The sequence below is a fragment of the Escherichia sp. TW09308 genome (genome assembly GCF_000208565.1).
GTDB lineage: Bacteria > Pseudomonadota > Gammaproteobacteria > Enterobacterales > Enterobacteriaceae > Escherichia > Escherichia marmotae.
The window spans coordinates 56,498-111,565 of record NZ_AEME01000001.1; the positions used below are offsets into that span (position 1 = coordinate 56,498).

The 55,068-nt window shown below is 48.9% G+C and carries 64 protein-coding genes, 3 tRNA genes and 1 pseudogene (2 of these 68 only partly in view); 34 read left to right on the forward strand and 34 right to left on the reverse strand.

The features are described 5' to 3' along the window. Positions 1-453, reverse strand: a pseudogene (locus ESM_RS01000000123595) (glycosyltransferase family 9 protein) (it extends 605 nt beyond the left edge of the window). Positions 454-757: 304 nt separating this feature from the next. Further along, positions 758-1,609: a glyoxalase III HchA gene (gene hchA, locus ESM_RS0100330; RefSeq protein ID WP_000218188.1), complete on the reverse strand. Its 852-nt coding sequence runs from the start codon at positions 1,607-1,609 to the stop codon at positions 758-760. A 728-nt stretch (positions 1,610-2,337) separates the two neighbouring features. Between hchA and ESM_RS1000000128935 the strand changes: the two genes are divergently transcribed. Then, on the forward strand, positions 2,338-2,496 hold the full coding sequence (locus ESM_RS1000000128935; RefSeq protein WP_176240371.1) for a hypothetical protein: 159 nt from the start codon (positions 2,338-2,340) through the stop codon (positions 2,494-2,496). Positions 2,497-2,584: 88 nt separating this feature from the next. Here the strand turns inward: ESM_RS1000000128935 and ompC are convergent, their stop codons facing one another. After that, a complete protein-coding gene (gene ompC, locus ESM_RS0100340; protein WP_000824343.1) occupies positions 2,585-3,775 on the reverse strand; it encodes a porin OmpC in 1,191 nt (396 codons plus the stop codon). Positions 3,776-4,423: 648 nt separating this feature from the next. On the opposite strand from ompC, the gene drpB reads away from it, so the two are divergent. The 4 genes from drpB to ESM_RS0100360 all read left to right on the forward strand — a co-directional run bounded on the left by drpB (position 4,424) and on the right by ESM_RS0100360 (position 7,376). Beyond that, complete coding sequence (gene drpB / locus ESM_RS01000000123610; RefSeq protein ID WP_242664688.1) at positions 4,424-4,705, forward strand: cell division protein DrpB; 282 nt, start codon at positions 4,424-4,426, stop codon at positions 4,703-4,705. A 39-nt stretch (positions 4,706-4,744) separates the two neighbouring features. Beyond that, the gene (locus ESM_RS0100350) at positions 4,745-5,440 is read left to right on the forward strand and encodes a phosphohydrolase (RefSeq protein ID WP_000365593.1); all 696 of its coding nucleotides are present in this window, start codon (positions 4,745-4,747) and stop codon (positions 5,438-5,440) included. Between the two features lie 66 nt (positions 5,441-5,506). Further along, complete coding sequence (dcm, locus tag ESM_RS0100355) at positions 5,507-6,925, forward strand: DNA-cytosine methyltransferase (protein WP_001157228.1); 1,419 nt, start codon at positions 5,507-5,509, stop codon at positions 6,923-6,925. Next, positions 6,906-7,376 (forward strand): very short patch repair endonuclease, encoded by a 471-nt coding sequence (locus ESM_RS0100360; protein WP_000785975.1) that lies wholly within the window; start codon positions 6,906-6,908, stop codon positions 7,374-7,376. The genes dcm and ESM_RS0100360 overlap by 20 nt, the downstream gene beginning before the upstream one ends. Here the strand turns inward: ESM_RS0100360 and yedA are convergent. After that, entirely contained in the window at positions 7,365-8,285 is a 921-nt protein-coding gene (yedA, locus tag ESM_RS0100365; RefSeq protein ID WP_001212246.1) for a drug/metabolite exporter YedA, read from the reverse strand. The genes ESM_RS0100360 and yedA overlap by 12 nt on opposite strands. A 172-nt stretch (positions 8,286-8,457) precedes the next feature. Here yedA and ESM_RS0100370 point away from each other — a divergent pair, with 172 nt between their 5' ends. From ESM_RS0100370 to dgcQ, 3 genes are all read left to right on the forward strand, one after another. Next, positions 8,458-9,375 carry a DUF808 domain-containing protein gene (locus ESM_RS0100370; protein WP_000922674.1) on the forward strand — a complete coding sequence of 306 codons (918 nt, stop codon included), beginning with the start codon at positions 8,458-8,460 and terminating at the stop codon, positions 9,373-9,375. A 78-nt stretch (positions 9,376-9,453) separates the two neighbouring features. Continuing rightward, positions 9,454-9,636 carry a YodC family protein gene (locus tag ESM_RS0100375; RefSeq protein WP_000011632.1) on the forward strand — a complete coding sequence of 61 codons (183 nt, stop codon included), beginning with the start codon at positions 9,454-9,456 and terminating at the stop codon, positions 9,634-9,636. Positions 9,637-9,828: 192 nt separating this feature from the next. Then, positions 9,829-11,523: a cellulose biosynthesis regulator diguanylate cyclase DgcQ gene (gene dgcQ / locus ESM_RS0100380; protein WP_010375617.1), complete on the forward strand. Its 1,695-nt coding sequence runs from the start codon at positions 9,829-9,831 to the stop codon at positions 11,521-11,523. Here the strand turns inward: dgcQ and ESM_RS0100385 are convergent. Both ESM_RS0100385 and yodD read right to left on the reverse strand, forming a co-directional pair. Beyond that, complete coding sequence (locus ESM_RS0100385) at positions 11,520-12,335, reverse strand: mannosyl-3-phosphoglycerate phosphatase-related protein (protein WP_000949098.1); 816 nt, start codon at positions 12,333-12,335, stop codon at positions 11,520-11,522. The two genes, dgcQ and ESM_RS0100385, sit on opposite strands and share 4 nt — an antisense overlap. A gap of 296 nt (positions 12,336-12,631) precedes the next feature. Next, complete coding sequence (gene yodD / locus ESM_RS0100390; protein ID WP_001516578.1) at positions 12,632-12,859, reverse strand: peroxide/acid resistance protein YodD; 228 nt, start codon at positions 12,857-12,859, stop codon at positions 12,632-12,634. A gap of 162 nt (positions 12,860-13,021) precedes the next feature. Between yodD and dsrB the strand changes: the two genes are divergently transcribed. Beyond that, entirely contained in the window at positions 13,022-13,210 is a 189-nt protein-coding gene (gene dsrB, locus ESM_RS0100395) for a protein DsrB (RefSeq protein ID WP_000867217.1), read from the forward strand. A gap of 43 nt (positions 13,211-13,253) precedes the next feature. On the opposite strand, the gene rcsA is transcribed toward dsrB, so the two are convergent. The 14 genes from rcsA to fliF all read right to left on the reverse strand — a co-directional run bounded on the left by rcsA (position 13,254) and on the right by fliF (position 24,618). Beyond that, positions 13,254-13,877, reverse strand: coding sequence for a transcriptional regulator RcsA (gene rcsA, locus ESM_RS0100400; protein WP_000103995.1), 624 nt, complete (start codon positions 13,875-13,877; stop codon positions 13,254-13,256). A gap of 289 nt (positions 13,878-14,166) precedes the next feature. Next, on the reverse strand, positions 14,167-14,952 hold the full coding sequence (fliR, locus tag ESM_RS0100405) for a flagellar biosynthetic protein FliR (RefSeq protein WP_000942323.1): 786 nt from the start codon (positions 14,950-14,952) through the stop codon (positions 14,167-14,169). An 8-nt stretch (positions 14,953-14,960) separates the two neighbouring features. After that, positions 14,961-15,230: a flagellar biosynthesis protein FliQ gene (fliQ, locus tag ESM_RS0100410; RefSeq protein WP_000187358.1), complete on the reverse strand. Its 270-nt coding sequence runs from the start codon at positions 15,228-15,230 to the stop codon at positions 14,961-14,963. Positions 15,231-15,240: 10 nt separating this feature from the next. Beyond that, the gene (gene fliP / locus ESM_RS0100415) at positions 15,241-15,978 is read right to left on the reverse strand and encodes a flagellar type III secretion system pore protein FliP (RefSeq protein ID WP_001253435.1); all 738 of its coding nucleotides are present in this window, start codon (positions 15,976-15,978) and stop codon (positions 15,241-15,243) included. Continuing rightward, entirely contained in the window at positions 15,978-16,343 is a 366-nt protein-coding gene (fliO, locus tag ESM_RS0100420) for a flagellar biosynthetic protein FliO (RefSeq protein WP_001059112.1), read from the reverse strand. The genes fliP and fliO overlap by 1 nt, the downstream gene beginning before the upstream one ends. 2 nt (positions 16,344-16,345) lie before the next feature. Next, positions 16,346-16,759, reverse strand: coding sequence for a flagellar motor switch protein FliN (gene fliN / locus ESM_RS0100425; RefSeq protein ID WP_001281690.1), 414 nt, complete (start codon positions 16,757-16,759; stop codon positions 16,346-16,348). Continuing rightward, the gene (fliM, locus tag ESM_RS0100430; RefSeq protein WP_001516574.1) at positions 16,756-17,760 is read right to left on the reverse strand and encodes a flagellar motor switch protein FliM; all 1,005 of its coding nucleotides are present in this window, start codon (positions 17,758-17,760) and stop codon (positions 16,756-16,758) included. Before fliM ends, fliN begins: the two co-directional genes overlap by 4 nt. A gap of 4 nt (positions 17,761-17,764) precedes the next feature. Further along, positions 17,765-18,229 (reverse strand): flagellar basal body-associated protein FliL, encoded by a 465-nt coding sequence (gene fliL, locus ESM_RS0100435; protein ID WP_000133098.1) that lies wholly within the window; start codon positions 18,227-18,229, stop codon positions 17,765-17,767. A gap of 104 nt (positions 18,230-18,333) precedes the next feature. After that, positions 18,334-19,461 carry a flagellar hook-length control protein FliK gene (locus tag ESM_RS0100440; protein ID WP_000620131.1) on the reverse strand — a complete coding sequence of 376 codons (1,128 nt, stop codon included), beginning with the start codon at positions 19,459-19,461 and terminating at the stop codon, positions 18,334-18,336. After that, positions 19,458-19,901 carry a flagellar export protein FliJ gene (gene fliJ / locus ESM_RS0100445; protein WP_000807573.1) on the reverse strand — a complete coding sequence of 148 codons (444 nt, stop codon included), beginning with the start codon at positions 19,899-19,901 and terminating at the stop codon, positions 19,458-19,460. The genes ESM_RS0100440 and fliJ overlap by 4 nt, the downstream gene beginning before the upstream one ends. Positions 19,902-19,919: 18 nt before the next feature. Beyond that, positions 19,920-21,293: a flagellar protein export ATPase FliI gene (gene fliI, locus ESM_RS0100450; RefSeq protein ID WP_000213265.1), complete on the reverse strand. Its 1,374-nt coding sequence runs from the start codon at positions 21,291-21,293 to the stop codon at positions 19,920-19,922. Beyond that, complete coding sequence (gene fliH / locus ESM_RS0100455) at positions 21,293-21,979, reverse strand: flagellar assembly protein FliH (protein ID WP_001282686.1); 687 nt, start codon at positions 21,977-21,979, stop codon at positions 21,293-21,295. The genes fliI and fliH overlap by 1 nt, the downstream gene beginning before the upstream one ends. After that, complete coding sequence (gene fliG / locus ESM_RS0100460) at positions 21,972-22,967, reverse strand: flagellar motor switch protein FliG (protein ID WP_000067961.1); 996 nt, start codon at positions 22,965-22,967, stop codon at positions 21,972-21,974. Before fliG ends, fliH begins: the two co-directional genes overlap by 8 nt. Continuing rightward, positions 22,960-24,618, reverse strand: a complete 1,659-nt coding sequence (gene fliF, locus ESM_RS0100465) for a flagellar basal-body MS-ring/collar protein FliF (RefSeq protein ID WP_000994476.1) — start codon at positions 24,616-24,618, stop codon at positions 22,960-22,962. Before fliF ends, fliG begins: the two co-directional genes overlap by 8 nt. Before the next feature lie 214 nt (positions 24,619-24,832). On the opposite strand from fliF, the gene fliE reads away from it, so the two are divergent. After that, positions 24,833-25,147, forward strand: a complete 315-nt coding sequence (gene fliE / locus ESM_RS0100470; RefSeq protein ID WP_001274304.1) for a flagellar hook-basal body complex protein FliE — start codon at positions 24,833-24,835, stop codon at positions 25,145-25,147. A 404-nt stretch (positions 25,148-25,551) separates the two neighbouring features. Here the strand turns inward: fliE and pliG are convergent, their stop codons facing one another. Continuing rightward, positions 25,552-25,953, reverse strand: coding sequence for a g-type lysoyme inhibitor PliG (gene pliG, locus ESM_RS0100475; protein WP_000700038.1), 402 nt, complete (start codon positions 25,951-25,953; stop codon positions 25,552-25,554). A gap of 193 nt (positions 25,954-26,146) precedes the next feature. Continuing rightward, positions 26,147-26,551, reverse strand: a complete 405-nt coding sequence (locus tag ESM_RS0100480) for a DUF1398 domain-containing protein (protein ID WP_000373061.1) — start codon at positions 26,549-26,551, stop codon at positions 26,147-26,149. A gap of 330 nt (positions 26,552-26,881) precedes the next feature. Between ESM_RS0100480 and zinT the strand changes: the two genes are divergently transcribed. Continuing rightward, positions 26,882-27,526 carry a metal-binding protein ZinT gene (zinT, locus tag ESM_RS0100485; protein WP_000636788.1) on the forward strand — a complete coding sequence of 215 codons (645 nt, stop codon included), beginning with the start codon at positions 26,882-26,884 and terminating at the stop codon, positions 27,524-27,526. A gap of 125 nt (positions 27,527-27,651) precedes the next feature. On the opposite strand, the gene yedF is transcribed toward zinT, so the two are convergent. Both yedF and yedE read right to left on the reverse strand, forming a co-directional pair. Continuing rightward, a complete protein-coding gene (gene yedF / locus ESM_RS0100490; RefSeq protein ID WP_000790504.1) occupies positions 27,652-27,885 on the reverse strand; it encodes a sulfurtransferase-like selenium metabolism protein YedF in 234 nt (77 codons plus the stop codon). Further along, the gene (yedE, locus tag ESM_RS0100495) at positions 27,882-29,087 is read right to left on the reverse strand and encodes a selenium metabolism membrane protein YedE/FdhT (RefSeq protein ID WP_001516568.1); all 1,206 of its coding nucleotides are present in this window, start codon (positions 29,085-29,087) and stop codon (positions 27,882-27,884) included. The genes yedF and yedE overlap by 4 nt, the downstream gene beginning before the upstream one ends. A 186-nt stretch (positions 29,088-29,273) precedes the next feature. Between yedE and yedD the strand changes: the two genes are divergently transcribed. Continuing rightward, positions 29,274-29,687 carry a lipoprotein YedD gene (yedD, locus tag ESM_RS0100500; RefSeq protein ID WP_010375638.1) on the forward strand — a complete coding sequence of 138 codons (414 nt, stop codon included), beginning with the start codon at positions 29,274-29,276 and terminating at the stop codon, positions 29,685-29,687. Between the two features lie 33 nt (positions 29,688-29,720). Here yedD and amyA read toward each other — a convergent pair whose 3' ends face one another. The 4 genes from amyA to fliD form a co-directional block, all read right to left on the reverse strand. Beyond that, a complete protein-coding gene (gene amyA / locus ESM_RS0100505; protein WP_001245726.1) occupies positions 29,721-31,208 on the reverse strand; it encodes an alpha-amylase in 1,488 nt (495 codons plus the stop codon). A gap of 77 nt (positions 31,209-31,285) precedes the next feature. Then, positions 31,286-31,651 (reverse strand): flagella biosynthesis regulatory protein FliT, encoded by a 366-nt coding sequence (fliT, locus tag ESM_RS0100510; protein WP_001015042.1) that lies wholly within the window; start codon positions 31,649-31,651, stop codon positions 31,286-31,288. After that, positions 31,651-32,061 carry a flagellar export chaperone FliS gene (gene fliS, locus ESM_RS0100515; protein WP_000286599.1) on the reverse strand — a complete coding sequence of 137 codons (411 nt, stop codon included), beginning with the start codon at positions 32,059-32,061 and terminating at the stop codon, positions 31,651-31,653. Before fliS ends, fliT begins: the two co-directional genes overlap by 1 nt. A 14-nt stretch (positions 32,062-32,075) precedes the next feature. Next, positions 32,076-33,491 (reverse strand): flagellar filament capping protein FliD, encoded by a 1,416-nt coding sequence (fliD, locus tag ESM_RS0100520; RefSeq protein WP_000146834.1) that lies wholly within the window; start codon positions 33,489-33,491, stop codon positions 32,076-32,078. A 245-nt stretch (positions 33,492-33,736) separates the two neighbouring features. Between fliD and ESM_RS0100525 the strand changes: the two genes are divergently transcribed. The 8 genes from ESM_RS0100525 (at position 33,737) to sdiA (ending at position 41,031) form a co-directional block, all read left to right on the forward strand. Further along, positions 33,737-35,047 carry a FliC/FljB family flagellin gene (locus tag ESM_RS0100525; RefSeq protein ID WP_000079767.1) on the forward strand — a complete coding sequence of 437 codons (1,311 nt, stop codon included), beginning with the start codon at positions 33,737-33,739 and terminating at the stop codon, positions 35,045-35,047. A 305-nt stretch (positions 35,048-35,352) separates the two neighbouring features. Further along, positions 35,353-36,072: an RNA polymerase sigma factor FliA gene (fliA, locus tag ESM_RS0100530; protein WP_000839544.1), complete on the forward strand. Its 720-nt coding sequence runs from the start codon at positions 35,353-35,355 to the stop codon at positions 36,070-36,072. A 45-nt stretch (positions 36,073-36,117) separates the two neighbouring features. Beyond that, the gene (gene fliZ / locus ESM_RS0100535; RefSeq protein ID WP_024191890.1) at positions 36,118-36,669 is read left to right on the forward strand and encodes a flagella biosynthesis regulatory protein FliZ; all 552 of its coding nucleotides are present in this window, start codon (positions 36,118-36,120) and stop codon (positions 36,667-36,669) included. A gap of 87 nt (positions 36,670-36,756) precedes the next feature. Next, positions 36,757-37,557, forward strand: a complete 801-nt coding sequence (gene tcyJ, locus ESM_RS0100540; protein WP_000779811.1) for a cystine ABC transporter substrate-binding protein — start codon at positions 36,757-36,759, stop codon at positions 37,555-37,557. 104 nt (positions 37,558-37,661) lie between these two features. Further along, the gene (dcyD, locus tag ESM_RS0100545; RefSeq protein WP_001128252.1) at positions 37,662-38,648 is read left to right on the forward strand and encodes a D-cysteine desulfhydrase; all 987 of its coding nucleotides are present in this window, start codon (positions 37,662-37,664) and stop codon (positions 38,646-38,648) included. A 14-nt stretch (positions 38,649-38,662) separates the two neighbouring features. Continuing rightward, entirely contained in the window at positions 38,663-39,331 is a 669-nt protein-coding gene (gene tcyL / locus ESM_RS0100550; RefSeq protein ID WP_001158227.1) for a cystine ABC transporter permease, read from the forward strand. After that, positions 39,328-40,080, forward strand: coding sequence for an L-cystine ABC transporter ATP-binding protein TcyN (gene tcyN, locus ESM_RS0100555; RefSeq protein WP_001273019.1), 753 nt, complete (start codon positions 39,328-39,330; stop codon positions 40,078-40,080). The genes tcyL and tcyN overlap by 4 nt, the downstream gene beginning before the upstream one ends. Before the next feature lie 228 nt (positions 40,081-40,308). Further along, complete coding sequence (sdiA, locus tag ESM_RS0100560; RefSeq protein ID WP_001154282.1) at positions 40,309-41,031, forward strand: transcriptional regulator SdiA; 723 nt, start codon at positions 40,309-40,311, stop codon at positions 41,029-41,031. A 66-nt stretch (positions 41,032-41,097) separates the two neighbouring features. Here the strand turns inward: sdiA and yecF are convergent, their stop codons facing one another. Continuing rightward, on the reverse strand, positions 41,098-41,322 hold the full coding sequence (gene yecF / locus ESM_RS0100565) for a DUF2594 family protein YecF (RefSeq protein ID WP_000106471.1): 225 nt from the start codon (positions 41,320-41,322) through the stop codon (positions 41,098-41,100). Next, positions 41,309-41,449: a hypothetical protein gene (locus ESM_RS1000000128225; protein ID WP_228929308.1), complete on the reverse strand. Its 141-nt coding sequence runs from the start codon at positions 41,447-41,449 to the stop codon at positions 41,309-41,311. Before ESM_RS1000000128225 ends, yecF begins: the two co-directional genes overlap by 14 nt. 332 nt (positions 41,450-41,781) lie before the next feature. Between ESM_RS1000000128225 and uvrY the strand changes: the two genes are divergently transcribed. The 7 genes from uvrY to yecA all read left to right on the forward strand — a co-directional run bounded on the left by uvrY (position 41,782) and on the right by yecA (position 46,185). Continuing rightward, entirely contained in the window at positions 41,782-42,438 is a 657-nt protein-coding gene (gene uvrY, locus ESM_RS0100570) for a UvrY/SirA/GacA family response regulator transcription factor (protein WP_000611331.1), read from the forward strand. Then, positions 42,435-44,267, forward strand: a complete 1,833-nt coding sequence (uvrC, locus tag ESM_RS0100575; RefSeq protein WP_000116020.1) for an excinuclease ABC subunit UvrC — start codon at positions 42,435-42,437, stop codon at positions 44,265-44,267. The genes uvrY and uvrC overlap by 4 nt, the downstream gene beginning before the upstream one ends. A 56-nt stretch (positions 44,268-44,323) precedes the next feature. Continuing rightward, entirely contained in the window at positions 44,324-44,872 is a 549-nt protein-coding gene (gene pgsA / locus ESM_RS0100580) for a CDP-diacylglycerol--glycerol-3-phosphate 3-phosphatidyltransferase (RefSeq protein WP_001160187.1), read from the forward strand. 151 nt (positions 44,873-45,023) lie between these two features. Further along, positions 45,024-45,099, forward strand: a tRNA-Gly gene (locus ESM_RS0100585). Positions 45,100-45,152: 53 nt separating this feature from the next. Beyond that, positions 45,153-45,226, forward strand: a tRNA-Cys gene (locus tag ESM_RS0100590). A 12-nt stretch (positions 45,227-45,238) separates the two neighbouring features. Next, a tRNA-Leu gene (locus ESM_RS0100595) sits at positions 45,239-45,325 on the forward strand. 194 nt (positions 45,326-45,519) lie between these two features. Then, positions 45,520-46,185: a UPF0149 family protein YecA gene (gene yecA, locus ESM_RS0100600; RefSeq protein ID WP_000847906.1), complete on the forward strand. Its 666-nt coding sequence runs from the start codon at positions 45,520-45,522 to the stop codon at positions 46,183-46,185. A 56-nt stretch (positions 46,186-46,241) separates the two neighbouring features. Here the strand turns inward: yecA and tyrP are convergent, their stop codons facing one another. Further along, positions 46,242-47,453, reverse strand: coding sequence for a tyrosine transporter TyrP (gene tyrP / locus ESM_RS0100605; RefSeq protein WP_000797551.1), 1,212 nt, complete (start codon positions 47,451-47,453; stop codon positions 46,242-46,244). 190 nt (positions 47,454-47,643) lie between these two features. Here tyrP and ESM_RS0100610 point away from each other — a divergent pair, with 190 nt between their 5' ends. Beyond that, on the forward strand, positions 47,644-47,883 hold the full coding sequence (locus tag ESM_RS0100610; protein WP_000443798.1) for a YecH family metal-binding protein: 240 nt from the start codon (positions 47,644-47,646) through the stop codon (positions 47,881-47,883). Positions 47,884-47,920: 37 nt separating this feature from the next. Here ESM_RS0100610 and ftnA read toward each other — a convergent pair whose 3' ends face one another. Together ftnA and yecR are read right to left on the reverse strand one after the other, a co-directional pair. Next, positions 47,921-48,418 (reverse strand): non-heme ferritin, encoded by a 498-nt coding sequence (ftnA, locus tag ESM_RS0100615; protein ID WP_000917208.1) that lies wholly within the window; start codon positions 48,416-48,418, stop codon positions 47,921-47,923. Positions 48,419-48,596: 178 nt separating this feature from the next. Beyond that, entirely contained in the window at positions 48,597-48,920 is a 324-nt protein-coding gene (gene yecR, locus ESM_RS0100620; RefSeq protein ID WP_000681531.1) for a YecR family lipoprotein, read from the reverse strand. Between the two features lie 263 nt (positions 48,921-49,183). On the opposite strand from yecR, the gene azuC reads away from it, so the two are divergent. Continuing rightward, positions 49,184-49,270, forward strand: coding sequence for a stress response protein AzuC (gene azuC, locus ESM_RS1000000127550; protein WP_010723106.1), 87 nt, complete (start codon positions 49,184-49,186; stop codon positions 49,268-49,270). 112 nt (positions 49,271-49,382) lie between these two features. Next, on the forward strand, positions 49,383-49,634 hold the full coding sequence (yecJ, locus tag ESM_RS0100625) for a DUF2766 family protein YecJ (protein WP_000082115.1): 252 nt from the start codon (positions 49,383-49,385) through the stop codon (positions 49,632-49,634). Between the two features lie 84 nt (positions 49,635-49,718). On the opposite strand, the gene ESM_RS0100630 is transcribed toward yecJ, so the two are convergent. Then, positions 49,719-50,222: a non-heme ferritin-like protein gene (locus ESM_RS0100630; RefSeq protein WP_000246123.1), complete on the reverse strand. Its 504-nt coding sequence runs from the start codon at positions 50,220-50,222 to the stop codon at positions 49,719-49,721. Between the two features lie 783 nt (positions 50,223-51,005). Between ESM_RS0100630 and araF the strand changes: the two genes are divergently transcribed. The 4 genes from araF to otsB all read left to right on the forward strand — a co-directional run. Next, positions 51,006-51,995: an arabinose ABC transporter substrate-binding protein AraF gene (araF, locus tag ESM_RS0100635; RefSeq protein ID WP_000548681.1), complete on the forward strand. Its 990-nt coding sequence runs from the start codon at positions 51,006-51,008 to the stop codon at positions 51,993-51,995. A gap of 69 nt (positions 51,996-52,064) precedes the next feature. After that, entirely contained in the window at positions 52,065-53,579 is a 1,515-nt protein-coding gene (gene araG / locus ESM_RS0100640) for an arabinose ABC transporter ATP-binding protein AraG (RefSeq protein WP_001187777.1), read from the forward strand. Positions 53,580-53,593: 14 nt separating this feature from the next. Beyond that, entirely contained in the window at positions 53,594-54,580 is a 987-nt protein-coding gene (araH, locus tag ESM_RS0100645; RefSeq protein ID WP_000100211.1) for an arabinose ABC transporter permease AraH, read from the forward strand. 163 nt (positions 54,581-54,743) lie between these two features. Beyond that, positions 54,744-55,068 carry the start of a trehalose-phosphatase gene (gene otsB / locus ESM_RS0100650; protein ID WP_000138763.1) on the forward strand. 479 nt of this gene lie beyond the right edge of the window, so 325 of the gene's 804 nt are visible here — the first part of the coding sequence; it begins with the start codon at positions 54,744-54,746; its stop codon lies beyond the right edge, outside the window.

Sequence of the window (55,068 nt, forward strand, 5' to 3'; positions counted from 1 at the left end):
ATAATGGGGAATAACATGTCATCGTTAAACCCACAACTTGTAAATTCGTTTTCGCCTTTAAATGACTTATGAATAGCATTGTTTTCAAGTTTTTCTTGCGCATCGCTTCAATACAGAGATCTGGTGTACCGTGTTGCTCTCTTATACTTTTCGCCAGTTTTTTTATTCATTTAAGCTGGCATAGTCCTGCATTGTCATACTGACTAATGTTAATTTGGTGTATTTAAGATGAAGCGCATCAAAAACAGATTTATTAATTGTAGATGTGACAATTAATAAATGTTTTATTTTATGTGATTCCAGCGATCTAATTATTGGGTAAATAGCCATTGCATCGCCAATTTGATCTGGAATGTGAATGACTGCAAATTCAGTATTTGCAATATCAATATCCTCACATGAATAATCATAATAGCTAAATGCAATGCGTCTAAAAATTGACGTTAACGACATATCTAACCTCGCTTCCCTACTGGTTAAAACGTGATGGAGTTTATCAGAGATAGTCGTTTTCTAAAATCGATAAATAACGTAATGCCACATAACATTTCCTTATATTTTATGTGTTAATGATTTGTTTGAATTATACTTGTTATTTCAACAAAGGATTGTATTGCATTCTTCAATGCATGAAGCTGATGCAAAAATGGAGGTAAGACAAGAGATAAGGCGTCAACAACTGGTGGTGAACATCTCTCGTTTATTCAGTGGGGGAGATAAACCCCCACTTTTTTATTACACCGTAAGTGATGTCCGGTTAACCCACGTATGCCGCCAGCATTTCCTGTGCAGCAAGTTTGCCCAGCGCATTCGCTGCAAAAGGGCTGTCTCCGGTGAGAAGTTTACGATCCTTATGTACCCGGCCAGTAATGTCATCATTGATGATGTTCATTCCCATTTTCTTCAGTTCTTCACCGAAGTACCAGGTCAGATGACCCGGCATATAGCCAATATCTGGTGTTTGTTTGTCTGCTGCATCCGGGAATGCGCAAATTGAATAACCGTTTAGTGGGTTATCACCGTGGCGGAGCGACAGAAACGCCGCCGGGCCGTGACAAAGAGAGATAACAAAGCGGTCGTTTTCAATTGCCCATTGCAGAGCGGTAGCAACTTCTTTGCTTTCAGGTAAGCCAATAAGAGCACCATGACCACCTGGAACAAAGATTGCTGCGTACTCGCTGTCTGCGTTGAGGCTGGCGACAACATCCGCTAATTTCTTCGGATTGCGGAACAGAGATTTATGCTGCTCAAAGAATGGCATCACTTTTTCATCTTTGTGTGGCATAGCCCAGTATTCAAACTTCGTCATCAGGCCAGAGATGGTCGCAACTTCGAACTCGAAACCAGCAGCATGCAGGTGATACAACGGCAGCAACGTTTCAATGGGATGGTTGCCCGTCGAGAATAGTTTACCGTTATCGGTCGGCAAATAGCGTTCGTCAGCGGCGATCACCAGAATTTTATGCTTACCGCTATACGGTTTTGGGTAGTCCACACCATCAAGATCAGATACAGGACTGGTATATTGGCTAAGCGAATATTCTGAAGGGAAGAACGCATTATCTTCAGCAATATCAATCTGCGGGTTCTTACTTGTTTGAACAGTCATAGTGTATTCCTTATTGTTACTTCGGTAGGTTAGTCACTATATTCGCGACTGAGCTGGATGCTATATTTAACCAGGAACGTAAAACGAGTCAATATACCTAAAGCGGTAGAGGGTTGCGTTAAACACGTCAGGGAAAATACATCACAGTTAACGAATAGTGTTCTCATCGAATCAACCTTATTTGCAATAAAAAACGTAAAGCGTAGCAATATATTTTAGTTCATTTTTCAGAAAAGATGAGATTGCATACTCTCGTTACATAGGGCGACTGTAAGAATCATAAATGAGATTTTTAGCAAAAAATAATGATGAAGCCGTTCTGTATAACCGTTAGTCGTGGAAAAATGATGAATCAGATTAAGCTTAACTGATGACAGATATGGTTAATTACATGCTATCAGATTCTCTAATTACAGTAGCAACCAGAAACAGGTGTGCGAGGAGTGGCTAAGGTTACAGCAGATATAATGCACCAAATATTTAAGGCATAACTATAATCTTTAACAGGTAAATTAATAATAATTTATAGTCTTTTTTATATTAAGATGTTTTCAGAGGTTTTCTATGTACTGAAATATTGTTATTCCGGTGAATGTCTTTCTCGGGATGATAGGGAACTATCGCTTTATTATGCGTAGTTTTTCGCTAACGTTTCTTCAGGGCATATTCATTTACCTGGCTTTATTCCGGAATATGTAAGAATCCTGGAGCGTAGATATGTTTCTGACATGCATCGTTTTAAAGATGCACTACGTGCTCAGGCTTTGCACTGTTTAGCGACTCTGGCTGAACAGAAACTGGCAGATGTTATTGTGCCGGGAGTCACCCAGGAATTGAGTTTTGTCGACATGCCACAGCGGTTGAGAGTGCCGCTGCTGGTGATTTGACGAGGGGGATAAAAAAGCCCGAGTTCAACGAGGGACGAACTCAGGCTGGATGAGTTTTTACAGTAACGTGCCGTGGCGCGTTGGCTGATTAGAACTGGTAGACTAAGCCTACAGCAACGATATCATCGGTTGCGATGCCGTTTGCTTTGTAGAAGTCATCGTCGTTATCCAGCAGGTTGATTTTGTAATCAACATAGGTGGACATGTTTTTGTTGAAGTAGTAAGTCGCACCGACTTCAACGTATTTAACCAGATCTTTGTTTGCGTAATGATGATTCCCCTGGCTGTCGAAGTTATCACCATTCAATCCGCCTAAATCCTTACCTTTAGATTGCAGGTAAGCGATGGACGGGCGCAGACCGAAGTCGAACTGATACTGAGCAACAACTTCAAAGTTCTGAGTTTTATTAGCGATGGCATCAGCATCACCGTAACCAGTCATGTTACGAGTTTCAGCGTACATAGCTGCTAAGTAAACGTTATTCGCGTCGTATTTAGCACCAACGGTCCATGCTTCCGCTGTTTCACCGCCAGCAGTTGCATCGAAGCGGTCTCCGTAACGAGTATCATGATAACCTTTGTGAACCTGATTATCGGTACGGTCAGAGTTGGAGTATGCAGCACCCAGACTTAAACCGAAGTCGAAATCATAAGAGGTGGACATACCGAAACCGTCACCATTTTCTTTAGACAGTTTACGACCATTACCATTACCTGAACCTTCCTGGCCAAACAGACCATCGCTTTCATTATTGCCTTGATATTGCAAAGCAAAGTTCAGGCCATCAACCTGACCGAAGAAGCCATTGTTACGGTAGGTTGCTACACCATTAGCACGGCCGTTCATGAAGTTGTCAGCGCCAGCGTAGGTATCACCACCAAATTCCGGCAGCATATCGGTCCATGCTTCAATATCATAAACAACGCCGTAGTTACGACCATAGTCGAAAGTACCATTCTGGCCAAAACCTAAGCCTGCGAACGCCAGACGGGTAGCAGAACCCGCTCTGTTACTTTCAGGACCATTTGCCTGCAAGTTGTATTCCCATTGACCATAACCAGTGAATTGATCAGCGATCTGAGTTTCACCTTTAAAACCGATACGGGCGTAGGACTGGTCGCCATCGCTATTCGCTGCATCATCAGCGAAGTAGTGCAGACCAACAGCTTTACCGTACAGATCAAGTTTATTACCATCTTTATTATAAATTTCAGCCGCATTTGCTGCGCCAGCAACTAATAACGCCGGGACCAGCATTGCCAGAACTTTTCTTTTCATTATGTATTCCCTTGTGATTATAATCTTCATGAATATATCAATAAGTGCCATTATCCAAAAAAAAGCACATTTGGATACTATTCTATGAAGTTCATTTTATTTTAAAGATTACATGTAACAAATATATTTAAAAGATTTCAAAATGTTTCTATCTTATTTAATATAATTCGAAATTATGAATTGCAGATACAAAAATTCATGTCATTTATGGTTGTATATCAATAGATTATTGATTTTGCGGAAGGATAGTTTGTGTCAATGAGTGTTGCACCAAAGACCCTGAGTGATCTTGCGCACATTATGAATGGCATAAAAAAAGCCGGCATCATGCCGGCCCAAAAATATAAACAAGACGATAAAGGCTAATAACGGGGTTATCATGACACAGAAAACGAAAAAGGTATAATTGTATTCAGTGCTAATATATACAAGATGTGAATTAATTAATTATCCACTGCCGAAAGAAAAATACTTTCTTATTTGTTTTTTCTGCAAATAATAGCCATTGGCTAAGATTTATATATTTGTTCAAAAAATGAGTGAGACTTGACTGTCTCAACTAATGTGGAAAAATGTGACTTTTATCACATAATAGTGCTAAGTCTGAATTTCCCGGGTTATCTTAAAATGGAGTACGGTTCGACAACGATGGAAGAGAGACTTTCTCGCAGCCCTGGCGGCAAACTGGCTTTATGGGCTTTCTATACATGGTGTGGCTATTTCGTCTGGGTAATGGCGCGTTACATTTGGGTGATGAGCAGGATCCCGGATGCCCCCGTGTCGGGATTTGAAAGTGATTTAGGCTCTACCGCAGGAAAGTGGTTAGGGGCATTAGTGGGATTTTTGTTTATGGCCCTGGTCGGAGCGTTGTTAGGTGGTATTGCGTGGTACACCCGACCACGACCCGTGCGTAGCAGACGCTATGAGTAAAAACTGCTAAGGTTGCGACTCATTTGCAGCGGAGCGTGTATGGATTTACAACACTGGCAGGCACGGTTTGAAAACTGGTTTAAAAACCATCAAACGCACCAGGACGTGGCCCATGACCTGTGTCATTTTCGTCGTGTCTGGGCGACAGCGCAGAAACTGGCGGCAGATGAAGACGTCGATATGCTGGTCATTTTAACCGCCTGTTATTTTCACGATATTGTGAGCCTGGCGAAAAATCATCCGCAACGGCAGCGCTCCTCATTACTGGCGGCAGAAGAGGCGCGTCGCATTTTAAGTGCGGAATTTGTCGATTTTCCGCCAGAGAAAATAGACGCCATTTGCCATGCTATCGCGGCACACAGTTTCAGCGCACAAATTACACCTTTAACGGCGGAAGCCAAAATCGTGCAGGATGCAGACAGGCTGGAAGCTTTAGGCGCGATTGGTCTGGCGCGAGTGTTTGCGGTCTCAGGCTCGCTGGGTGTGGCGTTGTTTGACGGTGAAGACCCGTTCGCGCAGCATCGCCCGCTTGATGATAAACGCTACGCGCTGGATCATTTCCAGACTAAGCTGCTGAAACTACCGCAAACCATGCAAACGACAAAAGGTAAACAACTGGCGCAACACAACGCCCGTTTTCAGGTGGAGTTTATGGCTAAACTCAGCGCTGAACTGGCGGGCGAGAATGAAGGTGTGGATCATGACGTGATTCGTGCCTTTTCTCCTGCAGGCTGACCGCGTGGCCCTAAACTGAAGTAATTATGTTAACCTGTCGGCCATCTCAGATGGCCGGTTAAATCTATGCAGGAAAATATATCAGTAACCGATTCATACAGCACCGGGAATGCCGCACAGGCAATGCTGGAGAAACTGCTGCAAATTTATGATGTTAAAACATTGGTGGCACAACTTAATGGCGTGGGTGAGAATCACTGGAGCGCGGCGATTTTAAAACGTGCGCTGGCGAATGATTCGGCATGGCACCGTTTAAGTGAGAAAGAGTTCGCTCATCTGCAAACGTTGTTACCCAAACCACCTGCACATCATCCGCACTATGCGTTTCGTTTTATCGATCTGTTTGCCGGAATTGGTGGCATCCGTCGCGGTTTTGAGTCGATTGGCGGTCAATGCGTGTTTACCAGTGAATGGAATAAACATGCGGTACGCACCTACAAAGCGAATCATTATTGCGACCCGGCTACGCATCACTTTAATGAAGATATCCGCGACATTACCCTGAGCCATAAAGAGGGCGTGAGCGATGAAGCAGCGGCGGCACATATTCGTCAGCACATCCCTGAACATGATGTTTTATTGGCCGGTTTTCCTTGCCAGCCGTTTTCCCTGGCTGGCGTATCGAAAAAGAACTCTCTTGGTCGCGCGCACGGTTTTGCCTGCGATACCCAGGGGACGTTGTTTTTTGATGTGGTACGCATTATCGACGCCCGCCGTCCGGCGATTTTTGTACTTGAAAACGTCAAAAACCTGAAAAGTCACGACCAGGGCAAAACGTTCCGCATCATCATGCAGACGCTGGACGAACTGGGCTATGACGTAGCCGATGCAGAAGATAATGGCCCGAACGATCCGAAGATCATTGATGGCAAACATTTTTTACCGCAGCACCGTGAACGCATTGTGCTGGTGGGTTTCCGTCGCGATCTTAATCTGAAGCAAGATTTTACCCTGCGTGATATCAGCGATTGTTTCCCTGCGCAGCGAGTGACGCTGGCGGAGTTGCTGGATCCGATAGTCGAAGCGAAATATATTCTGACGCCGGTGCTGTGGAAGTACCTCTATCGCTATGCGAAAAAACATCAGGCGCGCGGTAACGGCTTCGGGTACGGGATGGTTTATCCGAACAATCCGCAAAGTGTCACGCGCACGCTTTCTGCCCGCTATTACAAAGATGGCGCAGAAATTTTAATCGATCGCGGCTGGGATATGGCAACAGGTGAGAAAGACTTTGACGATCCGCAGAATCAGCAACATCGTCCGCGTCGGTTAACACCTCGTGAATGCGCACGGTTGATGGGCTTTGAAGCGCCTCATGAAGCGAAATTCCGCATTCCGGTTTCTGACACTCAGGCCTATCGCCAGTTCGGCAACTCGGTAGTCGTACCGGTCTTTGCCGCGGTGGCAAAACTGCTCGAGCCAAAAATCAAACAGGCGGTAGCGTTGCGTCAGCAAGAGGCACAACATGGCCGACGTTCACGATAAAGCCACGCGTAGCAAAAATATGCGCGCGATTGCCACGCACGATACAGCAATCGAGAAGCGCCTGGCCAGTCTGTTAACCGGACAGGGGCTGATGTTTCGCGTTCAGGGTGCCAGTCTACCCGGACGTCCGGATTTTGTCCTCGATGAGTATCGCTGCGTGATATTTACCCACGGCTGCTTCTGGCACCATCATCATTGCCATCTGTTCAAAGTTCCTGCCACACGAACGGAGTTCTGGCTGGAGAAGATAGGTAAAAATGTCGAGCGCGATCGTCGTGATATTAATCGATTGCAGGAACTCGGCTGGCGTGTATTGATTGTCTGGGAGTGTGCGTTACGTGGGCGAGAGAAGTTGACGGACGCGGCGCTGACCGAGCGTCTGGAAGAGTGGATCTGCAGCGAGGGTGCCAGCGCGCAGATCGACTCTCTGGGGATTCATTTACTCGCTTGATGTGTCCTGAATGACGGGGGCGACAACGGGTTTTGCGGGAAAGAGATATTTCCCCAGCGTTACCAGCACCACCGCGAAGACAATCACGCCCAGTGCCAGCCATTCAATCCGCGATAGCGTTTCGCCACCCAGCCCCGTACCCAGTAATACCGCGACCACCGGGTTAACATAAGCGTAGCTGGTCGCCAGGGCCGGGCTGACATTGCGGATTAAATACATATAAGCGTTGATGGCGATGATCGAACCAAACAGCGCCAGATAGCCGACCGCCAGGAAGCCCGAAAGAGAAGGGAGCGCCGTCAGTTTTTCACCCGCAATCATCGATGCGATCATTAACACCACGCCTGCCGCCAGCATTTCAATGGCTCCCGCCATCATCCCCACTGGCAGAGTGATTCGTGAGCCATAAACTGAACCAAATGCCCAACTCACAGACCCGATCAAAATCAGGATCGCGCCCCACGGATTGCCGCTTAAATTACCGCCACTGTTGAGCATGATGATCCCCGCTAACCCAATGGCGATGCCAAGCCACTCCAGTTTGCGCGTTTTTATGCCAAACAGGCGGCTGAAGCACAGGGTAAAGAGTGGCACCGTTGCCACCACCACGGCGGCAATGCCGGAAGGGACGTTTTGATGTTCGGCTACCGTTACCATGCCGTTACCGACAGCCAGCAGTAACAGGCCAATAAGCGCGGCATTAAGCAGTGGACGTAGCGGCGGCAATTTGTGCCCGCGCAGCAGTAAAAATGCCATTAGTAAAATACCGGCTGCCAGAAAGCGCACGCCCGCCATCATTAACGGTGGCCAGCTTTCTACCCCAATCCGAATGACAAAATAGGTTGAGCCCCAAATGATATACAGCGCAAACAGTGCGCCAAAAAGCGGTAACAACTGGCGGAAACGCATAATCCCTCACGATGGAAATAAAAAGGCGGTTCATAGTAAACGTGAAAATCATTTCACTGGCGAGAGATATAATCGTAATTGATTGTTAATAAAATGTTGACTTGTGAAGCAAGTATCAGACAAGCCGATTTTGCTTCATACTTAGCACCGTCAACAATAAAAATGAGAGGGAATGCTTTTGGCCGGGAGTAGTTTATTGACGTTGCTCGATGATATCGCCACTTTGCTGGACGATATCTCCGTGATGGGCAAGCTGGCGGCGAAGAAAACCGCTGGTGTATTAGGGGATGACTTGTCGCTCAATGCGCAACAAGTTTCAGGTGTGCGTGCCAACCGGGAATTACCCGTGGTCTGGGGCGTGGCGAAGGGATCGCTCATCAACAAAGTGATTCTGGTGCCGTTGGCGCTGATCATCAGTGCGTTTATCCCGTGGGCGATTACACCGCTGTTGATGATTGGCGGTGCATTTCTCTGCTTTGAAGGGGTAGAGAAGGTGCTGCATATGCTGGAGGCGCGTAAGCATAAAGAGGATCCGGCACAGAGTCAGCAGCGTCTGGAAAAACTGGCAGCGCAGGATCCGCTGAAGTTCGAAAAGGACAAAATAAAAGGGGCGATTCGTACCGATTTTATTTTGTCTGCGGAAATTGTCGCTATCACGCTGGGGATTGTGGCGGAAGCGCCGTTGCTTAATCAGGTGCTGGTACTTTCAGGGATCGCACTGGTGGTTACCGTGGGCGTCTACGGTCTGGTGGGGATCATCGTTAAGATTGATGATCTGGGTTACTGGCTGGCGGAAAAATCCAGTACGGTTATACAGGCGCTGGGCAAGGGGTTATTGATTATCGCGCCCTGGCTGATGAAAGCGTTATCGATCGTCGGCACGCTGGCGATGTTTCTCGTCGGTGGTGGCATTGTGGTACATGGTATTGCGCCGCTGCATCATGCTATTGAACATTTCTCCGGGCAGCAGAGTGCGCTGGTGGCGATGATATTACCGACTGTTTTAAATCTGATTCTTGGTTTTATCATCGGTAGCATCGTCGTATTGGCAGTGAAAGCAGTAGCGAAAATGCGCGGTCAGGTACATTAATATTCTCACTGGCTGGTATGCAAAATTCGCCATTCTCGACTAAGGTGAACAAGTTTCACTCGAAAAAAGGAGGCGAGTATGAGCTTTGTGGTGAGTGAGGAAGTAACGGTTAAAGAGGGCGGCCCGCGGATGATTGTTACCGGGTATTCCAGCGGCATGGTTGAGTGTCGCTGGTATGACGGTTACGGCGTCAAACGGGAAGCCTTTCATGAAACTGAGCTTGTTCCGGGGGAGAAGAGTCGTTCATCGGAAGAAGTTTAAAAGCGTATAATTAACACCAGGGCAGATAAGGCGTTCACGCCGTATCCGGCGATTGTGCCAACGTTGGCATTGAAAGCCTGATGCGACGCTGGCGCGTCTTATCATGCCTCGTTATAAAAATATTGTTGTTTGGCGGTACGCTATTGCCAGGTTATGCCAGAATCATAAGAAAGCAGGTTGGGAGTTGTCAGGGTGCTGCACGAGACAGAAATGGAAAACCAGAGCTGGCTGAAAAAACTCGCGCGCCGCCTGGGGCCTGGTCATGTCGTTAATCTCTGCTTTATTGTGGTGTTGATCTTCTCAACTTTACTCACATGGCGTGAAGTCGTCGTACTGGAAGATGCCTATATTTCAAGTCAGCGTAACCATCTGGAAAATGTTGCCAACGCGCTTGATAAACAACTGCAATATAACGTTGATAAGTTATTATTTTTGCGTAACGGGATGCGCGAAGCCCTCGTTGCGCCGCTCGATTTCACCTCTCTGCGCAATGCCGTTACCGAGTTCGAACAACGTCGCGATGAACATGCCTGGCAGATAGAACTCAACAGACGACGTACCCTGCCGGTAAATGGCGTCTCTGATGCGTTAGTCAGCGAGGGGGATCTGCTTTCTCGCGAAAATGAATCCCTGGACAACGAAATTACCGCCGCGCTGGAAGTCGGTTACTTGCTGCGACTGGCGCACAACTCCTCGTCGATGGTTGAACAGGCGATGTATGTCTCGCGCGCCGGATTTTACGTTTCTACGCAGCCGACGCTGTTTATGCGAAGTGTGCCCGGGCGTTACTACGAATTTGTCACCCAACCCTGGTTTATCGGTCATTCACAACGAGAAAACCGCCAACGTGCGGTGCGTTGGTTTACCTCTCAGCATGACCATAACAATGTTACTGAACCACAAGTCACTGTAAGCGTGCCGGTTGACAGCAATAATTACTGGTATGGCGTGCTGGGAATGAGTATTCCCGTGCGTTCAATGCAGCAATTTTTACAAAATGCTATCGATAAAAATCTCGACGGTGAATATCAACTCTACGACAGTAAACTGAAATTATTGACCTCTTCCAACCCGGAGAATCCTACCGAAGATCTCTTTGATCCTCGCGAACTGGCATCACTTGCGCAGGCCATTGAACACGATACGCGCGGTGGAATCCGGATGAACAGTCGCTATGTTAGCTGGGAACGGCTGGATCATTTTGACGGGGTATTAGTGCGAATCCATACGCTTAGCGAAGGTGTGCGTGGTGATTTCGGCAGTATCAGCATTGCATTAACCCTGTTGTGGGCGCTCTTCACAACCATGTTACTTATCTCCTGGTATGTGATTCGCCAGATGGTCAGCAATATGTTTGTCCTGCAAAGCTCGTTGCAATGGCAGGCGTGGCACGACACTTTAACCCGCCTGTATAACCGTGGCGCACTGTTCGAAAAAGCGCGTCCGCTGGCCAAAATGTGCCAGACACACAAACATCCTTTTTCTGTCATTCAGGTCGACCTTGACCATTTTAAAGCGATTAATGACCGCTTTGGTCACCAGGCGGGCGACTGTGTGTTGTCACATGCTGCCGGATTAATTAGTCGTTCATTACGACCCCAGTATGTTGCCGGACGGGTTGGTGGTGAGGAGTTTTGTGTGATTCTGCCTGGCGCCAGCCTGGAGCAGGCAAAAGAAGTTGCCGAACATATTCGTCTGAAGCTGAATGAAAAAGAGATGTTGATTGCCAAGAGCAAGACTATCCGCATCAGTGCTTCATTGGGGGTGAGCAGCAGTGAAGAAACCGGTGATTATGATTTTGAACAATTGCAATCGCTGGCCGATCGTCGGCTGTATCTCGCTAAACAAGCAGGACGTAATCGGGTCTGCGCCAGTGATACCCCTTAACGGACGGTAAAAAAGTGATCCAACCCCTCGCGCCAGCCATCAGGACCTTCTCGCTGCGTTCGCCAGACACGAGGCGGATCCTCATTTTGCAGATGAATGCCTTCCCGGTTTAGCCCTTTCACAATGACCGCGTAATCCATCACTTCCAGTAATGGCGCGTCATTTGGACCATCGCCTAAGCCAAGCGTCGTCGGACGTTCTCCGCCTGATTGTTGATATGCCGCGATGATCCAGTTGGCGGCCTGATCTTTTCCGGCAGAGGCGTCCAACACATGCCAGAAGCGAGCGCCCTGGACAAACTGCAACCCTAACTCGTTCAGGCGAGCGGTAAATTGCGTCATTTGCTCGTCACTGTCGCGCCAGATGAGCGTGACCGAGGCTTCATGCAATTGCGTCAGCGCCGCCTGGCTACGGCTTAATCCAGTCCATTCAGCAATGGTTGTCTCATCGACATCATCAAAAGTGGTGAATTTGAAATGTTCTTTCTCGCGTAACGTATTCAACACCAGACTGATTTCACTATGGGCAATACCCGAGATGATACGGGGGAAACCATCTATATCTTGCCATTGATGATCCAGTTGGATCACCGCTCCGTTTTCGGCAATCAGCGGCAACCCTTGCAGACCCAGGATTTTTTGCAAGTACAGCATTTCCGCCGACGTTTTACTGCTGCAGAGAATCACTGGAACGTCTGCTTCTCGTAAACGGTTTAGCCAGGGAGCGGCAGGCTGCCAGTCATAGCTATGACTGTCCAACAGGGTGCCATCGAGATCGGTGAAAATCAGCAGTGGTTGTTGAATTGAAAGCATGGTAGCGCATACTCCCTTTACCAGGATGTTTCTCAAAATAGCACGATTTGTATTTGATCATTTTTTGGGAGCGATCCCGCCCGTAGCAGAGGCCATAAGGGGTGACGAAAGTCACAATTTCATTCATTAGTGATATTAATCATTCATGCAAAGAATATTTCCTTGTCAGCGAAAAAAATTGCAGATAAGGTGATGAACACATCAGATTTCCTGGTGTAACGAATTTTTTAAGTGCTTCTTGCTTAAGCAAGTTTGATCCCGACCCCCACAAGGGCCGGGATTTTTTTATGTCGCATTTAGCGGTTTACTTCCGAGACGCTAAAGTCATGAATATCCAGTTCAAAGGCATCCGCTAATTCACGCCATGTATGGTATTCACGACCATCGATACTGACGTGTTCTGAATCACTCTGGCTGCGATGAACTTCGCTTTCGCTAATTTCATTGATCGCCGCCAGCAGGGCATCGACATCGACGCTGACCTCACGTTTTGCGGTATCGCTGTACTCTTTTGCGGTTTTCATCATCTTTCCTCGCAACCGTTACTCATTTGATGCTGCTGGCCGTGATACACGCCTGGCATCTTTTAAGTATAGACCGTCGAGAAAATCAGCACTCGCGCTCATCCGGCGCTGCCAGCAAAAAGAAATTGTTCTACACTGGCACAAAGCCACAGGAGGAAAATGATGAAGGTGAATGATCGGGTAACAGTCAAAACGGATGGCGGTCCGCGTCGTCCTGGCGTGGTACTGGCAGTTGAGGAGTTTAGTGAAGGCACAATGTACCTGGTTTCGCTGGAAGACTACCCGCTCGGCATCTGGTTCTTTAATGAGGCAGGGCATCAGGACGGTATCTTTGTGGAGAAAGCAGAGTAATTTCATTCAACCTGACTGGTGGGAAACCACCAGTCAGAATGTGTTAGCGCATGTTGACAAAAATACCATTAGTCACATTATCCGTCAGTCGGACGACATGATAGATAACCTGTTTATTATGCGTTTTGATCTTACGTTTAATATTGCCTTTATGCGATGAAACGGTCTTGGCTTTGATATTCATTTGGTCGGAGATCTGAATGGTTCCCTGACCAGCCATCCACATTCGCAACATACTCGATTCGGTTCGACTCAATGATAACGTCGGCATATTTAAAACAGTGGCCATTGTTGTCTCTTTTTTCAGAATATCGCCAAGGATATCATCGAGAGATTCCGGTTTAATTGATTTAGAACTAATCAATAAATTTTTTCTGACCAACAGATATTCATCAAAATGAACATTGGCAATTGCCATAAAAACGATAAATAACGTATTGGGATGTTGATTAATGATGTGCTTGATACGCTGACTGTTAGAAGCATCGTGGATAAAACAGTCCTCATTAATAAACACCACTGAAGGGCGCTGTGAATCACAAGCGATGGCAAGGTCATCAACGGTTTCGATGTCGTTGATTTCTCTTTTTTTAACCCCTCTACTCAACAGATACCCGGTCAAACCTAGCCGGGTGTAACTACATAAATCCATAATAATCGTTGACATGGCATACCCTCACTCAATGCGTAACGATAATTCCCCTTACCTGAATATTTCATCATGACTAAACGGAACAACAAGCATCACCTAATGCGGCACTCTCGCGATTTTTCAGGCGGACTTACTATCCCGTAAAGTTCTTTATAATTTGCCTGGAATTGTCTTAAAGTAAAGTAAATGTTGTGATATGTGAGTGAGACTAAAATAAATATTGCGCCAGCGGAGTATCCTGGAAGATGTAGCCTGATTTTATTTTTCGGATAATCCTTAGGATAACACGATAAACATTACGGAATCATATTGCTGGAAATTCGCTAATAATATCGGCAAGCAAATTAAAAATTTCACTGAATAAATGTTCGCAAAACGGAGCAATTAACGGCATTAATGCTGCCATTAATGAAATACCGACCGTCAGAGTTAATGGAAAACCGATAACGAAAATTGATAATTGCGGAGCCATACGATTAAGTAATCCCAGCGCCAGATTCAGTGTCAGCAGCAGAGTAATAATCGGTAATGCCAGCATCAATCCGTTGAGAAAAATTAAACTTCCTGCTTTGGTGAGCGCCAGAAACGCATTGTTGTTAAGCTGCTCGCCCCCAATAGGCAGAGTGTGAAACGTATCGACCAGCAGCGAAATCAACCATAAATGGCCGTTAAATGTCAGGAACAACAGCAGAGCCAGCATATCCATAATACGCGCCAGAACGGGCATATTAAGATGGCTGCCTGGATCGACGAATGTCGCAAATGAAAGCCCCATTTGCAGACCGATAATTTCTCCAGCAGTTCGCACAGCGGCAAAGGCAAATTGCATGGTAAACCCAAGGGCAATGCCAATCAGGATTTGCTGCACCGCCAGCCACAGGGCATGGAACGAAAAAACGGGAACATCGTTGGCTGGTAATGCCGGGGCAATAGCGAAAGTGATCATCATCGCGAGTCCCAGTTTCACCCGTTTCGGTATACTACGTTCGCTTAAAATGGGCGCGGTGGAGATCAGCGCCAGCACGCGCAGCAATGGCCAGAAATACAGACTTAACCAGGAAAGCCATTGTTCGCTTGTTACCTGCAACATAGCACGCGCTACCCGATGATATACGGCAGGTTAGTGAACAAGGTGCGGACGTAATCCAGCAACAGGTTGAGCATCCACGGCCCGGCAATAATAATGGCGATAAATACGGCGATGATTTTCGGAATAAACGATAGCGTCATTTCGTTAATCTGCGTGGCAGCCTGCAAAATGCTGATAATAAGGCCAGTCACCAGCGCCACCAGTAGCAGCGGGGCGGCCAGCGCCAGAGCGACTTTCATCGCTTCCGTCCCCATCATCATGACCGATTCAGGTGTCATTTTGCCCCCTCTAACTATAAAAGCTCTGCGCCAGCGAACCGACCAGCAATTGCCAGCCATCCACCAGCACAAACAGCATCAGTTTAAATGGTAGAGCAATGGTCGCGGGGGGCACCATCATCATCCCCAACGCCATCAACACGCTGGCGATCACCAGGTCGATAATCAGGAAAGGAATGAAAATCGTGAAGCCTATCTGGAATGCGGTTTTCAGCTCGCTGGTCACATAGGCCGGTAGCAAAATGCGCATCGGCACGGCTTCCGGTCCCGGCAAGGGGCTGGTATTTGCCAGTCTGGCAAACAACCCTAAATCTGCCTCGCGGGTCTGACGCAGCATAAACTCACGCAGCGGTTGCGCCCCTTTTTCCAGCGCCTCCTGCATTGAGATTTTCTCTTCGCTGAATGGCTGGTACGCATCGACATAAATTTTGTCGATAACCGGTGACATAATAAAAAAGGTCAAAAACAGCGCCAGTCCCAGCAATACCTGGTTGGGCGGGGCGGAGGGGGTTCCCAGCGCGTTACGCAGTAAACCAAAAACGATGATGATGCGAGTGAAACTGGTCATCATCAGTAAAATCGCCGGAATAAACGTCAGCGAGGTGATGAACACCAGCGTCTGCACCGGAAGCGACCAGCTTTGTCCTCCGCCAGGCAGCGGTTGGCTGGTGATGCCAGGCAGTTGCGCAAAGGCGAGGGGGCTGACCAGCCAGAGAAGAGCAGGAGCGACAGATAACAGACGACGCATCAGGATCTCCCGTTACGCTTGAGCAAATTTTTCATTAGCGACTGGAAATCGGCCTGTGGCATCTCTTCCGTTGGCGCAGAAGGGGGAAGTTTATGCAACAGATTGATTTGCCCTGCGGTGACGCCGAGTACCAGTCGTGCATCTTCCACATCGATCACCACTACCCGCTCGCGCGCGCCAAGTGAAGCGCTGGCGCTGACTCTTAACCCGCGGGCGTCGCTGCGTTTGGCGGCAAATCCCAGCCGTTTCACCAGCCACGCTGCAGCGAGAATCAGGACAATAATGGCAATTAATGCGCCACTCACCTGCAGGAGCGGCGCGGTGGAAACCGGCGTGGTTGGTTGCACGGTGGCGTGGTTATTCATCACTAACGGCTCAGGCGGCGCATCCGCTCAGACGGGGTAATGATATCGGTGATCCGCACGCCATATTTATCGGCAACGACCACAACTTCGCCCTGGGCGATTAAATAGCCATTGATCAGAATATCCAGCGGTTCGCCAGCCAGACCGTCCAGCGCCACCACTGATCCTTGCGTCAGGCGCAACAGCTCTTTGATAGTCATTCGTGTGCGACCCAGTTCGACGGTCAGTTTGACCGGAATATCCATAATCAGGTCGATATCCTGCAATGTTCCACTGACGTCGCCGCCACCAAGCTGTTGGAACACCGCCTCAGTGGCGCTTTTGCCGCTGGTTGATTTTTGTTCGCTCAACGCTTCAGCCCACAGATCGTCCATTGCGCCGTTGTTGTCATCGGCCGGATTATTCAAGTCACTCATTTGGGCTGTTCCTCGTTCAGAGAATTCAAAATCGGGTTAATCAAATGTTCTATCCGTAACGCATACTGGCCATTGATGGTGCCGTACTGGCTGGTCAGCACCGGAACGCCGTCAACGTGCGCGATGATACGATCGGGTTTTTCTATCGGCAGGACATCGCCGGGTTTCAGTTTCAAAATCTGCGACAGGCGCAGCGAAATATCGGCAAAGTTGGCGATCAACTCCAGTTGTGAATGCTGTACCTGACGCACCAGATTATCGCGCCAGTTCTGATCTTCATTACGCGAGTTTTCCAGTGGCGGGTTAACCAACAATTCCCGCAGCGGCTCGATCATGCTGAATGGCAGGCAGATATTAAATTCACCGGTCAGGTTGCCAATTTCGACATGAAAAGGCGTATTAACCACAATGTCGTTTGGTGAGGTGGTGATATTGGTAAATTTCACCTGCATTTCCGAACGTACATACTCGACTTCCAGCGGATTAATCGCCTTCCAGGCGTCGCTATAGCCTTCAAGCGCCAGCTTTAACATGCGGTTGATGACGCGCTGTTCGGTATGGGTAAACTCGCGACCTTCCACTTTGGTAGGGAACCGACCATCGCCGCCAAACAGGTTATCCACGGCAATAAATACCAGGCTTGGCGAGAACACCACCAGTCCTGTGCCGCGCAGCGGTTTCAGGTGGATAAGGTTAAGGTTGGTCGGCACCGGCAGGTTGCGGGCAAATTCATGATATGGCTGGATACGGATCGCCCCGACGGTGATGTCCGGGCTACGACGCAGCAGGTTAAACAGCCCCATGCGGAAATGTCGGGCAAAACGTTCATTAATGATTTCCAGCGCCTGCAAACGTTCGCGCACAACCCGTCGTTGCGTATTGGGATCGTAAGGCCGAATGTCATTGTCGCTGGTCACGCCGGAAGTCGGTTCGTCTTTGACCTCGCTGTCGCCATTCAACAGTGCATCAATTTCAGCTTGAGAAAGAATACTATCGCCCATGTCGTTATCGCAGAATAAAAGCGGTATACAGCACGTCGGTGACATCCTGTTTCGGTTGCCCGGCAACAAGCGGGGTGGAGAGTATGGCTTTAATCGCGGCAATCAGCTTTTGCTTGCCTTCTTCGGTTGCCAGCACGGCGGCATCCTGACGCGAAAACAGTAACAGCAAGCGACTACGAACTTCCGGCAAATACTCGCTCAGGCGCGAACGGGTGGTTTCATCTTTTAGTCGCAGAGTAATACCGATATAAAGCACACGATCCGCATCGCCCAGGTTGACCGTAAAAGTGTCCAGTGCGTAGAAGACCGGTGAGGGCATGACATGTTGCTGCGCATTGTCGTCAGTCGCCGCCTGATGCGAGTGCCAGTAGCTGTACCCCGCGCTGGCGCAGGCCGCGAGAGTAATGAATACCAGAATCGGGAACCAAAGCGATCGCTTGCTTTTCTTGCTTATCGCGTAATCAGTCATGTGTTGCGGTCTTCCTGTGTCGCTACTGCTTATCGGCTAATTATCCTGTGTCTTGATCGCGACAAAGCGGGGAAAAGACGCAGATTAAGGGGTTACCTCTGACGTTAGGCGAAAATATCAACGCCACTGTTGCCTGCTACACGCCCTCGTAAAGAGGCAGAAATTGGCAGTGCATCGTCATCTTCGCCAGCCTGGCGTTCATGGTTTATTGTGCGCTGGCCTTGCTGTTGCTGAGACGCCGCCTGTTGCTGACCGCTAGAACTTTCGCCGCTGATATTGCTCTGCCCCAACTGAATACCGCTTTCTGCCAGTTGTGTACGCAGTACCGGAAGAGCCGCTTCCAGGGCGGCGCGCACGTGCTGATGCGGCGAAACCATCTGGATTTGCGCCTGGTTGTCATCCACTTTGAGGGAGATGTGCACTTCACCTAAATCCTGCGGGTGCAAACGCAATTCAGCGCTTTGTTGCCCCTGACGGGTAAACAGTGAAATATGTTGGCTTAAGGATTGTTGCCATTCATGGGAACCCAGCGGGGCACTCAAAACAGGCGCTGCGACGGTGGGCAGAGGCTGCGTCTGGTGTGGAGTGATTAGCGGGCTGGCAGCAGCAGTCACTGGCGAAGGTGTGCTGATGACTTCCGCTTTGCTCTGGGCTTCAGCTACCAGCGGTGTTAATGGCTGGACTGACGCTTCAGCGGTGTCGCCAGGCTGTGCTGTTGTGCGTTGCGCAGAAGTCAGTTTTGTGGGGTGTGCTGGCTTTTCTGTCGGTAACACGGTTGATGGTGTGTCAGTTACTTTGGGCGTATTGTCAAAACCCGGCAACATTGCGAAAAGGGCGCTCAGGCTGGCCGCGGCGTCTTCATTAAGATCATCCGCTTTTTCGTCTTTTGCCGTGTCTTTGTCTGGCACCGCAGCCAGCGTAATCGCCTGAGCGGTGATTAATGGTGTTGATGTGGATTGTTCGTCGTTGATGACGGGCTGTGTTCCATCCACAGAGATCCGTAAATCCGGTTGTTGCGCGTCGTTCTGAATATCGCTGACCAGCGGCTCGACTTTGATGACAAGTTTATCTGTCGCCACCAACAATGGGGGCGTAGATTTGTTGTTTGTTGTCTCGCCTGCTAATGCTCCGCTCAACAAAACGAGAAAATCTTGTGCGCTATCGGTGGCTTTACCGCCGGACAGCGTGGTGGTGTCAACGTCAGCGGTAATCAAGGGCGCTAAGCGAATCATTCTGGTTTCCTCATGGCGGCGCGCTGGGCAAACTCATCCATCTTTTTCTGGTCGAGGCGGTTTTCTGCTAACAGTGCCGCCGTGGATTGCCGTTCCTGCAGTGTCTGCCAGGCCTGCAAACGTTGTTTCTTTTCCCGCCAGTTATTCAGGGCAACATCAACTTTCTGTGTCCACTGTGTAAGTTGCTGGTGGTGCTGAGTAATGGCTTTTTCCAGCGTCTGGATAAATTGCTGATAATTAATCCAGCGATTGCTGGTCATTCCTGCACTCATATCGCTATTCAGGTTGTTACGATATTCATTCTGATAATCGATCAGCATTTTGAGTTGCTCTTCTGCCTGCTGGCATCCGCGACGCATTTCACCCAACAGTCGTGCGGCGTTATCCACCTCTTTTTCTGCCAGATCTTTCAGGGTCGCCAGTGCGCCATGTTCTGCCATCTGCTGTTATCTCCTGAGTTATGACACCGTTGGGAAAATGTGCTCCAGCCCCTGGAGAGAGTCTTCCCAGTCCGCGCGTTCAAAAATGCCTTGTTGCAAATAGCCCTCAAGCTGCGGCCATAAGGCGATGGCTTTATCGAGCATGGGATCGCTGCCTTTGGCATAAGCACCAACGCTGACCAGGTCGCGGTTGCGCTGAAAACTCGACAACAACTGTTTGAATGTGCGCACCCGCGCGTAATGTTGCTCGCTGATCAGTGCTGTCATTGCACGGCTGATTGACGCTTCAATATCAATTGCCGGATAGTGTCCGGCTTCCGCCAGACGACGAGACAGTACGATGTGCCCGTCGAGGATCGCCCGCGCGGAGTCGGCAATCGGATCTTGCTGATCATCACCTTCGGTGAGCACGGTATAAAAAGCGGTAATCGAGCCGCCGCCGCTGATGCCGTTTCCGGCACGCTCGACCAACGCCGGTAGTTTGGCGAATACCGATGGAGGATAGCCTTTGGTGGCAGGCGGTTCGCCAATCGCCAGCGCAATTTCACGCTGAGCCATCGCGTAGCGGGTGAGGGAATCCATAATTAGCAACACATGCTGACCCCGATCGCGAAAATCTTCGGCAATGCGCGTGGCATAGGCGGCACCTTGCATTCGCAGGAGCGGAGAAACATCGGCTGGTGCGGCAATCACCACCGAGCGCGCACGCCCTTCAGCACCGAGGATATTCTCAATAAAATCTTTTACTTCGCGTCCACGTTCACCAATTAAACCAACGACAATCACATCTGCACGGGTGTAACGCGCCATCATCCCCAGCAACACACTTTTGCCGACGCCGGAACCGGCAAACAGCCCCATACGCTGCCCGCGTCCGACGGTAAGCAGGGCATTGATTGGACGCACGCCCGTATCCAGCACGTGCTCAATCGGCGTACGTTGCAATGGGTTAAACGGCGGGGTAATTAATGCACCGGTTTCAGTCGTATCGGGAGAGGGCTGGCCGTCGAGTGGTTTACCGCTACCGTCCAGAACGCGACCTAACAACGCCGGACCGAGCGGTAATTGCTTGCCGCTTTGCAACCCTTGTGGGGAGATGTTTTTGGCATAAACGCGTGCGCCAGGCAGTACACCTTCCACTTCCTCCAGCGGCATTAAAAACAGCCGTTGACCGTTAAAGCCAACCACTTCGCTTTCCACTTCGTGAGTTTCAGCGCCGTTCTGGCGTTCAATCACACAGGTTGCGCCGAGCGGTAGTTGTAATCCGGTGGCTTCCAGCACCAGCCCGGTGGCGCGGGTTAATCGCCCGTAGCGGCGTACCGCAGGAAGTTGCGCAATTTTGGCTTCAAAGCTATCCAGCGAGGTTAACCAGCGTGTCAGGCGAGTGGTCATCACACCACTCCAGGTGCTGCCAGACGGCAGAGTTCTTGCCAACGGGTGGCGACACTGGCATCGAGATCGCCTTCATCGGCAGAGACTTTACAACCGCCGGGATGCAGAGTTGGATCGCCGCGCAACCGCCAGCCGTGCAGGCTTAACGTTGCGCCAAGCATCTCATCGACGCGTTGCAGGTCATCCGGATGCACGCGTAACTGTGGTTTGCCGCTGAATAACGGTTCCTGCTGTAGCAACTGCTGGATCTGTTTGATCAGTGCCTGGCTGTCCACCGTGGGCGTCTGACCGATCACCTGACGCGCCGCCTCCAGAGCCATTTGCATCAGCCGCGAAGCTATCACGCTATCCAGCGCGTCAAGGGTGGTCTGGAATTCGCTGACCAGTTGCTGCATCCGCGCATGAATCGGTGCTTGCTGAGATTTCGCCTGCACCAGTCCTTGTTCCAGCCCCTGTGCCAGACCCTCCTGATAGCCTTGTTCATGGCCTGTCTGGCGACCTTCGGCAATCCCCGCCTGATAACCTTGCTCGTGAGCCTGCATTTGCAGTTGTGCCAGTTGTTGTTCAAGGCTGGGTTCGATCTCTTCAGTGACGGTTTCTTCCGGCTCCATCAGCGGCACAAACTCTGCCTGTGGCGGCGCAAGATCGTCAGGCGTCCAGGTTTTCCACGGCAGGTTATCAGACATAGGTGTCCTCGCCGCTGCCAATCACCATTTCGCCAGTTTCGGCAAGGCGGCGCACAATCAGCAGAATCGCTTTCTGCTCGTTCTCCACCTGCGACAAACGTACCGGACCACGGTTGGCGAGGTCGTCGCGCAGGATATCGGCGGCGCGTTGCGACATATTGCGCAGGAACTTCTCGCGCAGTGGCTGTTCGGCACCTTTCAGGGCGATCAGCAGCGATTCGGAATCCACTTCCTGCAACAGACGCTGGATACTGCGATCGTCGACATCCACCAGATTTTCGAACAGGAACATTTCGTCGATGATTTTCTGCGCCAGCTCACCGTCAAATTCACGCACGGCGGTAATAACCGCCTCTTCCTGCTGGGTTTTCATCAGGTTGATAATTTCGGCTGCTGTTCTCACGCCGCCCATTTTGCTGCGTTTGAGATTCTGACCGTCGAGCAGACCATTCAGCACTTCGGTCAGTTCCGCCAGCGCGGCAGGCTGTACACCGCCAAAGGTGGCGATACGCAGCATCACGTCGTGACGCAGACGTTCATCGAACAACGCCAGAATATCGGCGGCCTGGGCGCGCTTCAGATGTACCAGAATGGTGGCGATAATCTGTGGATGTTCATCGCGAATAAGATCGGCGGCACTCTGCGGCTCCATGAAGTTGAGCGTTTCTATGCCGCTGGCGGTGTCGCGGGTTTCGAGAATATCTTCCAGCAGGCTGGCGGCACGCTCTTCGCCCAGCGCTTTCACCAGCACCGAACGCAGATAATCGTTGGCGTTAATATTCAGGGCGGCGAACTGTTCAGCTTCTTGTTCAAACTCCGCCAGCACTTCAGTTAACTGTTTATTGGAGATCTGCGTGACATTTGCCATCGCTGCGCTCAGGGTTTGCACTTCGCGCTGGGAGAGGTGCTTGAACACTTCAGCCGCCCGATCTTCGCCAATGGTCATTAGCAAGATGACGCTTTTATCGGTGCCTGTCAGGTTACTCATGATCGTTATTTATCCACTGGCGAATGACCAGCGCTACTACGCGCGGATCGTTATCAGACATGTCACGGATACGCTGGCTCATTACTTCCGCTCCCAGACGTTGGTTAGCACGGCGTTGCTGCAATTGTTCGTCTTTGCTGAGGCGTACTTCCACCGCATCTTCCACTTCCTGGCGAGCCTGTGGCTGCTGTTGTACGGCGCTCACCGCCTCGGCGCGGCGTGTTAACTGCGGGCGTACCGCTTTACGCCACAGCAGCCACGCCACCAGTAGCACCAGCAACCAGCGTCCGGCAGCCAGCAGTTGATCGATAAACACTTGTTGTTGCCAGAACGGCAGTTCTCCACCGCTTTCGTCACCGCTGTTGAAGGGGGAGTTGACGACATTGAGTGAATCGCCGCGCTTTTCAGAAAAGCCCATCGCCTCGCGGGTCAGATCTTCAATCTGCTTCATCTGTTCGGCGCTCAGTGGCAGCGGTTTACCATCCGGCAGCGTTTTGTAATTCACCACGACGGCGACCGACAAACGTTGCACGTCGCCTACGTTCATTTTGGTATGACGAATAGTGCGATCGACTTCGTAGTTGCTGGTTTCATTACGCTGGGTGCTGCGCGGGCCGCTATTACTGGTGGTGCTTGTTTGTTGCTGACGGTTGTTTTGATTTGCCGGAGGCGTACTGATTGGCGCGTTATTGGCAGGCGCGGGCTGATTCGATAATGCGCCAGGCACGCCGCCAGGGTAACCGGAACCGCTTTGTTCGCTCTCATTCAGTTGACGGGAACGGAGCGCCGCCTGTGACGCATTGCCATTAGGGCGATACTGTTCTTCGGTTTGCTCTTTACTGGCGAAATCCAGTTGTGCCGTCACCTGAGCGTGAATATTGCCGTTGCCGACAACTGGTGACAGGATCGCTTCAATACGCCGCTGAATGCGACCTTCGACATCACTGGCATATTTTAACTGGACGTCATTAAGATCGCGCCCGCTGGTGCTGGACTGGGTTAACAGATGCCCACCCTGATCCACCAGCGTGACGTTACCCGGTGGCAATCCGGCTACCGCACTGGAAACCAGATGCACAATGGCACTGATTTGCCCTTCATCCAGCGCGCGACCAGGTAAAAGATTTACCGTCACTGATGCCGAAGGGGATTTTTGTTCACGGACAAATAAAGACGGTTTCGGCATCGCCAGATGCACGCGCGCTCCTTTTACCGGGCCGATAGTTTCGATGGTACGGGAAAGTTCACCTTCCAGCGCTCGCTGATAATTCACCTGTTCGCTGAACTGGCTGATACCAAACTTTTCCTGATCGAGCAGTTCAAAACCGACCGCGCCGCCTTTAGGCAAGCCTTGCTGTGCCAGACGCAGACGTAGCTCGTGAACTTTATCTGCCGGAACTTCAATCGCGCCGCTGGCTTCGCTGAAGCGGTAAGGAATATTCATTTGTGTCAGTTGGCTGACGATCGCACCGCCATCCTGATCGGAAAGATTGCTGAATAACGTGCGGTAATCAGGGGCTTTTGCCCACAGAATTAACGCGACCATCACTGCAACCGCCGCGGAGGCAGCAACAACCAAAGGTATTTTCGGATTTGCGCGCAGGCGATTAAGCCACTCAAGAGATTTTGTCTGGGCTGCAGTCGCATTCATCGCGCACCTCGTGGCAGATGATAGACAGCGGTATTGGCAAAGTGGAACAAGACGCACTCCCGGGTCAGCAAACTCGAAAAATTAACGGCCTCATTATTTGTGGTTTTATTTTTTTCTATGCGCCAATTAACCCATTTTTTTGTCTCTATTTAGCGCCTTTATCTTATTGACTTACTGGTAGGCTCTGCTACCAAGAATTGTCCGGGAGATGAATATGTCAGCGATACAGGGGATTGAAGGGGTTATCAGCCAGTTACAGGCCACGGCGATGAGTGCGCGTGCGCAGGGGACTCTGCCGCAACCGACCATCAGTTTTGCCGGACAGCTTCATGCTGCGCTCGATCGCATTAGCGATACGCAAACCACCGCCCGCACACAGGCAGAAAAATTTACCCTCGGTGAACCCGGCGTAGCGCTAAACGATGTGATGACCGAGATGCAAAAAGCGTCGGTTTCGATGCAAATGGGGATTCAGGTGCGTAATAAGCTGGTGGCAGCGTATCAGGAAGTGATGTCCATGCAGGTGTAGGTTTTGTAACCTGTTGACTATGAGAGTGAAAAGAAGCGCGGCTGTCGGATTGGAGCCGCGGGACAAGGTCCAAAATTATCTAAGAGTTGTTGAATTTCCCAGCTTCTGTTGAAGCATATGCATCTTACTAATAACTAAAAAAGGTTTAAACTAAAAAATTAACCGTATTTTTAGGTAAGTCTTACCGACATATCCTCACCGCATTCAGACGGTTAAAGAAGCCGTATTTAGCGCGTAAACAGGGCGCGGGGGTGTCCCTTATGCCAGCAGATTCAATCGGGTGGGAAGACTCCGGGTCATATTTCATGTGGCAGGAACAGCGTCATAGACAGCCTCTGTCTGTTACTGACAGTTATCCTCAGGTACAGGAAAGCAATGACGGGGATAGCCCCGTCAATTTCTGTTTACTCAATCTGTATGTTGACGCTGTATTTTTTTACTTTGTTTTTACGAGCGTCATTACGGGTTTGAAGCACTCTTAGCTCATATTTACCGGAAGCGGGAAGGATGTACTGACCATTGTCATCAAGCTCGGGAGAATATCTGGAGAGATCAACAGAGTCGCTAATTCCTGGCCCAAAGAGGACAATATCAGCCCCCTCATTGGAGATACTGATATGCACCTTCTGGCCTTTTTTGGCATAGAAGTTATATGTGTCGTAATCGTACCCCTTTATCTCTCCTGAGTATTGGGCGCTACTATGCCCCTTTCTGAACTCAACATTAATGTCCTTGCCAGCGGCAGAGGCCGTTGAGGTTAGCAGTGCAAAAAGAAAAATGGCTTTACCTATGGCATTGATTTTCATGTGTGTTCTCCTCAGTCAGGGTAAAACTGTTCGCTGTTATAATATAACAATTTTTGGCAGGCATTTTCCATGAACTTACCGTCTGGGAGCTGCTATGGAGCGTGAGTGGTGTCAGAGAAGAGAAAATCAAGCCAGAGATAATCTGACAGATACCTGTACGGATAACTGTCAGATCTGAAATGAGCTAATACATCTAAATTAAGGGTTTATTGTTCTCAACATCTTCAATATATAAGAGTGTATTATCGATAGAATAGTAACGACGTTTATTATCGTTAACGTCAGTAACCCACCGGAAGACACCCGCATTCGCGAGCGTTATACAATATTCCCGAAAAGTAGATCTTCTGGCAATGTGAGTCCGGGCTGCTTTTATTACTTGCTCAGGGTTCTTAGTGGCACTGACTTTTAATAGATTTCTGCTTCCTCTTATTAACAATACCTTGTCATCGTGTGTAACGATCCTAATGTTATCTGTAGCAAGATAGTAAATGTAATGCGCAATATGATGACGTTTTAACTCTGTGTAAAACCAGGAAAAGTTTAGCTCCGTTCTCACTTGCTCAAACATCTTTTGGAAAATAGCAACCTGATCCATCAGGGGGAATAATCTCTTGTTGGTTGTGAGAGTTTGTAGTTTGCATGATTGGTGCTATTCCTTCAATCAGATCCGATGACTTAATGTTGTCTCTGTACTGCATTCATGATTTCCCGTTATTACTGGCAGCGCAGTAAGACAAAATCATTACAATAAAAGCTTTCAACGGCGCATTTTTTCAACGGTTGTAGTTGGTGATAAAGACGTACTAAATGTAGGGTTATGGTGCGTGTGTTTGGTTAGGTTTTGCTATTCGTTCTTCAGTGTTGTTTTTATTAAATGTTATGTTATAACATTATGTGATGTTGAAGCGGGAGGACAAACTGGACGATGATTGTTAATAAATTGGCTTTTGCTCTGGGGTTACTATTAGCAGGCAACTATGCACTTGCTCATGGGCATCATTCACATGGGGCACCACTGACAGAAATGGAACAAAAAGCAGCAGAGGGTATTTTTGATGATAATAACGTGAAGGATAGATCCCTCGCTGATTGGGAGGGTATTTGGCAATCGGTGTACCCCTTGCTTCAAAGTGGTGATCTTGATCCTGTCTTTAAAATGAAAGCAGAAAAAGAACCGGGTAAATCATTCGCAGATATTAAAGCCTACTATCAGAAGGGATACATAACAGATGTTGACACAATTGGCATCGAAAATGGTGTTATGGAGTTCCATCGAGGGGAGGAGATGACTTCCTGTAAATATAATTACAGTGGGTTTAAAATACTGACATATAAATCAGGGAAGAAAGGTGTGCGTTATCTGTTTGAGTGCCGGGAACCAGCCAGTAAAGCCCCTAAGTTTGTGCAGTTTAGTGATCATATTATTGCCCCTCGTAAATCATCCCATTTTCATATATTTATGGGGAATACGTCACAACAGCAGTTACTTGAAGAAATGGACAACTGGCCAACTTATTATCCTTATCAGTTACAGACGAAAGAAATTGTGGATGAGATGCTTCACCACTAATTCATTCCTGCGTGGTCATAAAATATTGAGACTATTTTTCTGATATACCACGGACTTTCTGTACGTCCACAATGGAGAATTCGTAGCAAAGATACTCCCGCTGCCTGAAACAGCGGGAGAAAAGATTACTTCTGAATTAAATAACGAATGGTCGGCCCGTCTTGTTGGATATCCAGTACGGTATAGCCGTGGTTACGTGCGTCCAGTGGAATATTATTAATTGACTGCGGACAGTCGCTGACCACTTCGAGGATCTCGCCTTTTTTTAACTGCGGCATCGCCTCAAGGGTCGCGACCGCCGGATAAGGGCAGGGTTCGCCCACCATATCAAGACGGTAATCAGGAACGATATTTTTCATGCAATCTCCTTAGCAGTTTGCAGCGCCGCGCGGCGGAAGAAGCGTTTCTCCCAGCCGATAATCAACATCAGGGCAGCGAACAACAGTAAATATGTCACCAGCAGGCCGCCCATTGGGCCAAAGGTTTTCAGCAGGTTGATTTTGTCCCAGTCGGTGGCCAGTGCCGGGGCGAAGTCATCCCAGTAATAAGCCAGAATCGTTGAGCCGATAACATTACCCAGCCCAACCCACCAGTAGTGCACCTGGCCTTCCACTGCACGGTACATCCAGCCAGTTTCGCAGCCGCCCGCCAGCACAATACCAAAGCCAAACAGTAACCCGCCAATGACGGCGTTCGGGCCAGCCCACATGATTTTCGGTTCTACACCTAACTGTACGTAACTGAAAATACCGATGGCACTTACCGCCATACCGATAATGATCGCTTTCGCCATATGGGTACGCCCGGTGATCCACATATCGCGGAACGCCGAAGTAAAGCAGATTTGCGCGCGTTCAATCAGTAAGCCAAAGCCGACGCCAAACAGCATTGCCAGCCCCAGCTTCGGTTGATTCATCGCCGTTAACAGCGCCCAGCCCAACATGCCAAAAAAGACCAGCATCCCGAGGCGGAAACGACGCCGTGCCTGATCTGGTTTTTGTGTTAGCGGTGAGGCGGCAGAGACTTTTTGCATTTTTACCGGGATACGGAAGACTGGCAGCAGAGTAAAGCGTGCACCAAACCATGAGCCAATGGCGGTGGCGATGGCAAAGAACCAGGCGTGCAGTGAGAACTGCGGAATGCCAGTGAAAAATGCAGCCAGGTTACAGCCCATCGCCAGACGCGCGCCGAAACCAGCGATAATCCCGCCAATAATAGCCTGCATAATGCGGATACGGCTGCGCGGCATACGTAATTTAACGTTGTTGGCCCACAGAGCCGCGGCAAAACAGCCGCCAAACATACCAAGAATCATCATCCCGTCAATGCGGGTTAATGGCGATCCTTCCAGATGGATAATTTTAAAATAGCCCCACTCTTCGGCATGGACGCCAAACAGTTGCAGGAGCTGACCACCCCAACGGGTAAATTCGCCGGTAACAGCCCAAAAGGTGCCGGTGATGCCAAAATAATAAGTGGAGAGAATACCCGCCGCGATGACCGCAGGGATGGGGGCCCAGAATTTAATCAACCAGGCTTGTTTGAATTGCTGCCATGACATGTATATAGCCTCTGAACTCAGAAGGTTTGAAACAAGAGCCGCGAATAATACACCAGACAAATTCTTTTTCGTGGTAATAATTCACAAAAATAATGGTTAGATCAAATTTCTCTTTGGGCCTGGAAAGGCTGGCAGCATCAAGGCATTAATGCCACAATCTTCTTTTCTTCTCATGCAGGATGAATGATGAAAAAACTCGCAATTGCAGGCGCACTTATGCTGCTGGCTGGCTGTGCCGAAGTTGAAAATTATAACAATGTTGTGAAAACGCCCGCGCCAGACTGGCTGGCGGGCTACTGGCAGACTAAAGGGCCGCAACGTGCTCTGGTCAGCCCGGAAGCGATAGGTAGCCTGATTGTCACTAAAGAGGGTGATACGCTGGATTGCCGTCAGTGGCAGCGGGTGATTGCTTTACCGGGTAAGTTGACGCTGATATCTGATGATCTCACTAACGTTACTGTCAAACGTGAACTGTACGAGATTGAGCTTGACGGTAACACTATTGAATACGATGGCATGACGATGGAACGCGTGGATCGACCAACGGCTGAATGTGCTGCTGTGCTGGAAAAAGCGCCGTTGCCGACGCCACTACCGTAATGAAATATCCCCGGTTTGCCGCCGGGGATGTGTTTAAATCACCTCTTCGATAACCCACACACTGACGCTACCGCCGTTGCAAAAAAAGGTCGCTTCGCCATTTTCATCGGTCACCACGCTCTCTTGCCGATTGCCCAGAAAATCACGCCAGGTTTTATTGCCGTAATTCTCTCCCAGATGAATGGTTTTTTCGCCATCGTCACCGTTTGACATCACCACCACACAGCCTGGATATTCGTCGGTGCCGCTGCGACTAAAGGCAATACAGTTCGGATGATCGAAAAATAACGTCTGTACACCGTGGGCGAAGCGCTGGCGGGCGAGGATTAACTCATCGAGCTGTTCGATTATTGGCATATCTATCGGATAGGTTTGCCCGTCACCGCCGACATCTTCGTAATGAGCACCGTACAGATCAGGGTAGAACACTGAAGGGACGCCATTTTCCCGCAGCAAAATAAGGGCATACGCCAGCGGTTTAAACCACGGTTCTACCGGAGCTTCAAGGGCTTGTAACGGTTGGGTATCGTGGTTGGCGACCAGTGTAACGGCATGGAAAGGATCGGCTTCCACCAGCGTACCGGTGAATATCTGCGTCATATCGTAGTTGCTCCCCATTCGGGATGCTTCATGGAATTTCATTTGCAGCGGCGCATCAAATAGCATGGTTTTGCCTTCTACCTGGGCAATATATGTTTGCAGCTTATCTACTTCACGCGACCAGTATTCCGCCACAATAAATAGCGGTTTTGGCGCGACTTCCTGCACGTGTTCGATCCACTCTTTATAAAACCAGGCTGGAATATGTTTTACTGCGTCGAGACGAAAACCGTCGCACTGCGTTTGCTCCATCACCCAGCGTGCCCAGTATTTAAGCTCTTCCGTGACGGCATGGTTGCGAAAATCGATATTTTCGCCCATCAGATAGTCGAAATTACCTAACTCATCATCAACCTGGTCATTCCAGCCTTCGCCGGTGTAGTCGTTGACGATTTTAAAAATGCCATCTTCGTTTGGATTTTCGATATGGTCGATGCCGCTAAAACATTTGAAGTCCCAGATGAACTGCGAGTATTGACCGGCACGAGCCGGGAAGGTGTAACGGGTCCAGCCTTCGCACTCAATGATTTCATCATCAATTTGCGTGCGATCATCTGCATTGACGCGCTGTACGCGAATGGCTTCTTTTTCGTCAGCCCCCATTTTGTGGTTGACGACCACGTCCAGCAGTACGGCAATGTCATTGCGTTTGAGTGCGTCAATGGCCGCCAGCAACTGTGCTTTATCGCCATATTTGGTGGGGATGCTGCCTTTCTGATCAAACTCGCCTAAATCAAATAAATCATAGGAGTCGTAGCCAACAGAATACCCGCCCGATGCGCCTTTATAGGCGGGCGGCAGCCAGATCATATTGATACCAATATCATTTAAACCGTCGGCGCGCTCGGCCAGTTCAGGCCAGAGCTTGCCGCCTTCCGGGTAATACCAATGAAAACATTGCAACAGCGTGGGGTTACGCATTCTTCGACTCCGCTCAAGGGGAACATTAGAAGCGTAGCCGTAATCGGATTATTCGCGAGCAATCAGCTCTTTAAGCTTCAAAAGAGATTTTCCTGCGGCGCCAGCACGTAGCCACCCTGATCGCCGTAGGTGCTTAACACCGATTTTTGCATTGATGACTGACCGACCAGTTTCGCCAGTTCATCCATCCGAATCTGCAATAACTGTTTTACTTTGTTTTCGTTTTCCAGAACGAGGCGCAGCATAGGTCTGAGTTGCTCCTGGATCATGGCAGAGGGTTCCATTTCTTCCGTTAAGTGTGCAATTTTTTGCACCGCATTGACATATTCCATTTCGCTGGCGATGAGTTCATCCCACCGTCCTTCTGTCGCCAGGCGTAACATGAGCTGGCTTTTTTCGACGAGTTGTTGCCAGGCAAAATACAAGTGCGGTGCATGGTTCATCAGACAGGGTCCTGAATCAATGAAGGGGAGAGTAGAGACTCTTTCCAGGCATCGGCAAGATTGCGCATTAAAGTTTCCACTTCTGCGACTGCGGAGACATCGTTGCGTAAATTAGCTTGCAGCAAACGCCTGATCATATAGCTATAGAGTGCAATCAAATTCTGGGTTAATTCGTCCTGACTTTCTTCGTCAAGACTGAGTCTCAGCCCGTTCTCAATAATGTTGATCGCTTTTGACAAAGAGACGCCTTTGCCTTCCTGATTGTTGTCCTGCATAAACAAGCGCGCTCTTACCAGCGCACTCAACACGCCGTCAAATAGCATGGTGACCAGTTGCTGTTGGCTGGCACTCATTACGGCGCTTTCGACGCCAATTTGTGCGTAGGCCTGGGTGCCTTTTGCGCTGTACATTGTCTCTCCTGAGATTATTTCGAACTACTATTTGAGGTGTCGAACTGTTGTGTCAGATAGCTGCTGGTGGAGTTCAGCGAGTTCATTAACACATCTAATTGGGTGAACTGGGCTTTATAGCGCGCCATTAATGTATCGATGCGTTCGCTGGCGGCATTGTATTGATCGGTCAAATTGTTCAGCGTTTTGCTGACGCCATCTTTTGCGGCCTGGATTATCCCGGTGGAGGAGAGCCAACTGGTCAGGTTGCTGCTAATGCTGGTGGTTACGCCTGTACTTTTACCGTCACCAATAAACATTTCACCGACGCCAGCAGCATCTTTTTTCAGCGCTGTTTGCAGTTTGTCGGTCGCTATTTCCAGCTTTCCGGTACTGGCATCGCTGGTAATGCCAATTTGTGCCAGCGTTTTATAGTTTGAACTGCTGTGGGTATTGGCGAGCAAGGTTTTAAGCTGAGTCTGGATGGTACGCAGTGTGGAGTCACCGAGTAATGCACCATTGCTGGAATCCTGGTTTTCAGCACCGGCATCGACGGCTGTGTATTTCGTTAAGTTGCTGAAGGTATCCTGTAATGCGTTATAGGCATCCACCCACGCTTTAACCGCATTTTCAGCTTTGGATGTATCTTTACTGATGGTCAGTGTCTGATTACCGGTGGTGACGTCATTCAGGTTGAGGGTGATATCTTCCAGCGCGTCACTGATAGTATTGCTGCTGTTTTCAATCTCAACGTTATTGACCGTCAGTTTGGCGTTCTGCGCGGTGACGCTTTCAACCATGCCATTGCTGCTATCACCCGAAGTTCCGTTGTAACCCATAAAACTTTGCAGGGTGCTGTCACCGCTGACGCTGAGCTTCATGGCGTTGTCGCTACCGGTATCATTGGCGGTGATGGACAAACGATACTCGCCGTTACCCACATTGATAATACTGGCGCTGACACCAGCTTTGGCGTTGTTAATGGCATCGCGAATGCCGGAGAGCGACGAATCAGCCGCACTGATATCAATCGTGACCGGATCTTTACCGCCGCCTTGCTGGATGGTCAGTACGCTATCGCTGGTGGCGATGGCGGCTTTACTGTCTTTTTGACTATTTTGGGTGGTCAGCGTCTGCGCCTGCGCCAGTTGGCTGACGCTAATGGTGTATTTCCCGGCAATCGCGCTGCCCGTGGTCGTGGCGCTGAAAGCTGATGAACTGCTGGTGGTTGAGGTGGCGGTAAATAAATCGGCTTTATTCAGTGCTGTATTGGCCGTCTGGAAACTCTCCAGCGCGCTTTTCAGCGTCCCGTAAGCGCTCAGTTTCGCGGTGTAAGAACTTTGCTGTTTCGATATTGGCGTCAGGGTAGATTTTTCTGCCGCCTCCAGACTGTCGAGGATGCTGCTTAAGTCCAGCCCCGACCCAACCCCAAGCGTTGAAATACTCGCCATATAGATTCCTTAATCATGCGACATGTAGAACGAATACCGGGGTTATCGGCGTAAGTGGGGCAAAGTTTACGATTTATTTTTGGGCTTAATGACACGAACAGCAACGAGGAAGGGGAGTATTTCGACCGCTAGAAAAAAATTCTAAAGGTTGTGAGTGACCAGACGATAACAGGGTTGACGGCGACGAAGCCGAAGGGTGGAAGCCCAATACTTAAACCGTAGACTTGAAAACAGGAAAATGAATTATGGCACAAGTCATTAATACCAACAGCCTCTCGCTGATCACTCAAAACAACATCAACAAAAACCAGTCTGCGCTGTCGACTTCTATCGAACGCCTCTCTTCTGGCCTGCGTATTAACAGTGCGAAAGATGACGCTGCCGGTCAGGCGATTGCTAACCGTTTCACCTCTAACATTAAAGGCCTGACTCAGGCTGCGCGTAACGCCAACGACGGTATTTCTCTGGCGCAGACCACAGAAGGTGCGTTGTCTGAAATCAACAACAACTTGCAACGTGTGCGTGAGTTGACCGTTCAGGCGACGACCGGTACTAACTCTGATTCTGACCTGTCATCTATTCAGGACGAAATCAAATCCCGTCTGGATGAGATTGACCGTGTTTCCGGTCAGACCCAGTTCAACGGCGTGAATGTACTGGCAAAAGACGGTTCGATGAAGATTCAGGTTGGCGCGAATGATGGCCAGACTATTAGCATTGATTTGCAGAAAATTGACTCTTCTACATTAGGGTTGAATGGTTTCTCCGTTTCTGCTCAATCACTTAACGTTGGTGATTCAATTACTCAAATTACAGGAGCCGCTGGGACAAAACCTGTTGGTGTTGATTTCACTGCTGTTGCGAAAGATCTGACTACTGCGACAGGTAAAACTGTCGATGTTTCCAGCCTGACGTTACACAACACCCTGGATGCGAAAGGGGCTGCCACCGCACAGTTCGTCGTTCAATCCGGTAGTGATTTCTACTCCGCGTCCATTGACCATGCAAGTGGTGAAGTGACGTTGAATAAAGCCGATGTCGAATACAAAGACACCGATAATGGACTAACGACTGCAGCTACTCAGAAAGATCAGCTGATTAAAGTTGCCGCTGACTCTGACGGCGCGGCTGCGGGATATGTAACATTCCAGGGTAAAAACTACGCTACAACGGCTCCAGCGGCGCTTAATGATGACACTACGGCAACAGCCACAGCGAACAAAGTTGTTGTTGAATTATCTACAGCAACTCCGACTGCGCAGTTCTCAGGGGCTTCTTCTGCTGATCCACTGGCACTTTTAGACAAAGCCATTGCACAGGTTGATACTTTCCGCTCCTCCCTCGGTGCCGTTCAAAACCGTCTGGACTCTGCGGTAACCAACCTGAACAACACCACCACCAACCTGTCTGAAGCGCAGTCCCGTATTCAGGACGCCGACTATGCGACCGAAGTGTCTAACATGTCGAAAGCGCAGATCATCCAGCAGGCGGGTAACTCTGTGCTGTCTAAAGCTAACCAGGTGCCGCAGCAAGTTCTGTCTCTGCTGCAGGGCTAATCGTCGTAATATAATGACAGCAAACGCCAAATTGCCTGATGCGCTACGCTTATCATGCCTACAAGGTGAATCGCAATTAATTAAATTTGCATATTCGCGTAGGTCGGATAAGGCGTTTACGCCGCATCCGGCAAGATGAGGCGGACTTTGTCAGCTATCTTAACCCCGCTCCAGCGGGGTTATTCTGCTCACTATTTACCGATTACCCCAAATAACCCCTTATTTCACCCATTAATCGTCCGATTAAAAAACCTGCAGAAACGGATAATTATGCCGATTATTTATATAACGCAGGGCTGTTTATCGTGAAATCACTCTATACCGCTGAAGGTGTAATGGATAAACATTCGCTGTGGCAGCGTTATATCCCGCTGGTGCGTCACGAAGCATTGCGCCTGCAGGTTCGACTGCCCGCGAGTGTAGAACTTGACGATCTGCTACAGGCAGGCGGCATTGGATTACTTAATGCTGTTGAACGTTATGATGCCCTGCAAGGAACGGCATTTACAACTTACGCAGTGCAGCGTATCCGTGGTGCTATGCTGGATGAACTTCGCAGCCGTGACTGGGTGCCGCGCAGCGTGCGACGCAATGCACGTGAAGTGGCGCAGGCAATAGGGCAACTGGAGCAGGAACTTGGCCGCAACGCCACAGAAACGGAAGTGGCAGAACGTTTAGGGATTGAAATCGCTGATTACCGGCAAATGTTGCTTGATACTAATAACAGCCAACTTTTCTCTTATGATGAGTGGCGCGAAGAGCACGGTGATAGCATCGAACTGGTTACTGACGATCATCAGCGGGATAACCCGTTACAGCAGTTACTGGACAGTAATTTGCGCCAGCGGGTAATGGAAGCCATCGAAATGTTGCCGGAGCGCGAACAGTTGGTATTAACGCTCTATTACCAGGAAGAGCTTAATCTCAAAGAGATTGGCGCGGTGCTTGAGGTCGGTGAATCGCGGGTTAGTCAGTTACACAGCCAGGCTATTAAACGGTTACGCACCAAACTGGGTAAGTTATAACTCAGGTAAATGCCGCACATTAATTTTGAATACCAGGAGTTCTTAATAATGATGCAGCACCAGAAAAGGCGGCCATTAAGCCGCTATCTTAAAGATTTTAAACACAGCCAGACTCATTGCGCATATTGCCGTAAATTACTCGATCGCATTACCCTGGTTCACGATGGCAAAATAGTCAATAAAATCGAGATTTCCCGTCTTGATACGCTGCTTGATGAAAATGGCTGGTATGAGGAACAAAAATCATGGGCAGCGTTATGCCGTTTCTGCGGTGATTTACACTGCAAAACCCAGAGTGATTTTTTTGATATTATCGGCTTTAAGCAGTTTCTTTTTGACCATACTGAAATGAGCCCCGGTACAGTGCGCGAATATGTGGTTCGTCTACGTCGTTTGGGTAATTATTTAAGCGAACACGATATTTCCTCTGACCTGTTGCAGGATGGTTTTCTTGATGAAAACCTCGCACCCTGGCTGCCCACCACCAGCACCAATAATTATCGCATCGCATTACGTAAGTACCAGTGTTACCAGATGCAAACCCGCGGCGACCTTGCGCAGAAATCCCCCAGTCTGTCAGCTTCTGATATATATTAAATAAGAATAAGATGTAGCAGAGTTGTTTTTGTGTCTACGAACAATGGCTCTACACTGCAAACCAACATAACAACATTCGGGGTGAATATGAAATTAGTACATCTGGGGCGTCAGGCGTTGATGGGTGTTATGGCCGTGGCGCTGGTTGCGGGTATGAGCGTGAAAAGTTTTGCCAACGAAGGCCTGCTCAATAAAGTAAAAGAGCGTGGCACGTTGCTGGTGGGACTGGAAGGGACTTACCCGCCGTTTAGCTTTCAGGGCGATGACGGTAAATTGACCGGTTTTGAAGTGGAGTTTGCTCAACAACTGGCAAAACATCTGGGCGTTGAAGCCGCATTAAAACCGACCAAGTGGGATGGTATGCTGGCGTCCCTGGATTCTAAGCGCATCGATGTGGTGATTAATCAGGTTACCATCTCAGATGAACGTAAGAAAAAATACGATTTCTCTACCCCTTACACCATTTCCGGTATTCAGGCGCTGGTGAAAAAAGGTAATGAAGGCACAATAAAAACCGCAGACGACCTGAAAGGTAAAAAAGTTGGCGTTGGTTTAGGCACCAACTATGAAGAGTGGCTGCGTCAGAATGTTCAGGGTGTTGATGTGCGCACCTATGATGATGACCCGACCAAATATCAGGATCTGCGCGTAGGTCGTATTGATGCCATCCTGGTTGACCGTCTGGCGGCGCTGGATTTGGTGAAGAAAACCAATGATACGCTGGCAGTAACCGGCGAAGCCTTTTCCCGCCAGGAGTCAGGTGTCGCGCTGCGTAAAGGCAACGAAGACTTGCTGAAAGCAGTCAACGATGCCATCGCAGAAATGCAAAAAGATGGAACCTTGCAAGCTCTTTCCGAAAAATGGTTTGGTGCTGATGTGACCAGGTAATCAGCATAATGACAAAAAAGGGCGCTTTAATCGGCGCCTTTTTTATTTAAGCGTTTTCAGCGTGCATAATAACAATATCACAACAACAGACATCGGAGGCTTTTATGCCACTGCATAATTTAACTCGTTTTCCACGGTTGGAGTTTATCGGCACACCGACACCGCTCGAATATCTGCCACGTTTTTCTGATTATCTCGGTCGGGACATTTTCATCAAACGGGATGACGTCACCCCGTTGGCAATGGGCGGAAATAAGTTACGCAAACTGGAATTTCTCGCAGCAGACGCCTTGCGCGAAGGTGCTGACACACTGATTACAGCCGGAGCGATTCAGTCTAACCATGTGCGCCAGACTGCCGCAGTGGCCGCAAAACTTGGTCTGCATTGCGTGGCGCTGCTGGAAAATCCCATTGGCACTACTGCAGAAAATTATTTAACCAACGGCAACCGCTTGTTGTTAGATCTCTTCAATACCCAGATTGAAATGTGCGACGCGCTGACCGATCCCAATGCCCAACTGGAAGAGCTGGCGACTCGCGTCGAAGCACAAGGCTTTCGCCCATACGTCATTCCGGTTGGCGGTTCCAATGCTTTAGGCGCGTTGGGCTATGTGGAGAGCGCGCTGGAAATCGCGCAACAGTGTGAAGGGGCGGTTAATATTTCTTCGGTGGTGGTGGCGTCGGGCAGTGCCGGAACGCATGCCGGGCTTGCAGTAGGGCTGGAACAACTGATGCCAGAAAGCGAACTGATTGGCGTGACCGTGTCACGTTCCGTTGCTGACCAGTTGCCAAAAGTGGTTAGCCTGCAACAGGCAATCGCGAAAGAGCTGGAACTGACCGCGTCAGCAGAAATTTTACTCTGGGATGACTACTTTGCCCCTGGCTACGGCGTGCCAAATGACGAAGGCATGGAAGCGGTGAAACTGCTGGCGCGGTTGGAAGGCATTCTGCTTGATCCTGTGTATACCGGAAAAGCGATGGCGGGGCTGATTGATGGCATCAGTCAGAAACGCTTCAAAGACGAAGGGCCGATTCTGTTTATTCATACTGGCGGCGCGCCTGCGCTGTTCGCCTATCATCCTCACGTCTAGCTCCGGAAACGCTCATGCAAGAAAGTATACAACTGGTTATTGATTCTTTGCCGTTCCTGCTAAAAGGGGCTGGGTATACGCTGCAACTCAGCATCGGCGGTATGTTTTTCGGTTTGCTGTTGGGGTTTATTCTCGCGCTGATGCGCCTGTCACCCATATGGCCCGTACGCTGGCTGGCGCGTTTTTACATCTCCATTTTTCGCGGTACGCCGCTCATTGCACAACTGTTTATGATCTACTACGGTCTGCCGCAGTTTGGCATTGAATTAGATCCGGTTCCGTCAGCGATGATTGGACTGTCACTGAACACCGCCGCCTATGCTGCCGAAACGCTGCGGGCAGCGATTTCGTCTATTGATAAAGGTCAGTGGGAGGCGGCTGCCAGTATTGGCATGACGCCGTGGCAAACTATGCGTCGCGCAATTTTGCCGCAGGCGGCGCGGGTGGCACTGCCGCCGCTGTCGAACAGCTTTATCAGCCTGGTGAAAGATACCTCACTGGCCGCGACGATTCAGGTGCCGGAACTGTTTCGTCAGGCGCAGTTGATAACCTCGCGTACTCTGGAAGTGTTCACCATGTATCTGGCGGCTTCGCTCATCTACTGGATTATGGCGACAGTGTTATCGACGCTGCAGAACCATTTTGAGAATCAACTAAATCGCCAGGAGAGAGAGCCAAAATGAGTGCCATTGAAGTTAAAAACCTGGTGAAAAAATTCCACGGTCAGACGGTGCTGCACGGTATCGATCTGGAGGTCAAAACCGGCGAAGTGGTGGCAATTATCGGCCCGAGTGGTTCCGGCAAAACCACGTTGCTACGCAGCATAAATTTGCTGGAACAGCCAGAGGCGGGGACCATCACCGTTGGCGATATTACTATTGATACCGCACGTTCGTTAAGTCAGCAAAAATCGCTGATTCGCCAGTTGCGCCAGCACGTCGGGTTTGTGTTCCAGAACTTTAATCTGTTCCCGCATCGTACGGTGCTGGAAAACATTATTGAAGGACCTGTGATCGTTAAAGGCGAACCGAAAGAAGAGGCAACGACACGCGCCCGCGAACTGCTGGCGAAGGTCGGGCTGACGGGGAAAGAGACCAGCTATCCGCGTCGTTTGTCCGGCGGTCAACAGCAACGTGTGGCGATTGCGCGTGCGCTGGCGATGCGCCCGGAAGTCATTCTGTTTGACGAACCTACCTCGGCGCTGGATCCGGAGCTGGTGGGCGAAGTCCTGAATACCATCCGCCAACTGGCGCAGGAAAAGCGCACGATGGTCATTGTGACGCACGAAATGAGCTTTGCTCGTGACGTTGCTGACCGCGCGATCTTTATGGACCAGGGGCGGATAGTCGAGCAGGGGCCAGCAAAAGCGTTATTTGCTGATCCGCAGCAGCCCCGTACCCGCCAGTTCCTTGAGAAGTTTCTGTTGCAATAATAAGAAAAAATCAGCCCCGTCGGCTTTCCAGACGGGGCGAGAACGCGCTCTCAATCTGGTGAATTGCTTAACAAATCAGCATAACTTATTAATAACATAAAAGAATGCTATGTCTTGCAAAAGTAATTCATTGTCTGAATAATATAAATTATATATAAATCTTATTTATGTGATAGTTTGAGTTATCAATATAAATGATACTCACTCTCAGGAGCGTTGCGGTTAACTATGCAGGATACGGATTTTTTCAGTTGGCGTCGCACGATGCTGTTACGTTTTCAGAGAATGGAGGCCGCGGAAGAGGTCTACCATGAAATAGAGCGGCAGGCTCAACAACTCGAGTACGATTTCTATTCATTATGTGTGCGTCACCCGGTGCCATTCACGCGACCGAAAGTGGCCTTCTACACTAATTACCCGAAATCATGGATTAGTTATTATCAGGCAAAAAACTTTCTTGCCATTGATCCGGTGCTTAACCATGAAAACTTCAGTCAGGGGCATTTATTGTGGAATGATGACTTATTTAGCGAAGCGCAGCCGCTATGGGAAGCCGCGCGTGCACATGGTATACGCCGTGGTGTCACTCAGTATTTAATGCTGCCAAACCGGGCGCTGGGTTTTTTGTCCTTTTCCCGTAGTAGTACGCGTGAAATACCTGGCCTTAGTGATGAACTGCAATTAAAAATGCAGTTATTGGTGCGCGAAAGTCTGATGGCGTTGATACGCTTAAATGATGAAATAGTGATGACGCCAGAGATGAATTTCAGCAAGCGGGAAAAAGAAATTCTGAAATGGACCGCGGAAGGAAAAACGTCAGCAGAGATAGCGATGATCTTGTCAATCTCTGAAAATACGGTCAATTTTCATCAGAAAAACATGCAGAAAAAAATCAATGCGCCGAATAAGACACAGGTTGCCTGCTACGCTGCTGCAACTGGCTTAATATGACATCAATTACATTCTGCGTGCCAGATGCAAAACCGGCTGAAAGGCGCGCTTTCAGCCGGTTTTATATTACTGACGGTAGGCTTGTTTAATTTGCTTAACCGTTTTGGAAAATATTGCAGCCTGGGTTTCGTCTTCGATCAGCGCAAGCTGTTTTTCCATCTTTAACATCACGCGGCCCGCGTCAGCTTGTCCCATCGCCTGCAGCATCAGCGTCAGCATCGCTTTCAGGCAGGAGACTTCATTTGCCAGATCTTGATTATTCTCGGCAGTAGAAAAATCAGGCGTACTCATTTATTTTCCTCGTCATGTTGCAATAAAAATTTGCGGTGAAAAATGTTAAGGCGGCGGAGTATACCATAAGCTTTGCTAAAAATATTAGTGGTTGTTTTTTGTGCGCTGTATCGTCAACTATATTAATTCAGTCAATATAATGACCAATAAATATTTTTATCATGAATGTTTTTTGCACGTATTGTTCGGGTTAATTAATGTTACATATTCATACCGCTGATTTTTCATTTGTGCTGAATAAAGTCAATTTTTGTCACATCTCGCCGTTGGTTGTGCTGTGAAACGAACCGGCAAACCTTTGATGACGGGCGTGATCATAACTGTGGACAATCGAATTTACAAAAACGAGAGAAAAATCGAATACCCACCATTTTTAACGTTTCAAAGTTGCAATAAAACCCGCTAATATACTAATGACTAACTATCAGTAGCGTTATCCCTATTTCTGGAGATATTCCTTTGATCAACGTTCTACTTGTTGATGACCACGAACTGGTGCGCGCAGGGATACGACGCATTCTGGAAGATATAAAGGGTATTAAAGTTGTCGGTGAGGCATCCTGCGGTGAAGACGCCGTTAAGTGGTGCCGGGCAAATACCGTTGACGTTGTGCTAATGGACATGAGTATGCCTGGCATTGGTGGTCTTGAGGCGACGCGTAAAATCGCCCGCTCGACAGCCGATGTCAAAATCATCATGCTTACGGTTCATACCGAAAACCCTTTACCAGCGAAAGTGATGCAGGCCGGTGCCGCGGGCTATCTCAGCAAAGGCGCAGCCCCGCAGGAAGTCGTGAGCGCGATTCGTTCTGTTTATTCAGGGCAGCGTTATATTGCTTCTGACATTGCTCAACAAATGGCGTTAAGCCAAATCGAACCAGAAAAAACAGAAAGCCCGTTTGCCAGTTTGTCGGAACGTGAATTGCAGATTATGCTGATGATTACCAAAGGCCAGAAGGTCAATGAGATCTCAGAACAGCTTAATCTCAGCCCGAAAACGGTGAACAGCTATCGCTACCGTATGTTTAGTAAATTAAACATACATGGCGATGTTGAGTTGACTCACCTGGCAATTCGCCATGGTCTGTGTAATGCGGAGACATTAACAAGTCAGTGAGTGTTCAGTTTGACGCAAAAGCGTTTTTAAAAACCGTAACCAGCCAGCCGGGCGTTTATCGCATGTATGATGCTGGTGGTACGGTTATTTATGTCGGCAAAGCGAAAGACCTGAAAAAACGGCTTTCCAGTTATTTCCGTAGCAACCTCGCTTCGCGCAAAACCGAAGCGTTGGTCGCCCAGATCCAGCAAATCGATGTCACGGTTACCCACACCGAAACAGAAGCGTTATTGCTGGAGCACAACTACATTAAACTCTATCAACCGCGTTACAACGTTCTGTTACGCGATGATAAATCTTATCCCTTTATCTTCCTGAGTGGCGATACCCATCCGCGTCTGGCTATGCATCGCGGCGCGAAACATGCCAAAGGTGAATATTTCGGCCCGTTCCCAAACGGTTATGCCGTGCGTGAAACCCTGGCGCTGCTACAAAAAATTTTCCCGATTCGCCAGTGTGAAAATAGTGTTTATCGCAACCGCTCGCGTCCGTGTCTGCAATATCAGATAGGGCGTTGTCTGGGGCCGTGCGTTGAAGGGCTGGTGAGTGAAGAAGAATACGCCCAGCAGGTAGAGTATGTGCGCCTGTTTTTATCCGGCAAGGACGATCAGGTGCTTACCCAACTGATTAGCCGCATGGAAACAGCCAGCCAGAATCTGGAATTTGAAGAGGCTGCACGTATTCGCGACCAAATCCAGGCGGTGCGGCGCGTAACCGAAAAACAGTTTGTCTCCAATACTGGTGATGATCTTGACGTTATTGGCGTGGCGTTTGATGCAGGCATGGCTTGTGTCCACGTCCTGTTTATTCGTCAGGGCAAGGTGCTCGGTAGCCGTAGTTATTTCCCGAAAGTACCTGGTGGTACGGAATTGGGCGAAGTGGTGGAAACTTTTGTCGGCCAGTTCTATTTACAGGGTAGTCAGATGCGCACTTTGCCGGGTGAGATCCTGCTCGACTTTAATCTTAGCGATAAAACGCTGCTTGCCGATTCTCTTTCGGAACTGGCGGGGAGAAAGATTAACGTTCAGACCAAACCACGTGGCGATCGGGCACGTTACCTGAAGCTGGCGCGCACCAATGCGGCGACTGCGTTAACCAGCAAACTTTCGCAGCAATCTACTGTTCACCAGCGTCTGTCTGCGCTTGCCAGCGTGTTGAAACTGCCGGAAGTGAAGCGGATGGAGTGTTTTGATATCAGCCATACCATGGGCGAACAAACAGTCGCTTCGTGTGTGGTGTTCGATGCTAACGGCCCGCTGCGAGCGGAGTATCGACGCTATAACATTACTGGTATTACGCCGGGCGATGATTATGCGGCGATGAATCAGGTGCTGCGTCGGCGTTACGGAAAAGCTATCGACGACAGTAAGATCCCGGACGTGATCCTTATCGACGGCGGCAAAGGACAGCTTGCGCAGGCGAAAAATGTTTTCGCTGAGCTGGATGTCTCATGGGATAAAAACCATCCGCTGTTACTTGGGGTAGCGAAAGGGGCCGATCGTAAGGCTGGTCTGGAAACGCTGTTCTTCGAGCCGGAAGGAGAGGGATTCAGCCTGCCGCCAGATTCACCTGCGCTGCATGTCATCCAGCATATTCGCGATGAATCACACAATCATGCGATTGGTGGTCACCGCAAAAAACGGGCAAAGGTCAAAAATACCAGCACCCTGGAAACCATCGAAGGTGTCGGGCCAAAACGCCGGCAAATGTTGTTGAAATATATGGGCGGTTTGCAAGGTTTACGTAACGCCAGCGTCGAGGAAATTGCAAAAGTGCCGGGTATTTCGCAAGGTCTGGCAGAAAAGATCTTCTGGTCGTTGAAACATTGATGTCTCTGTAGCAACATAGGGGTAATCTTACTGACAACAGATAGTTACCCGTCATTATGCAATTTAATATCCCTACGTTGCTCACACTGTTCCGTGTCATCCTTATCCCATTCTTTGTATTGGTTTTTTATCTGCCTGTTACCTGGTCACCGTTTGCTGCTGCGCTCATTTTCTGTGTCGCAGCGGTGACTGACTGGTTCGACGGTTTTCTGGCGCGTCGCTGGAACCAGAGTACCCGGTTTGGTGCTTTCCTTGATCCAGTAGCAGATAAAGTGCTGGTAGCCATCGCTATGGTGCTGGTAACAGAACATTACCATAGCTGGTGGGTGACTTTACCGGCAGCAACGATGATTGCCCGTGAAATTATCATCTCCGCGTTGCGCGAATGGATGGCTGAATTGGGTAAACGCAGCAGCGTGGCCGTATCCTGGATCGGTAAAGTTAAAACTACTGCTCAAATGGTAGCGTTGGCCTGGCTGTTATGGCGCCCGAACATTTGGGTTGAATACGCTGGTATTGCACTTTTCTTTGTGGCAGCGGTACTGACTTTGTGGTCAATGTTGCAATATTTGAGCGCTGCGCGCGCAGATTTGCTTGATCAGTGATCGTTTCGACGCAAAATTCAGCAAACGATCAAAACTGGTGAAAAATATCGTTGACTCATCGCGTCAGGTAAGTAGAATGCAACGCATCGAACGGCGGCACTGATTGCCAGACGATAATAAAATCAAGTGATTAGCTGATTGCTTGATGAATGCGGGAATAGCTCAGTTGGTAGAGCACGACCTTGCCAAGGTCGGGGTCGCGAGTTCGAGTCTCGTTTCCCGCTCCAGTTTAAAAGACATCGGCTTAAGCGGGTGTCTGGCTGAAAAGCCTGAAGAATTTGGCGCGTTAACAAAGCGGTTATGTAGCGGATTGCAAATCCGTCTAGTCCGGTTCGACTCCGGAACGCGCCTCCACTTTTTTCCCGAGCCCGGATGGTGGAATCGGTAGACACAAGGGATTTAAAATCCCTCGGCGTTCGCGCTGTGCGGGTTCAAGTCCCGCTCCGGGTACCATGGGAAAGATAAGAATAAAATCAAAGCAATAAGCAGTGTCGTGAAACCACCTTCGGGTGGTTTTTTTGTGTCTGCAACTTGTCGTTACACCCCTCTTATTTTTAATCACCGGGTAATCCACTCAAAAAGTATCTCTCTGCCAGACCGACATGTAAGATAGGCGCTGGCGAGTCGAGATCCACAAGGAAAAGCGTATGAAAACTGGACCGTTAAACGAAAGTGAGTTGGAATGGCTGGATGATATCCTGACCAAATACAACACTGAACACGCCATCCTTGATGTGGCTGAGCTGGACGGTTTATTGACGGCGGTGTTGAGTTCTCCGCAAGAAATTGAACCAGAACAGTGGCTGGTTGCTGTCTGGGGCGGGGCGGATTATGTGCCGCGCTGGGCGTCAGAAAAAGAGATGACGCGCTTTATGAATCTGGCTTTTCAACATATGGCCGATACCGCAGAACGTCTGAACGAATTTCCTGAGCAGTTTGAACCGTTGTTTGGCCTGCGAGAAGTTGACGGTAGCGAGCTGACGATTGTTGAGGAGTGGTGCTTTGGCTATATGCGTGGCGTTGCCCTCGCTGACTGGTCGGCATTGCCAGATTCGTTAAAACCGGCGCTTGAGGCGATAGCTCTACACGGTACAGAAGAAAACTTTGCGCGGGTAGAGAAGTTGTCGCCAGAAGCATTTGAAGAAAGCGTAGAAGCCATTCGACTGGCAGCGCTTGATTTACATGCTTACTGGATGGCGCATCCGCAGGAAAAACCTGTTCAGCAACCGATCAAAGCAGAAGAAAAGCCGGGCCGTAACGATCCTTGTCCGTGCGGCAGTGGTAAGAAATTTAAGCAGTGCTGCCTGCATTAAGAGGGCATATTGGGTGCTGGAGATGTTTCCGGCACCCAACGTTGTTATCAAGGCGATTATCCCACTTCGGGTAACAATCCTGCCGCAATCAAAAATTGCACACCAATCACGCCAATGCCGCAGAGAAACACTAACACCAGCGCCGGACGGCCACCTTTCACTCGATAAGCAGCTTGTGGATTATGCTTTCTGCTCTGCCAGGTCAGCAGGGAAGGGATAATTAACGCCAGCACCGCCAGCGCCACACCGGCGTAACCCAGCGCCATCACAAAGCCACGTGGGTAAAACAGCGCAAACGCCAGCGGCGGCAGAAAAGTAATTGCACCAGTTTGCAGTCGCCCTCCAACGGTATTTGAACGCTGAAACAAATCTGCCAGATAATCAAATAAGCCTAACGCTACGCCGAGAAAGGATGTTGCGAGGGCTAAGTCAGCAAATAAATGCACCGCCAGTTCGACATGCGGTGAGGCCACCACTTCGCGTAACGCCTGTAACAGTCCGTTTAACCCGGCATGATTAGCCAGCAGCCCCATAAAGGTTGTTGAATCAATGCTGCCCAGCGTCGCCAGTTGCCAGAAGATATACGCCACCAGAGGGATCGCACTACCAGTAATAAACACCCAGCGCAGCTTGCGAATGTTGCCATCCATATAACTAACGATGCTCGGCACACTACCGTGGAAGCCAAACGAGGTAAAAATTACCGGGATCGCAGACAACGCAAGTCCTTGTTGCAGCGGCAGGGTTAAAAGATTCATTTTATGAATATGCGGCAACAGCAGTACCAGCATCACCACCAGAAAAATAATTTTGGCGCTAAACAGAAAGCGGTTAAACAAATCGACCAGCGACGTCCCGACACAAACCACACCACCGGCAACAAAAGTGAACAACAACACGCCAGCGGTTGCCGACACTGGAATGCCTGTCCAGTCGCTGATGCTGGAGGCAAGTAATTCACCTGCACCGCTGATGTACGCCGCCGTCAGGGCATACATTAAAAACATCATACTGAAGCCAGTCAGCCACTGCCCATAACGCCCCAGATAGCGCTTTGCCAGCGTGCCCAGACCGGTGTCTGCCGGGACATGCTGGTACACCTCCAGCAGTAACAGCGCTGTGTAGCACATCAATGCCCAAAGCCCAATCAATAAGATTAACGTGACGCTAAAACCGACACCTGCCGCTGCCAGCGGCATTGCCAGCATACCCGCGCCAATTGTGGTTCCTGCCACGATAAAAACACTTCCCAGAGTTCTGTTTTTCACGCTTTCTTCTGTCCTGACGATCTTTATAAGTGATATCTGCGGCGCAGGTTAAGGCATTCTACATTTTTCGTCAAATCGACGTTACATTAGATGTAAATAAAACTGTACAATAAAATGCATTCAGAACTGCGCTGGCGCAAAGCCTTGATGAGCGGCTATCGCTACGCTATGCCTTTTTTGAGGAGGAACGATGGAATCTATTCACGGTCATGAAGTGTTAAATATGATGATTGAATCAGGTGAGCAATATACGCACGCCAGTCTGGAGGCGGCGATTAAAGCGCGTTTTGGTGAACAGGCGCGTTTTCATACCTGCTCAGCAGAAGGGATGACTGCGGGCGAGTTGGTGGCGTTTCTGGCGGCGAAAGGTAAATTTATTCCCAGCGAAGAAGGGTTCTCAACCGATACAAGTAAAATTTGCCGTCACTGATATGCAACGGCGGCAGAAAATCTGCCGCCGGAGAAGATTAGTTTTGCGTGTCGAGGGTAGAGAGTTCTTTATCGATGAAATAAAGACCTTCGCCGCTTTTACCTGCCAGGCTTAATTTATCAATAATCGATTTGAACAATTTCTCTTCTTCATGTTGCTCAGAAACATACCATTGCAGGAAATTAAATGTCGGGTAATCCTGATTGGTCATGGCAGCATGAGCCAGTTCGTTAATTTTCTGCGTGATTAATTGTTCATGCTTATAAGTTTCCTGGAATAATTCATCAAGTGAAGAATATTCAGCAAACGGGGATTCAACAGTATTAATACGCGGTAAGTTTCCGGTATCGGTCAGATAGTCAAACAGACGCTGCATATGCGTCATCTCTTCCTGGGCGTGACGGCGCAGAAACGCGGCCGCGCCTTCAAAGGTATGGTAGCTGCACCAGGCGCTCATTTGTTGATAAAGCAGCGAAGAGTACAGTTCCAGGTTCATCTGCTCATTGAGTTTTTCAATCATTTCTGGTTTCAGCATGATAGTGCTCCACAAAGGTTATTTTTGTTTCTGTGGCGCCACTATAATTTGTTATTTTATTATTTGCAAAAGGTAAAATATTAAATTCAATTATTAAAAATACGAATGGGAATAAAACGCATTACTGCTATTTATGGCATCAATTAACCAGCGAAGCCTCCCTCGCTGATTAAGGTCTTTATTGATAAGTCGAGGGTATTAAAATTTGGCACTGATACGACAGTGTAAATTCCGTATTCAGACATAACGACCCCGCAAACACACTACAGTTACTTACAGGTTGCCCAAATGCAATGGCGCGGGTAAACCCTGCCTGCTGACATGCACGTTGCGCTATTTCCTGATTGAGATAGCTGTCAGTACGGGCGTTTTGTAAAAATGCCTGATCGTAAACGAGGCGCACAATACCGCTCGTGGCGTTGACTTCGCTCAATTGAGCCTGACGAGTTACGGTGCAGCCCGCTAATGTTAAAAGTGAAAGAACAATTATCAGATGTTTCATGTCACTGCCTGAAGAGGAAGAAGAAACAGGTATTGTACTTGCGGATACGACCAGGCTATGGACAGAAAAGACGACGTATCGGTGCTATTCCTTGCTTTTTCCAGAGGTCAGACAGTTAGCGGTGACTTTATGGTTATCATTTTTATAACATTAAAGGGGTATTTATGTGATTCAAGTCACATAAAGATTGATTTTTGTGATGATTGTCATATTATAAGTGCAAAGACGATAACACCTGCATAACAAATGGTCGGAGTGCCGCGATGAAACTGCGCAAAATCCTGAAAAGTATGTTTAATAACTATTGCAAGACGTTCAAAGATGTACCGCCAGGCAATATGTTCAGATAACAAGAAACCTGCTCCGGCAGGTTTTTTGTATCCTGAGGACGGTGGATGTGACTATCGCTGAAGAAGTGAAGCCGCTACTATATCGGCTTTCAAATGCTATCAGGAGTTTACAATGTCCCAGCCGCTGAATGCCGATCAGGAACTGGTTTCTGATGTTGTCGCTTGCCAGTTGGTGATCAAACAAATTCTCGACGTACTCGATGTGATTGCACCTGTTGAGGTTCGTGAAAAAATGTCTGGCCAGTTGAAGAATATTGATTTTACTAACCATCCCGCCGCAGCCGATCCGGTTACGATGCGTGCTATCCAGAAAGCTATCGCATTGATTGAACTCAAGTTTACCCCACAAAGTGAATCCCATTAAAAAAACCGCTGCTTCAAGAGTATGAAGCAGCGGTTTTCTCAACAATTTTTATATCCGGCGCGTGATTTAAGGCGTCGATTTTTATTAGTGTATCTGATGCGACACAACATTAAGAACATGCTGGTCGGTCTGGACAGGGCACATACCGGCACGTTTCGCGCTGCGTACTTCATCAAGAATGGTTTGCAGTAACAGGCCATCGTGCTGCTGTTCTTTTTCCAGATCGCGCAGGAAATCGACGGTTGAATCATCATTCAATTCTTTAGCTTCATCGGCTAATTGTGCCAGCTTGCTTGAACGCTGCTCGTATTCTTCCATCGTTTTTTGGAAGAGTTCTTCCAGAGAGTTAAGCTTTTCACCTGGCACATCAATAGCTTTAACGATGGGCGTCGCGCCGATACTTTTCATAAAATTAAACATGCGCATCATTTGGGTCACGTTACTCTGTGCCTGGGCGCGAAGGAAAGTAGCGGTGCCATTCAGACTTTGTTCAGAACACCAGTTGCTCAGGTGAAGGTAGAGATTGGATGCGTAAAACTCGCGGTTCATTTGGGTGTTGAGTTTGAGAAGCATTCCAGTGGTTGCCATACCTAATATCCTTATATCCAGAAGACGTGAGGTGCAAGATGAATCAAAACACCGTAATTACTGTTTGCAGAATAATTCCTTTCTGCATGTCCGAAATGTGATCGTGGAGTCAATTCTGACGATGATCTGAAATAAGCATAACGTCTGAACGAATATAAGAAAATCCTTAAATCACCAAGTTTATAATTTTTTACATTTCATTGATAAGAGCAATGGGTTTGCAATAATTGTCAATGCTGTGTATTTGTGTATCTTATTGATATTAAATTAAAATATTAATGACATGATGACGATGTGATATTTTAAAACTTTTCCTGACTATGAGAGGTGGCTCTCATTATCGATTTACTCATTAATTAATGATGGTGGTGATAATTAACGCCGAAATGAATTTTGTACAAGCGCTTACCCATTTTACCATTCAGCTTAAAATGGACAGACTTCTGTCCGGTAATAATTAGATTAAAAAAAAGACACTCCAGACCACTCAACGCATACCACAAGGACTTCCAGGCTAATGTCATGGACTAATCTGCTAATGCACTTTTTATTTGTCAGACAATTGTTGTTTCCAGTATGTCATTTCTCGCTAAATTCATGCACGTTCTGACTGTAATTCTGCGATGTGATATTGCTCTCCTATGGAGAATTAATTTCTCGCTAAAACTATGCCAACACGGCCAATTATCTTTTCGTTAAAGGTAATGCTTTGTTTTCCGATTAAATTAACCAAAGTTCTTAGTTTTTACCCTACAAAAAATGATGCTAAAGCTGGAGATAACCATGCACAAATTTACTAAAGCTCTTGCGGCCATCGGTCTGGCTGCTGTTATGTCACAATCCGCTATGGCAGAAAACCTGAAACTCGGTTTCCTGGTAAAGCAACCCGAAGAGCCGTGGTTCCAGACCGAATGGAAATTTGCCGATAAAGCCGGGAAAGATTTAGGCTTTGAAGTTATTAAGATTGCCGTACCGGATGGTGAAAAAACGCTGAACGCTATCGACAGCCTGGCGGCCAGTGGCGCGAAAGGATTTGTCATTTGTACGCCAGACCCGAAATTGGGTTCCGCTATTGTGGCGAAAGCACGTGGCTATGGTATGAAAGTTATTGCCGTGGATGATCAGTTTGTAAATGCCAAAGGTAAGCCGATGGATACCGTGCCGTTGGTGATGATGGCGGCGACCAAAATTGGCGAGCGTCAGGGCCAGGAACTGTATAAAGAGATGCAGAAACGAGGTTGGGATGTAAAAGAAAGTGCCGTAATGGCGATTACAGCTAACGAACTGGATACCGCTCGTCGTCGTACTACAGGCTCTATGGACGCGCTGAAAGCTGCCGGATTCCCGGAAAAACAAATTTATCAGGTTCCTACCAAATCTAACGATATCCCGGGGGCATTTGACGCCGCCAACTCCATGCTGGTTCAGCATCCTGAAGTTAAACACTGGCTGATCGTCGGGATGAACGATAGCACTGTGCTTGGCGGCGTGCGCGCGACGGAAGGTCAGGGCTTTAAAGCGGCAGATATCATCGGTATCGGTATCAACGGCGTGGATGCAGTAAGCGAGTTGTCCAAAGCCCAGGCTACCGGTTTCTACGGTTCACTGCTGCCAAGCCCGGACGTACATGGTTATAAGTCCAGCGAAATGCTCTACAACTGGGTAGCGAAAGACGCAGAACCACCGAAATTCACTGAAGTTACCGATGTCGTTCTGATTACGCGCGACAACTTTAAAGAAGAACTGGAGAAAAAAGGGTTAGGCGGTAAGTAATCTGCCGAAAAAATTCCCCTCTGCGTGATGCAGAGGGGGTGTGAATGACCAGTGATTCACGGAGACGTTATGCAACAGTCTACCCCGTATCTCTCATTTCGCGGCATTGGTAAAACCTTTCCCGGCGTTAAGGCGCTTACGGACATCAGTTTTGACTGCTATGCCGGTCAGGTTCATGCGTTGATGGGTGAAAATGGTGCCGGTAAATCAACACTCTTAAAAATCCTTAGCGGCAACTATGCGCCAACCACGGGTTCTGTCGCAATTAGCGGACAGGAAATATCCTTTTCCGACACTACCGCTGCGCTTAACGCGGGGGTTGCGATTATTTACCAGGAACTGCATCTTGTGCCGGAAATGACCGTCGCGGAAAATATTTATCTCGGCCAGCTTCCTCATAAAGGCGGCATAGTGAATCGTTCGCTGCTGAACTATGAAGCGGGTTTACAACTTAAACATCTGGGGATGGATATTGACCCCGGTACGCCACTGAAATATCTCTCCATCGGCCAGTGGCAGATGGTTGAAATAGCCAAAGCGCTGGCGCGTAACGCCAAAATTATCGCCTTTGATGAGCCAACCAGTTCTCTGTCGGCACGAGAAATTGACAACCTTTTCCGCGTCATTCGTGAACTGCGAAAAGAGGGGCGAGTGATCTTATACGTTTCTCACCGTATGGAAGAAATATTTGCCCTAAGTGACGCCATTACCGTCTTCAAAGATGGGCGTTATGTCAAAACCTTCACTGATATGCAGCAAGTAAATCATGAGTCACTGGTACAGGCGATGGTTGGTCGCGATCTCGGTGATATCTACGGCTGGCAACCGCGCAGCTATGGTGAGGAGCGGCTGCGTCTGGATGCAGTGAAAGCACCAGGTGTACGCACGCCAATAAGCCTGACTGTTCGCAGTGGCGAAATCGTCGGTCTGTTTGGACTGGTAGGGGCAGGGCGTAGCGAATTAATGAAAGGTATGTTTGGCGGTACGCAAATCACTGCCGGTCAGGTTTATATCGACCAAAGGCCGATCGATATCCGTAAACCGGGCCACGCTATTGCTGCTGGTATGATGCTCTGCCCGGAAGATCGCAAAGCGGAAGGCATTATTCCGGTGCATTCCGTTCGTGACAATATCAACATCAGCGCCCGTCGCAAGCATGTGCTCGGCGGTTGTGTGATCAACAACGGCTGGGAAGAAAACAATGCTGATCACCACATTCGTTCGCTCAACATCAAAACGCCGGGCGCAGAGCAACTGATCATGAATCTCTCTGGTGGTAATCAGCAAAAAGCCATTCTTGGGCGCTGGTTATCGGAAGATATGAAGGTCATTTTGCTGGATGAACCAACGCGCGGCATTGATGTGGGCGCTAAGCACGAAATTTACAACGTGATTTATACGCTGGCGGCGCAGGGCGTGGCGGTGCTGTTTGCCTCCAGCGATCTGCCCGAAGTCCTTGGCGTAGCCGATCGTATTGTCGTCATGCGTGAGGGCGAAATCGCCGGTGAATTGCTACACGAACAGGCAGATGAGCGTCAGGCACTAAGCCTTGCTATGCCTAAAGTCAGCCAGGCTGTTGCCTGAGTAAGGAGAGTATGATGTCTTCTGTTTCTACATCGGGGTCTGGCGCGCCTAAGTCGTCATTCAGTCTCGGCCGTATCTGGGATCAGTACGGTATGCTGGTGGTGTTTGCGGTGCTGTTTATCGCCTGTGCCATTTTTGTACCGAACTTTGCCACCTTCATTAATATGAAAGGTCTCGGGCTGGCAATCTCCATGTCGGGAATGGTGGCTTGCGGCATGTTGTTCTGCCTCGCTTCGGGGGACTTTGACCTTTCCGTCGCTTCGGTAATTGCCTGCGCAGGTGTCACGACGGCGGTGGTTATCAATCTGACCGAAAGCCTGTGGATTGGCGTGGCGGCAGGCTTGCTGCTGGGCGTCCTCTGTGGTCTGGTGAATGGTTTTGTTATCGCTAAACTAAAAATCAACGCCTTGATTACGACGCTGGCGACGATGCAGATTGTTCGTGGTCTGGCGTACATCATTTCTGATGGTAAAGCGGTCGGTATCGAAGATGAAAGTTTCTTTGCCCTTGGTTATGCCAACTGGTTCGGCCTGCCTGCGCCAATCTGGCTTACGGTGGCTTGTCTGATTGTCTTCGGTTTGCTGCTGAACAAAACCACCTTTGGGCGCAACACGCTGGCGATTGGTGGTAATGAAGAGGCGGCGCGTCTGGCTGGTGTACCCGTTGTCCGCACCAAAATCATTATCTTTGTTCTCTCTGGTCTGGTATCGGCAATTGCCGGGATTGTTCTGGCTTCACGTATGACCAGCGGTCAGCCGATGACTTCGATAGGCTATGAGTTGATTGTTATCTCCGCCTGCGTTTTAGGCGGCGTTTCTCTGAAAGGTGGCATCGGAAAAATCTCATATGTAGTGGCGGGTATCTTAATTTTAGGCACTGTAGAAAACGCCATGAACCTGCTCAATATTTCTCCGTTTGCGCAGTACGTTGTCCGTGGCTTAATCCTGCTGGCGGCGGTGATCTTCGACCGTTATAAGCAAAAAGCGAAACGCACTGTCTGATGTTTTTTTCAGCATAAATTTAGTTCGACTTTCCTCCACAGCCAACCGCCACAAAGGTTGGCTGTTCTTTTTTGCAAATGGCGAGCTACGTCACACTGTCTATACTTACATGTCTGTAAAGCGCGTTCTGCGCGAACTATAAAAAGATAAGGAGGAGTACCGGGTGACAGAACCGTTAACCGAACCCCCTGAACTATCCGCGAAATATGCCTGGTTTTTTGATCTCGATGGAACGCTGGCGGAAATCAAACCGCATCCTGATCAGGTCGTCGTGCCTGACACTATTCTGCAAGGACTTCAGCTACTGGCAACCGCAAGTGATGGTGCATTGGCATTGATATCAGGGCGCTCAATGGTGGAACTTGACGCACTGGCAAAACCTTATCGCTTCCCGTTAGCGGGCGTGCATGGGGCGGAGCGCCGTGACATCAATGGTAAAACGCATATCGTTCACCTGCCGGAAGCGATTGCTCGTGATATTAGTGTGC

Bases quoted from the DNA above. Each gene is read 5' to 3' on its own strand.
- fliH (WP_001282686.1), bottom strand. From the start codon at position 21,979: ATGTCTGATAACCTGCCGTGGAAAACCTGGACGCCTGACGATCTTGCG.
- fliR (WP_000942323.1), bottom strand. From the start codon at position 14,952: ATGTTGCAGGTAACAAGCGAACAATGGCTTTCCTGGTTAAGTCTGTAT.
- ftnA (WP_000917208.1), bottom strand. From the start codon at position 48,418: ATGCTGAAACCAGAAATGATTGAAAAACTCAATGAGCAGATGAACCTG.
- zinT (WP_000636788.1), top strand. From the start codon at position 26,882: ATGATTGTTAATAAATTGGCTTTTGCTCTGGGGTTACTATTAGCAGGC.
- yodD (WP_001516578.1), bottom strand. From the start codon at position 12,859: ATGAAAACCGCAAAAGAGTACAGCGATACCGCAAAACGTGAGGTCAGC.
- sdiA (WP_001154282.1), top strand. From the start codon at position 40,309: ATGCAGGATACGGATTTTTTCAGTTGGCGTCGCACGATGCTGTTACGT.
- dcyD (WP_001128252.1), top strand. From the start codon at position 37,662: ATGCCACTGCATAATTTAACTCGTTTTCCACGGTTGGAGTTTATCGGC.
- araG (WP_001187777.1), top strand. From the start codon at position 52,065: ATGCAACAGTCTACCCCGTATCTCTCATTTCGCGGCATTGGTAAAACC.
- fliG (WP_000067961.1), bottom strand. From the start codon at position 22,967: ATGAGTAACCTGACAGGCACCGATAAAAGCGTCATCTTGCTAATGACC.
- amyA (WP_001245726.1), bottom strand. From the start codon at position 31,208: ATGCGTAACCCCACGCTGTTGCAATGTTTTCATTGGTATTACCCGGAA.
- araH (WP_000100211.1), top strand. From the start codon at position 53,594: ATGTCTTCTGTTTCTACATCGGGGTCTGGCGCGCCTAAGTCGTCATTC.
- fliN (WP_001281690.1), bottom strand. From the start codon at position 16,759: ATGAGTGACTTGAATAATCCGGCCGATGACAACAACGGCGCAATGGAC.
- yecA (WP_000847906.1), top strand. From the start codon at position 45,520: ATGAAAACTGGACCGTTAAACGAAAGTGAGTTGGAATGGCTGGATGAT.
- fliF (WP_000994476.1), bottom strand. From the start codon at position 24,618: ATGAATGCGACTGCAGCCCAGACAAAATCTCTTGAGTGGCTTAATCGC.
- ESM_RS0100630 (WP_000246123.1), bottom strand. From the start codon at position 50,222: ATGGCAACCACTGGAATGCTTCTCAAACTCAACACCCAAATGAACCGC.
- yecF (WP_000106471.1), bottom strand. From the start codon at position 41,322: ATGAGTACGCCTGATTTTTCTACTGCCGAGAATAATCAAGATCTGGCA.
- fliP (WP_001253435.1), bottom strand. From the start codon at position 15,978: ATGCGTCGTCTGTTATCTGTCGCTCCTGCTCTTCTCTGGCTGGTCAGC.
- drpB (WP_242664688.1), top strand. From the start codon at position 4,424: ATGGAAGAGAGACTTTCTCGCAGCCCTGGCGGCAAACTGGCTTTATGG.
- yecR (WP_000681531.1), bottom strand. From the start codon at position 48,920: ATGAAACATCTGATAATTGTTCTTTCACTTTTAACATTAGCGGGCTGC.
- ompC (WP_000824343.1), bottom strand. From the start codon at position 3,775: ATGAAAAGAAAAGTTCTGGCAATGCTGGTCCCGGCGTTATTAGTTGCT.
- yecJ (WP_000082115.1), top strand. From the start codon at position 49,383: ATGTCCCAGCCGCTGAATGCCGATCAGGAACTGGTTTCTGATGTTGTC.
- ESM_RS0100385 (WP_000949098.1), bottom strand. From the start codon at position 12,335: ATGCTTTCAATTCAACAACCACTGCTGATTTTCACCGATCTCGATGGC.
- pgsA (WP_001160187.1), top strand. From the start codon at position 44,324: ATGCAATTTAATATCCCTACGTTGCTCACACTGTTCCGTGTCATCCTT.
- tcyJ (WP_000779811.1), top strand. From the start codon at position 36,757: ATGAAATTAGTACATCTGGGGCGTCAGGCGTTGATGGGTGTTATGGCC.
- yedF (WP_000790504.1), bottom strand. From the start codon at position 27,885: ATGAAAAATATCGTTCCTGATTACCGTCTTGATATGGTGGGCGAACCC.
- fliI (WP_000213265.1), bottom strand. From the start codon at position 21,293: ATGACCACTCGCCTGACACGCTGGTTAACCTCGCTGGATAGCTTTGAA.
- hchA (WP_000218188.1), bottom strand. From the start codon at position 1,609: ATGACTGTTCAAACAAGTAAGAACCCGCAGATTGATATTGCTGAAGAT.
- tcyN (WP_001273019.1), top strand. From the start codon at position 39,328: ATGAGTGCCATTGAAGTTAAAAACCTGGTGAAAAAATTCCACGGTCAG.
- ESM_RS0100525 (WP_000079767.1), top strand. From the start codon at position 33,737: ATGGCACAAGTCATTAATACCAACAGCCTCTCGCTGATCACTCAAAAC.
- fliS (WP_000286599.1), bottom strand. From the start codon at position 32,061: ATGTACAGCGCAAAAGGCACCCAGGCCTACGCACAAATTGGCGTCGAA.
- azuC (WP_010723106.1), top strand. From the start codon at position 49,184: ATGAAACTGCGCAAAATCCTGAAAAGTATGTTTAATAACTATTGCAAG.
- ESM_RS0100370 (WP_000922674.1), top strand. From the start codon at position 8,458: ATGCTTTTGGCCGGGAGTAGTTTATTGACGTTGCTCGATGATATCGCC.
- yedD (WP_010375638.1), top strand. From the start codon at position 29,274: ATGAAAAAACTCGCAATTGCAGGCGCACTTATGCTGCTGGCTGGCTGT.
- tcyL (WP_001158227.1), top strand. From the start codon at position 38,663: ATGCAAGAAAGTATACAACTGGTTATTGATTCTTTGCCGTTCCTGCTA.
- araF (WP_000548681.1), top strand. From the start codon at position 51,006: ATGCACAAATTTACTAAAGCTCTTGCGGCCATCGGTCTGGCTGCTGTT.
- fliJ (WP_000807573.1), bottom strand. From the start codon at position 19,901: ATGGCAGAACATGGCGCACTGGCGACCCTGAAAGATCTGGCAGAAAAA.
- fliL (WP_000133098.1), bottom strand. From the start codon at position 18,229: ATGACTGATTACGCGATAAGCAAGAAAAGCAAGCGATCGCTTTGGTTC.
- pliG (WP_000700038.1), bottom strand. From the start codon at position 25,953: ATGAAAATCAATGCCATAGGTAAAGCCATTTTTCTTTTTGCACTGCTA.
- ESM_RS0100350 (WP_000365593.1), top strand. From the start codon at position 4,745: ATGGATTTACAACACTGGCAGGCACGGTTTGAAAACTGGTTTAAAAAC.
- dcm (WP_001157228.1), top strand. From the start codon at position 5,507: ATGCAGGAAAATATATCAGTAACCGATTCATACAGCACCGGGAATGCC.
- ESM_RS0100360 (WP_000785975.1), top strand. From the start codon at position 6,906: ATGGCCGACGTTCACGATAAAGCCACGCGTAGCAAAAATATGCGCGCG.
- fliD (WP_000146834.1), bottom strand. From the start codon at position 33,491: ATGGCGAGTATTTCAACGCTTGGGGTTGGGTCGGGGCTGGACTTAAGC.
- yedE (WP_001516568.1), bottom strand. From the start codon at position 29,087: ATGTCATGGCAGCAATTCAAACAAGCCTGGTTGATTAAATTCTGGGCC.
- ESM_RS0100375 (WP_000011632.1), top strand. From the start codon at position 9,454: ATGAGCTTTGTGGTGAGTGAGGAAGTAACGGTTAAAGAGGGCGGCCCG.
- fliE (WP_001274304.1), top strand. From the start codon at position 24,833: ATGTCAGCGATACAGGGGATTGAAGGGGTTATCAGCCAGTTACAGGCC.
- ESM_RS0100480 (WP_000373061.1), bottom strand. From the start codon at position 26,551: ATGGATCAGGTTGCTATTTTCCAAAAGATGTTTGAGCAAGTGAGAACG.
- fliM (WP_001516574.1), bottom strand. From the start codon at position 17,760: ATGGGCGATAGTATTCTTTCTCAAGCTGAAATTGATGCACTGTTGAAT.
- ESM_RS1000000128935 (WP_176240371.1), top strand. From the start codon at position 2,338: ATGCATCGTTTTAAAGATGCACTACGTGCTCAGGCTTTGCACTGTTTA.
- fliT (WP_001015042.1), bottom strand. From the start codon at position 31,651: ATGAACCATGCACCGCACTTGTATTTTGCCTGGCAACAACTCGTCGAA.
- rcsA (WP_000103995.1), bottom strand. From the start codon at position 13,877: ATGTCAACGATTATTATGGATTTATGTAGTTACACCCGGCTAGGTTTG.
- fliO (WP_001059112.1), bottom strand. From the start codon at position 16,343: ATGAATAACCACGCCACCGTGCAACCAACCACGCCGGTTTCCACCGCG.
- dsrB (WP_000867217.1), top strand. From the start codon at position 13,022: ATGAAGGTGAATGATCGGGTAACAGTCAAAACGGATGGCGGTCCGCGT.
- ESM_RS0100610 (WP_000443798.1), top strand. From the start codon at position 47,644: ATGGAATCTATTCACGGTCATGAAGTGTTAAATATGATGATTGAATCA.
- yedA (WP_001212246.1), bottom strand. From the start codon at position 8,285: ATGCGTTTCCGCCAGTTGTTACCGCTTTTTGGCGCACTGTTTGCGCTG.
- fliQ (WP_000187358.1), bottom strand. From the start codon at position 15,230: ATGACACCTGAATCGGTCATGATGATGGGGACGGAAGCGATGAAAGTC.
- ESM_RS0100440 (WP_000620131.1), bottom strand. From the start codon at position 19,461: ATGATTCGCTTAGCGCCCTTGATTACCGCTGACGTTGACACCACCACG.